At 44.9% G+C, this 57,671-nt stretch carries 51 protein-coding genes and 1 tRNA gene (1 of these 52 running past the window's edge); 12 read left to right on the plus strand and 40 right to left on the minus strand.

What is annotated here, in order from left to right; all coding sequences use genetic code 11:
- Positions 1-413: 413 nt before the first annotated feature.
- Positions 414-1,499 carry an ABC transporter ATP-binding protein gene (locus FFM70_RS04860; RefSeq protein WP_137615727.1) on the minus strand — a complete coding sequence of 362 codons (1,086 nt, stop codon included), beginning with the start codon at positions 1,497-1,499 and terminating at the stop codon, positions 414-416.
- A 261-nt stretch (positions 1,500-1,760) separates the two neighbouring features.
- Here FFM70_RS04860 and FFM70_RS04865 point away from each other — a divergent pair, with 261 nt between their 5' ends.
- Positions 1,761-2,780, plus strand: a complete 1,020-nt coding sequence (locus FFM70_RS04865; RefSeq protein WP_137615728.1) for an aldose epimerase family protein — start codon at positions 1,761-1,763, stop codon at positions 2,778-2,780.
- Positions 2,781-2,891: 111 nt separating this feature from the next.
- Here FFM70_RS04865 and FFM70_RS04870 read toward each other — a convergent pair whose 3' ends face one another.
- On the minus strand, positions 2,892-5,507 hold the full coding sequence (locus FFM70_RS04870) for a YhgE/Pip domain-containing protein (protein WP_137615729.1): 2,616 nt from the start codon (positions 5,505-5,507) through the stop codon (positions 2,892-2,894).
- A 165-nt stretch (positions 5,508-5,672) separates the two neighbouring features.
- Here FFM70_RS04870 and FFM70_RS04875 point away from each other — a divergent pair, with 165 nt between their 5' ends.
- Positions 5,673-6,269: a TetR/AcrR family transcriptional regulator gene (locus tag FFM70_RS04875; RefSeq protein WP_137615730.1), complete on the plus strand. Its 597-nt coding sequence runs from the start codon at positions 5,673-5,675 to the stop codon at positions 6,267-6,269.
- 74 nt (positions 6,270-6,343) lie between these two features.
- Here FFM70_RS04875 and FFM70_RS04880 read toward each other — a convergent pair whose 3' ends face one another.
- The 7 genes from FFM70_RS04880 to cdaA form a co-directional block, all read right to left on the minus strand.
- Entirely contained in the window at positions 6,344-7,153 is an 810-nt protein-coding gene (locus tag FFM70_RS04880) for a Cof-type HAD-IIB family hydrolase (protein WP_137615731.1), read from the minus strand.
- Between the two features lie 108 nt (positions 7,154-7,261).
- The gene (locus FFM70_RS04885) at positions 7,262-8,593 is read right to left on the minus strand and encodes a dihydrolipoyl dehydrogenase family protein (RefSeq protein WP_137615732.1); all 1,332 of its coding nucleotides are present in this window, start codon (positions 8,591-8,593) and stop codon (positions 7,262-7,264) included.
- Between the two features lie 5 nt (positions 8,594-8,598).
- The gene (locus tag FFM70_RS04890) at positions 8,599-9,807 is read right to left on the minus strand and encodes a cupin domain-containing protein (protein ID WP_137615733.1); all 1,209 of its coding nucleotides are present in this window, start codon (positions 9,805-9,807) and stop codon (positions 8,599-8,601) included.
- A gap of 230 nt (positions 9,808-10,037) precedes the next feature.
- The gene (gene glmS, locus FFM70_RS04895) at positions 10,038-11,861 is read right to left on the minus strand and encodes a glutamine--fructose-6-phosphate transaminase (isomerizing) (RefSeq protein WP_137615734.1); all 1,824 of its coding nucleotides are present in this window, start codon (positions 11,859-11,861) and stop codon (positions 10,038-10,040) included.
- Between the two features lie 1,462 nt (positions 11,862-13,323).
- Positions 13,324-14,682 (minus strand): phosphoglucosamine mutase, encoded by a 1,359-nt coding sequence (glmM, locus tag FFM70_RS04900; RefSeq protein WP_137615735.1) that lies wholly within the window; start codon positions 14,680-14,682, stop codon positions 13,324-13,326.
- Between the two features lie 25 nt (positions 14,683-14,707).
- Positions 14,708-15,688, minus strand: coding sequence for a CdaR family protein (locus FFM70_RS04905; protein ID WP_137615736.1), 981 nt, complete (start codon positions 15,686-15,688; stop codon positions 14,708-14,710).
- Complete coding sequence (gene cdaA, locus FFM70_RS04910) at positions 15,685-16,527, minus strand: diadenylate cyclase CdaA (RefSeq protein WP_137615737.1); 843 nt, start codon at positions 16,525-16,527, stop codon at positions 15,685-15,687. The genes FFM70_RS04905 and cdaA overlap by 4 nt, the downstream gene beginning before the upstream one ends.
- 184 nt (positions 16,528-16,711) lie before the next feature.
- On the opposite strand from cdaA, the gene FFM70_RS04915 reads away from it, so the two are divergent.
- Positions 16,712-17,362 carry a DUF1361 domain-containing protein gene (locus tag FFM70_RS04915; protein ID WP_137615738.1) on the plus strand — a complete coding sequence of 217 codons (651 nt, stop codon included), beginning with the start codon at positions 16,712-16,714 and terminating at the stop codon, positions 17,360-17,362.
- A 59-nt stretch (positions 17,363-17,421) separates the two neighbouring features.
- Here the strand turns inward: FFM70_RS04915 and FFM70_RS04920 are convergent, their stop codons facing one another.
- The 4 genes from FFM70_RS04920 to FFM70_RS04935 all read right to left on the minus strand — a co-directional run bounded on the left by FFM70_RS04920 (position 17,422) and on the right by FFM70_RS04935 (position 22,803).
- Positions 17,422-17,931 carry a MarR family winged helix-turn-helix transcriptional regulator gene (locus FFM70_RS04920; RefSeq protein ID WP_137615739.1) on the minus strand — a complete coding sequence of 170 codons (510 nt, stop codon included), beginning with the start codon at positions 17,929-17,931 and terminating at the stop codon, positions 17,422-17,424.
- A gap of 141 nt (positions 17,932-18,072) precedes the next feature.
- On the minus strand, positions 18,073-20,211 hold the full coding sequence (locus FFM70_RS04925) for a cation:proton antiporter (RefSeq protein WP_137615740.1): 2,139 nt from the start codon (positions 20,209-20,211) through the stop codon (positions 18,073-18,075).
- A gap of 40 nt (positions 20,212-20,251) precedes the next feature.
- Positions 20,252-21,154, minus strand: a complete 903-nt coding sequence (gene murB / locus FFM70_RS04930) for a UDP-N-acetylmuramate dehydrogenase (RefSeq protein WP_137615741.1) — start codon at positions 21,152-21,154, stop codon at positions 20,252-20,254.
- Positions 21,155-21,900: 746 nt separating this feature from the next.
- Positions 21,901-22,803: a Gfo/Idh/MocA family protein gene (locus FFM70_RS04935; protein ID WP_137615742.1), complete on the minus strand. Its 903-nt coding sequence runs from the start codon at positions 22,801-22,803 to the stop codon at positions 21,901-21,903.
- A 72-nt stretch (positions 22,804-22,875) separates the two neighbouring features.
- Between FFM70_RS04935 and FFM70_RS04940 the strand changes: the two genes are divergently transcribed.
- Positions 22,876-23,631, plus strand: a complete 756-nt coding sequence (locus tag FFM70_RS04940; RefSeq protein WP_137615743.1) for an exodeoxyribonuclease III — start codon at positions 22,876-22,878, stop codon at positions 23,629-23,631.
- A gap of 66 nt (positions 23,632-23,697) precedes the next feature.
- Complete coding sequence (locus FFM70_RS04945) at positions 23,698-24,234, plus strand: 3'-5' exonuclease (RefSeq protein WP_137615744.1); 537 nt, start codon at positions 23,698-23,700, stop codon at positions 24,232-24,234.
- Positions 24,235-24,282: 48 nt separating this feature from the next.
- On the opposite strand, the gene FFM70_RS04950 is transcribed toward FFM70_RS04945, so the two are convergent.
- From FFM70_RS04950 to FFM70_RS04965, 4 genes are all read right to left on the minus strand, one after another.
- Entirely contained in the window at positions 24,283-24,798 is a 516-nt protein-coding gene (locus tag FFM70_RS04950; protein WP_137615745.1) for a GNAT family N-acetyltransferase, read from the minus strand.
- 5 nt (positions 24,799-24,803) lie between these two features.
- Positions 24,804-25,265: a tRNA (adenosine(37)-N6)-threonylcarbamoyltransferase complex ATPase subunit type 1 TsaE gene (tsaE, locus tag FFM70_RS04955; RefSeq protein WP_137615746.1), complete on the minus strand. Its 462-nt coding sequence runs from the start codon at positions 25,263-25,265 to the stop codon at positions 24,804-24,806.
- Between the two features lie 542 nt (positions 25,266-25,807).
- Positions 25,808-26,788 (minus strand): phosphate acetyltransferase, encoded by a 981-nt coding sequence (gene pta / locus FFM70_RS04960; RefSeq protein ID WP_137615747.1) that lies wholly within the window; start codon positions 26,786-26,788, stop codon positions 25,808-25,810.
- 26 nt (positions 26,789-26,814) lie between these two features.
- Complete coding sequence (locus FFM70_RS04965) at positions 26,815-27,510, minus strand: uracil-DNA glycosylase (protein ID WP_137615748.1); 696 nt, start codon at positions 27,508-27,510, stop codon at positions 26,815-26,817.
- A gap of 115 nt (positions 27,511-27,625) precedes the next feature.
- On the opposite strand from FFM70_RS04965, the gene FFM70_RS04970 reads away from it, so the two are divergent.
- Both FFM70_RS04970 and FFM70_RS04975 read left to right on the plus strand, forming a co-directional pair.
- Complete coding sequence (locus FFM70_RS04970; protein WP_137615749.1) at positions 27,626-28,495, plus strand: Cof-type HAD-IIB family hydrolase; 870 nt, start codon at positions 27,626-27,628, stop codon at positions 28,493-28,495.
- A gap of 24 nt (positions 28,496-28,519) precedes the next feature.
- Positions 28,520-29,083 (plus strand): LURP-one-related/scramblase family protein, encoded by a 564-nt coding sequence (locus tag FFM70_RS04975; protein ID WP_137615750.1) that lies wholly within the window; start codon positions 28,520-28,522, stop codon positions 29,081-29,083.
- Between the two features lie 71 nt (positions 29,084-29,154).
- Here FFM70_RS04975 and FFM70_RS04980 read toward each other — a convergent pair whose 3' ends face one another.
- The 15 genes from FFM70_RS04980 to rpoN all read right to left on the minus strand — a co-directional run bounded on the left by FFM70_RS04980 (position 29,155) and on the right by rpoN (position 46,655).
- A complete protein-coding gene (locus FFM70_RS04980) occupies positions 29,155-29,643 on the minus strand; it encodes a GNAT family N-acetyltransferase (protein ID WP_137615751.1) in 489 nt (162 codons plus the stop codon).
- On the minus strand, positions 29,644-30,378 hold the full coding sequence (locus FFM70_RS04985) for an amino acid ABC transporter ATP-binding protein (RefSeq protein WP_137615752.1): 735 nt from the start codon (positions 30,376-30,378) through the stop codon (positions 29,644-29,646).
- Position 30,379: 1 nt separating this feature from the next.
- Complete coding sequence (locus FFM70_RS04990) at positions 30,380-31,816, minus strand: amino acid ABC transporter substrate-binding protein/permease (RefSeq protein ID WP_137615753.1); 1,437 nt, start codon at positions 31,814-31,816, stop codon at positions 30,380-30,382.
- Between the two features lie 988 nt (positions 31,817-32,804).
- Complete coding sequence (smpB, locus tag FFM70_RS04995; RefSeq protein WP_137615754.1) at positions 32,805-33,275, minus strand: SsrA-binding protein SmpB; 471 nt, start codon at positions 33,273-33,275, stop codon at positions 32,805-32,807.
- A gap of 30 nt (positions 33,276-33,305) precedes the next feature.
- Complete coding sequence (gene rnr, locus FFM70_RS05000; RefSeq protein ID WP_137615755.1) at positions 33,306-35,729, minus strand: ribonuclease R; 2,424 nt, start codon at positions 35,727-35,729, stop codon at positions 33,306-33,308.
- A gap of 15 nt (positions 35,730-35,744) precedes the next feature.
- Positions 35,745-36,500: an alpha/beta hydrolase gene (locus FFM70_RS05005; RefSeq protein ID WP_137615756.1), complete on the minus strand. Its 756-nt coding sequence runs from the start codon at positions 36,498-36,500 to the stop codon at positions 35,745-35,747.
- Positions 36,501-36,548: 48 nt separating this feature from the next.
- Positions 36,549-36,785, minus strand: coding sequence for a preprotein translocase subunit SecG (gene secG / locus FFM70_RS05010; protein WP_137615757.1), 237 nt, complete (start codon positions 36,783-36,785; stop codon positions 36,549-36,551).
- A gap of 99 nt (positions 36,786-36,884) precedes the next feature.
- Positions 36,885-38,429 (minus strand): ClC family H(+)/Cl(-) exchange transporter, encoded by a 1,545-nt coding sequence (locus tag FFM70_RS05015; RefSeq protein ID WP_171002306.1) that lies wholly within the window; start codon positions 38,427-38,429, stop codon positions 36,885-36,887.
- Between the two features lie 9 nt (positions 38,430-38,438).
- Positions 38,439-39,341: a hypothetical protein gene (locus FFM70_RS05020; RefSeq protein ID WP_137615759.1), complete on the minus strand. Its 903-nt coding sequence runs from the start codon at positions 39,339-39,341 to the stop codon at positions 38,439-38,441.
- A gap of 144 nt (positions 39,342-39,485) precedes the next feature.
- Positions 39,486-40,814, minus strand: a complete 1,329-nt coding sequence (gene eno / locus FFM70_RS05025; RefSeq protein ID WP_137615760.1) for a phosphopyruvate hydratase — start codon at positions 40,812-40,814, stop codon at positions 39,486-39,488.
- Positions 40,815-40,892: 78 nt separating this feature from the next.
- A complete protein-coding gene (gene tpiA / locus FFM70_RS05030; protein WP_137615761.1) occupies positions 40,893-41,651 on the minus strand; it encodes a triose-phosphate isomerase in 759 nt (252 codons plus the stop codon).
- Between the two features lie 26 nt (positions 41,652-41,677).
- Entirely contained in the window at positions 41,678-42,880 is a 1,203-nt protein-coding gene (locus FFM70_RS05035) for a phosphoglycerate kinase (protein WP_137615762.1), read from the minus strand.
- Between the two features lie 113 nt (positions 42,881-42,993).
- Positions 42,994-44,016 carry a type I glyceraldehyde-3-phosphate dehydrogenase gene (gap, locus tag FFM70_RS05040; protein WP_137615763.1) on the minus strand — a complete coding sequence of 341 codons (1,023 nt, stop codon included), beginning with the start codon at positions 44,014-44,016 and terminating at the stop codon, positions 42,994-42,996.
- Positions 44,017-44,072: 56 nt separating this feature from the next.
- Positions 44,073-45,101 carry a sugar-binding transcriptional regulator gene (locus FFM70_RS05045; RefSeq protein WP_137615764.1) on the minus strand — a complete coding sequence of 343 codons (1,029 nt, stop codon included), beginning with the start codon at positions 45,099-45,101 and terminating at the stop codon, positions 44,073-44,075.
- A gap of 216 nt (positions 45,102-45,317) precedes the next feature.
- Positions 45,318-46,655, minus strand: coding sequence for an RNA polymerase factor sigma-54 (gene rpoN, locus FFM70_RS05050; RefSeq protein ID WP_137615765.1), 1,338 nt, complete (start codon positions 46,653-46,655; stop codon positions 45,318-45,320).
- 81 nt (positions 46,656-46,736) lie between these two features.
- Between rpoN and FFM70_RS05055 the strand changes: the two genes are divergently transcribed.
- From FFM70_RS05055 to FFM70_RS05070, 4 genes are all read left to right on the plus strand, one after another.
- Positions 46,737-46,808, plus strand: a tRNA-Arg gene (locus FFM70_RS05055).
- A gap of 328 nt (positions 46,809-47,136) precedes the next feature.
- Positions 47,137-47,727, plus strand: coding sequence for an ATP-dependent Clp endopeptidase proteolytic subunit ClpP (gene clpP, locus FFM70_RS05060; RefSeq protein ID WP_137606239.1), 591 nt, complete (start codon positions 47,137-47,139; stop codon positions 47,725-47,727).
- Positions 47,728-47,840: 113 nt separating this feature from the next.
- Positions 47,841-48,320, plus strand: coding sequence for a hypothetical protein (locus tag FFM70_RS05065; protein ID WP_137615766.1), 480 nt, complete (start codon positions 47,841-47,843; stop codon positions 48,318-48,320).
- Positions 48,321-48,360: 40 nt separating this feature from the next.
- Positions 48,361-48,639, plus strand: coding sequence for a hypothetical protein (locus tag FFM70_RS05070; RefSeq protein WP_137615767.1), 279 nt, complete (start codon positions 48,361-48,363; stop codon positions 48,637-48,639).
- A 549-nt stretch (positions 48,640-49,188) separates the two neighbouring features.
- Here the strand turns inward: FFM70_RS05070 and FFM70_RS05075 are convergent.
- Positions 49,189-50,841: a peptide ABC transporter substrate-binding protein gene (locus FFM70_RS05075; RefSeq protein ID WP_137615768.1), complete on the minus strand. Its 1,653-nt coding sequence runs from the start codon at positions 50,839-50,841 to the stop codon at positions 49,189-49,191.
- Between the two features lie 406 nt (positions 50,842-51,247).
- On the opposite strand from FFM70_RS05075, the gene FFM70_RS05080 reads away from it, so the two are divergent.
- A complete protein-coding gene (locus tag FFM70_RS05080) occupies positions 51,248-51,919 on the plus strand; it encodes an MmcQ/YjbR family DNA-binding protein (protein ID WP_137615769.1) in 672 nt (223 codons plus the stop codon).
- A gap of 38 nt (positions 51,920-51,957) precedes the next feature.
- Here FFM70_RS05080 and whiA read toward each other — a convergent pair whose 3' ends face one another.
- The 7 genes from whiA to FFM70_RS05115 all read right to left on the minus strand — a co-directional run.
- On the minus strand, positions 51,958-52,890 hold the full coding sequence (gene whiA, locus FFM70_RS05085; RefSeq protein WP_137615770.1) for a DNA-binding protein WhiA: 933 nt from the start codon (positions 52,888-52,890) through the stop codon (positions 51,958-51,960).
- A 13-nt stretch (positions 52,891-52,903) separates the two neighbouring features.
- The gene (locus FFM70_RS05090; RefSeq protein WP_137615771.1) at positions 52,904-53,905 is read right to left on the minus strand and encodes a gluconeogenesis factor YvcK family protein; all 1,002 of its coding nucleotides are present in this window, start codon (positions 53,903-53,905) and stop codon (positions 52,904-52,906) included.
- A complete protein-coding gene (gene rapZ, locus FFM70_RS05095; protein WP_137615772.1) occupies positions 53,902-54,786 on the minus strand; it encodes an RNase adapter RapZ in 885 nt (294 codons plus the stop codon). The genes FFM70_RS05090 and rapZ overlap by 4 nt, the downstream gene beginning before the upstream one ends.
- Positions 54,787-54,987: 201 nt before the next feature.
- The gene (locus tag FFM70_RS05100; protein WP_137615915.1) at positions 54,988-55,524 is read right to left on the minus strand and encodes an HdeD family acid-resistance protein; all 537 of its coding nucleotides are present in this window, start codon (positions 55,522-55,524) and stop codon (positions 54,988-54,990) included.
- A 123-nt stretch (positions 55,525-55,647) separates the two neighbouring features.
- On the minus strand, positions 55,648-55,974 hold the full coding sequence (locus FFM70_RS05105) for a heavy metal-binding domain-containing protein (protein ID WP_137615773.1): 327 nt from the start codon (positions 55,972-55,974) through the stop codon (positions 55,648-55,650).
- Positions 55,975-56,117: 143 nt separating this feature from the next.
- The gene (argH, locus tag FFM70_RS05110) at positions 56,118-57,524 is read right to left on the minus strand and encodes an argininosuccinate lyase (RefSeq protein ID WP_137615774.1); all 1,407 of its coding nucleotides are present in this window, start codon (positions 57,522-57,524) and stop codon (positions 56,118-56,120) included.
- Positions 57,524-57,671, minus strand: partial view of an argininosuccinate synthase gene (locus FFM70_RS05115; protein WP_137615775.1) — the 3' portion only. Its footprint extends 1,088 nt past the window's final position; the window shows 148 of its 1,236 coding nt (coding positions 1,089-1,236); its start codon lies off the right edge, out of view; its stop codon occupies positions 57,524-57,526. The genes argH and FFM70_RS05115 overlap by 1 nt, the downstream gene beginning before the upstream one ends.

Consider the following 57,671-nt stretch of genomic DNA (forward strand, 5'->3'; position numbering starts at 1 on the left):
CAGTATACTAGTTTTTTTCAACACTTTCGAGTGCTTTGGTTTAGTGCGTTCAAAATTCATTTTGTTTCAAATAAAAACCACTATCCAAAGATAGTGGTCGGCATAAGAGAGAAAGAGAATTGATTAGAAGGTAACTAAATACCTTACGAACTAAGGATAAGCGATATTGTAAGCGTTGTCAACAGTTAGCAAAAATAAATACTTAAATCATCTCGATTTAATGAATAGCTTGATTTTGACTATCTCGTCATCAAGTTTATCGCCTGCGACAGGCCGTTATCAAGCCGAACTTACGCTATTTCCACTGTTTAATCACTTAATTAGTTCAACTAACCTTGCCCAGTAGTTCGCCCTTATTGCCACAAAAAAATCGCAGCCAACAGTTAAGTGATTACGATTTTTATATTAAAACATTATTTTGTTGATTTAGTAACTCCCGGCCCAACTAATGTTGATGTTGGATGGAAGATCTGTGATGGCTGGTGTAAGACACCACTCAGGGAATGTCCTGAAATGTTGACCAACATTAAAAAGACAACTGCAATGGCGACAAGACCAGAGAAAATCCGTGTCCGCCATGGCATCGTTTCTGAAATCACGCCACTATAAAAGTCTTTTTGGACGTCCCGCGCAACATGGTTATTATCTGGTTCCGCTTTTTGACGTTCAGCGGTGACTTTTTCTTGATAAGCTTTAATATCGAAAGCCTTTTGACGTTCCTTGGCATCCGTTTGATACTTATGCTTATCTTTCTTCGACAAAGCCTTGAACCACTTGATGAAGTCACGGTATTCGCTAACGACTTCTTCAGTTGAGCCAACCTTTTTCAAGTCACCATATTGAATCCAGGCAACTCGATCACATATCATTTCAATTTGCTTCAAAGAGTGACTGACGAAGATAATCGTCTTGCCTTGGCTCTTGAATTCTTTGATTTTTTCCACACACTTTTGATAGAACGTATCGTCACCGACGGATAACGCTTCATCAATAATTAAAATATCTGGATTAATATGCACGGCAATCGCGAAACCAAGCCGAGATTTCATCCCAGAGGAATAACTCTTAACTGGTTGATAAACGAAATCACCAATATCAGCAAACGCCACGATACTATCCAACATGTCGTCGATTTGATGATTGGTCATCCCCATCATCAAGGCTTTCAAACGAATATTTTCCAAACCGGTCAATTGGCCACGCAGCCCGGAATTAATGGCAACAATCGAAGTATCCCCGCGGACATCCACGACCCCAGTGGTTTGCGGAATGACCCCGGAAATGATATTCGACAAAGTCGATTTACCAGAACCGTTGACCCCAATCAACCCAAGCGTTTCACCCGGGTTCACTTCAAGTGAGATTCCTTTAAGTGCCCAGAATTCTGGAATTTCACGATGCGTGATCGAGAAAAAAGCTTTTAATTGATCCGAACGCGTTTTGAAAAGATCAAACTCTTTCGTCACATTTTGAACTTTAATTTTGTAATCAGTTGTCATTTTAATACTTCCTAATTTTTGCGATTTATATTCTAATAGCAGCATATTACTAACTGCTATATGGTACTAGAGAAGTTTAACACCGTCAAGCACCGACACGCTAACCTTAATCTAAAATTAAGGACGGCACGCAACTACTTGTGAGAAATTATACAAATTAATCCAATTCAGGCTGGGTAATCGTTCGCATTCCAAGTAAGAATGAAATATACTATATGGTAACAGAATAATTGTCAGGCATGCATTGGAGTGATTGAATTTATGAAGATAATTGAGCATCAAGCCAACGGAATAAATTATTACACATTAGTGAACAATCATCACATGAGCGTCACCATCATGGACTGGGGGGCCACGGTTACGGCCATTAAAACTCATGACAAGGATGGTGAATTTGCTAACGTCATTTTAGGTTTTGATAATGGTGAAGATTACATTACTTATCAATCGTTTTTTGGCGCAACGATTGCCCGGGTCGCTGGCGTGTTGAAGAATGCCCGGTGGCGCGGCTATGATCTAACACAAAATTTTGGCGAACATAATTTAAACGGTGGCAACATGCCGCAAATTGCCTTTGAGCCTTGGTTCCTCGAACGTAAATTACAAACGTCGGAACAAGTTGGCCTTGTCATGCAGTATATCACGCTGGATGGCGAAAATGGCTTTCCAGGAACCATGACGATCACGGCAAACTTTATTTTAGACAATACCGGCAAGTTTACAATCAGTTACACCGGTAAAAGTGACAAAGCCACCCTATTCAATCCAACCAACCACGCCTATTTCAATTTAAGCGGCGACGCTGACCGCCTGATCGACCACCAAGTTTTGAAAATCAACACCGATGAATATTGTGCGCTCAACAAGCATGGGATTCCGACCGGCAAATTGCCTTGGGTCACCGGCACGCCCTTCGACTTCCGCGAACGCACGGAAATCGGCCCGCAGATTGCTCAAATCAAAGATGGCCTCCATCACGGCTTCGTCCTAAATCAGACCCCGCATCCACAAGTTGAACTCCTCGATCGCGTCAGTGGTCGTAAAGTTACCTTACGGACAAATGCTAAGGCCGTCGTTGTTTCCAGCGCCACGAATTATCGTGACGATCGTTATCGCATTAACGGCGGCAAACCGATGCGTTCACAATTAGGCTTGTCACTCCAACCGCAAATGTTGCCAGATGCCATTCATCACAAGGAATTCGGTAATATTATTATTGAACCGAATGTCCCAGTCACTTATCAAACCGCTTATCAATTTTCAAATATATATGATGTTTAATTACCAACGACCTGACCACAATCAGGTCGTTTTTAGTCTCTTATCGGACAAAAAAGGTGGCTTGACGACTACGCTGGCCGCCAAGCCACCTTTAAATTCCACTAACTTCTCCTAATCAGCATCTTCAAAATCAATCGCTTTAACCCGTCCGTGCCGGCGACCATAGAACAGCATACTGAAGATTGAAAACAGCACTCCAATCCCTATCAGAACACCAATTTGCGGCCAAGCTGAATTGCCGACCATCAAGGTGTTGCGTAACCCACTTACTGCGTAACTCATTGGCAACCACGGATGAATCGTCTGGAAGAAGTGGTTAGAAAGCTGAATTGGGTACGTTCCCGCTGAACCGCCTAATTGTAAAACCAGTAAAATCATGCTGAAGAACGCCCCGACCTTACCAAACACTAAATTAAGCCAGTAAACAATACTCATAAAGGCAACTGCAATGCTGACGAGTACGCCAAAGGTGGCCCACGGGTGAATTGGGGCAAGCCCATCAATCAAAATTAACAGCCCTTCGATTAGCACGGCTTCGCTCAGAGCAAAAGCTAAAAGAATCGACCCTTTCCCCGTCCACCAATGAAAGCCACTCTTCGGATATTTGCGTGGCGTATACATATCAAACATCATATTAAACGCGAGTGCCCCAACAAATAAGGATACCGACATCATATACGGCGCCATCCCAGTCCCATTATTTTGTGCGTCATCCGCGTCGCTCGCTTTGGTCGTCGTCGGCTTGGCAAGCTGATCATACGTCAGATTGGTTGGCCGGACTGACGCCTGTTTGCCAGCAGCCGTCAACTTGGTAGCTAACTGTTGATTACCCTGCTGAACCTGATCAAGTCCGGTCGCCAACTGATTGCCGCCTTGTGCTAATCGTTGACCACCAGTGGCCAGTTGTGCCGTCCCGGCAGTTAATTGGCCCGTGCCATTTAATAAGGCAGACTTTTGTTGCGTCAAAGTGGTCAAGCCAGCCGTCAGCGTCTCAGCGCCTTGCGTCAAGCTTGCACCCGAGCGACTTAATTTTTGCGTGCCTAACGCCAGTTGTTGGGCCCCAGTCGCTAATTGCCCACTCCCTTGGCCTAACCCCGTGCTAGCCTGTGCGAGTTGGGTTGTTCCGGTAGCTAAGCCGGTTGCGCCCGCGGATAAGGCTTGTGTGCCGGTCACTAACTTTGGTGTTTGGGTCGCTAAGACTTGCACCCCTTGGTCCAACGTTTGAAACCCAGTCGTTGCCGCTTGTAATTGGCTCGTTAACGTTTGTGCCCCGTTGGTCACGGTTGCGAGTTTCGTCGCTAGTGCCTGTTGATTATTGGCTGTGGTTTGAAGCGCCTGTTTGAGCGCTTGTAGTTCAGTGGTCGCTTGAGTGGTGTGGTCACTTGGCAGTGCCGCGGCCGCCTGCGTCAACTGTTGTAACGCCGCCGTCAGCTCAGTAGACTGCGTTGGTTGAGCGCCATTAATAGTCGCCAAAATCGCTTGCTTCTGCGTGGCAGTCAATTTCTCTGCATCCGCTGTGGCGGCCACTTTAGCAGCGAGTCTGTTGTCCGTGGCTGGCTTAGTCGTTGCTGCTTCAACTTGATTGATGGCGGTTTTAATGGCCGCCAACTGAGCTGCTGACCCGTGCTGACTGAGCGTCGCAGCTAATTGTGAAACTTGTCGTGACAATATTGGGTCCTTAGCTTGCTGGTTAACGGCGAGTTGCAACTGGTCTAATCCCGTGGTGAGTTGCTGCCCACCCATCGTCAGCTGTTGCATGCCGCGTGACAATTGCTGACTCGCCGTTGCTAGCCGCGCAGTTCCGCCACTCAGTTGACCGGTCTTTTGCGTCAACTCAGTTAAATTTTGACTGAGTTGCTGTGCGCCGACAGCCGTCCTGCCCACGCCGGAAACGACTCGTTGTGTCCCAGCTTGAAGTGTCTGTGAGCCAGTGGCCAGTTGTTGCGCCGCTGTGCTAGCAGTGTTGACCCCATTGGTATAAGTCTTGACCCCTTGACTTAAGGTGCGACTCCCACTTGTCGCCTGATCGACCCCGGATAAATAATGATTTAAGCCGGTCACCAACTGATTGGTGCCATCACGGAACGTCAATGTACTAGCCACCAACTGATTTAAGCCGGTCGTCAATTGTTGATCGGCCGTGACAGCTTTTTGACTTCCGGTTGCGAGTTGCTGATTATGCTGACCAGCCGCAGTTATTCCGTTACTGAGCGTTTTAATGCTGTTAAACATCGTTTTGGCATAGGTCCTAGTGACTTGGTCGGCTACTTGGTCCGCCGCCGTCTTGGCCGCGCTAGCCGTCATTTTAGAAGCGGTATAGTTGTGACCTGCACTTGTGGCATACTGTAATACCATTTTCTTCGGTTTGGTCTGTAAAAGTGTCGTCGCATTTTTCGAAAAGTTGCTTGGAATCGTCATGACCATATAGACTTGGCCATTTTTCAAGGCTTGCGTCGCGGAACGGGCAGACATGACTTTAAAAGCCATGGCGGACGAGTGCGTCAAAGCATGCGTCAATTGTTTGCCCGCCGCCAAGTGCGTGCCCTGATACGTCGTCGCCTGATCATGATTCACAACGGCCACTGGTAGATCCTGTAATTTGCCGTATGGATCCCACATCGACTTCAAAAAAGTGACCGCGTAAATCGATGGAATGAATCCAATCACAATCAAAACTAACAAAATAAATTTATGTCCCAAAAGATACCGCCATTCGGCTTTAATCATGTGCGTTTGCCCCCATTGTTGTGCTATGCTTTTGCTGAAATAATCCTCAGCTGTGGTCATAGCATACTGACTATCGGATTTGAAAACCACAACAGCCGCTAGCAAAATGGGGTCTAAGCCACACTTATGCCACATCTGGGGTCTAACTAATCAGGAGGGACGCACATGGTCAAAATAGATCGCCGGGTCGAACGAACCAATCAAGCGTTACGCACTGCTTTTCAACAACTCGCCGTCACCCATCAATATCGCGACATCACCGTCAAACAACTGACCGAAGTCGCCAACGTTAATCGTAAAACATTCTACTTACACTTTGACTCGATTGATGACCTCGCGGCGACTTTCAGTCATGAAAGTGCTGAAGCCATCTTAACTGTCATTAACCAACAAGATATTAAAGCCAGCCTAGCGCAATCGGGCTTGATTTTTGACCGTTTAGCAGACTACTTTAACCAATCACGTGATTTCAATCGTCTAGTGCTCGTAAACGATGATTACAGCTTCATTGCCCGCAAAGTCCAAATCGAAGTCGCGCGGGGACTGACCGCCAATTTGCAACGTGCCTATCACCTGTCCAAAACCGATGCCTTTATCTGCGCCAATTTCTTAATCCATAACATGCTCACTTTTTTCCGACTATTCTTCACGGGTCAACTAGATTTGACGCCGGCACAATTCAAACAACGCCTCGTTGCCTTAAACTCCACCGGTGTTCAGAGCTTTTTTAACCCAAACCAGGCTCTGACCAAAGACAGTTAATCTCGAGACTAAAACTAATGACCTCAGAAAGTGAAAATTTCTGAGGTCATTAGTTTAGTTATATTCAAAATCGATTAAAGAACTAACTTTTCAATCGTTGCTAAAACACCGTCATGCTCATTATCTAAGGTCGTTACGTCGGTTGCCACAGCTTGAACACTCACATCGGCATTTTGCATCGCAAAGCCATGCCCCGCAAATTGCAACAAGGGTTTGTCATTGTCGCCATCACCGAACGCTAATAGATCGTCCGCCGAAAGCTGCCACTTTTTCATGAGCCACTGTACGGCTGGCAACTTGCCAACGCCGGCTGTCACGAGATCAATCACGCCATAGCCACTATCATGCGCCTGTAAGCGACCATCAAAATACTGATTTAGGGCCGCTACTTTTTGGGCAACGTGCGCTGGATTTGCGGAAACACTGATTTTCTTAATCTTATCTTGAACCACGCAAAAGTCCGCGACTTGTTGCAAATTATCATAGAACTTCTCGGCGGCATCTAACAAGGCTTGGGGCGCGCCGGCTTCCGTATACGACCCATGCTCACCCACTAAGATCACATAAGATGATTTCAAAGGCGCCTGTTGTCGGTCGACCGTTACGAACCGCTCAAGTTCGGTTGCTGACAAACTGCCATCATAGACCTGTTCATCATTTAAATAAATTGAGGCCCCATTTTCCGCGACCATCACTAAATTATCCGTCGCAACGGGTGCAAACAGCTGTTTTAAATGCGCGTATTGATTGCCGGACGACAACACGAGGCGAATACCACGTGCTTTCAGCGCCGCCAGCGTTTGTTGCAACCACGCTTGATTATACGTCTGATCACCATGTAAGAGCGTCCCATTCAAGTCGGTCGCAATGAGTTTAATTGACACCAAGTCCACTTCCTCTACCTTTTATCTCTTGGTTCATTATACACGCTCACCCCTAAGAAACACCAATGCGCGCCCAAGCCAATGACTTGAGCGCGCAAAAATTCAAATTTAAATCCAGATACCGTACAGATCAGTCGCCGTGCTTGGATAAGCTAAAAATAGCTCATGGACTTGTGCAACGGACAATTGGCGTTGAATCAAAATAGCCAAATAGTTGATCAACTCATCCGCTGAATAACTATAAACTTCTGCCCCTACGACCAACTGACTCTGACGATTGATAATCAATTTCAGCCGTGCCTGATCATCGTGCTCACGCTGATACGTTAACCATTGCGCCAACGGAATCGCTTTAAGCTGATACTTAGCCGATTGTGCCTGAGCTTGCAACACCGTGACCCCGGCCTGTGCCAGCCGTGGCAAACTAAACACCGCCGAAACAGGCAGAGGATACTTAATTGGAAACGTCGGCGTAGCAGTCAAACTATCGCCTAAATACTTACCTTGATAGATCGCATAATTGGCCAATTTGGGCACGTTAGCCGCTGCACAATCACCCACGGCATAAATATTAGGTTGCGTGGTTTGCAGTCGCGAATTGACTTGAATCCCTTGTCGATTAAAGGCTACCCCGGCATTCGCTAGCCCTAAATCACCGACATTGGCCGCCCGACCCAGCGCGGTATAAACCGCATCCGTAATAAAGGTCGTGCCTTGTCGCGTCGTTCCCTGCAAGCCGTTGGCCGTCATCGTCAACGTTGTCAATTCATCATTGAATTGAAAGTCGACACCACGTTTACCCAAGTCAGCCAACAACAAGCCAACAAATTCTGGATCATAAGCCCGTAATGCCACCGCATCATGTTGTAACAATGTGACTTTGGCCCCAGCCTCACTGGCAATGCTGGCCATCGCAAACGCAATAATCCCAGCGCCGAGGATCGTCAGTCGTTTGGGTAACCGCTCACTACGGAAAAAGCTGCCAGAATGTTGCACAAATTCATTGCCCGGAAACGCCAATTCCACCGGATGGGCCCCCGTTGCCAACACAAAGTTAGTCGCCGTCAAGAATTGCCCATTTACAGAAATCGTCTGTGCATCAACAAACTCAGCATGGCCTTCATAGGTAAAAATTCCCTGCTGTTGGAAACGTTGCTTGAATCTCGTTTGCGTCTGTGCTACCACCGTATCACGATAAGCAGCTAATCTCGGCCAATCGATGGCTGGCGTCGTTGCCGCGAAAGTTTGCGGTTGAAAGTGCCGGTGGGCTTCAGCAGCCGCTAATAAGACTTTTTTCGGCGTACTCCCGCGATTAACGGTCGTCCCACCCCAGTCGCGTTGCTCGATGACCGCGACTTTTTGACCATGCGACCGTGCTTTAATGGCCGCACCAGCGCCGCCAACGCCACCACCAATCACAATTAAATCAAAAGTTGGCATTGGCTTTAACTAAAGTAAGCATTGGCATCATCGACATGCCCATTCGTTGACTGCGTGTCAGTCGGCTGATCTGGATTCTGGTACCAAACTACGGCAGCTTCTTCACTTGGAAACTGTTCAACGGTCGCTGGCGTCACATTTAAATGATCCGCCACGATTTGCGATGGGGTCGTCGCTAACCACTTGTTTAACGAAATATCCGAGTAAACTGGATTCTTAAAGAGTTCAATGAAAATCAACGGTTCGGTGCCAATATTTTGAATGTAATGACCGGCTTCCTTTGGGATCACACCCACATCGCCAGCCTGATAGTCAAACGTCCGGGCTAACGAATTCGAGTTGAAAACGCCAACCTTGGCACGACCTTGCATAAAGTAGTCCCATTCCTCTGACTTAGGATGCCAATGTAGCTCGCGCATCCCACCAGGCTGTACTTCGACGATTGCCGCCGAAATCGTTTTGGCCGCTGGAAAAACTGCTTGGTCGATGATCCAAACTTTACCAGCTTCAAAATGCTTAGCTGGCACATCTTTCATGTGCAACGTTAATGGGGTTGCCATTGGTGTTCCGGGCCGTTTTACTTGTTCGATTGGCCCTGGTACCGCGCCGTCAAAAATGTATTTTTCATGTTTTGGCAAGTTTTCCAACGCATCTTCGTCTAATTTGAAATTAGCCGCAACGACATCTTTAGGCGTATGTGCTAACCAATCTGTTAACAAAAAGGTATTATTTTCAGAGAAATCTGGTTCACTGAAGACCAGTAAAAATTCACAGCCCTGATCGAGTGCCTGAATAGAATGTGGAATCCCCGCTTCAAAGTCCCAGAGATCGCCAGCGACGATGTCATCAATGAAGCTTTCGCCGTTTTCATTCAATGCGGTGACCCGGGCATTACCTTTCAGCATAATGGCCCATTCAGCCTCTTTATGCCAATGCAATTCTCGATAAGCACCAGGTTTCAGGCACATGTTCACGCCAGCCATATCGTGTGACGCTGGCAATTCACGATTAGTCACTTCACGAGCCCAGCCGCCTTCTTCAAGTCGCATATGCGCATCAGAAAAACTAAATCTTAAATTTGTAATCGTGCCATGATCAGTAGTCGGCGGCACTAAAATATCTGGATTTTGTAAATCCCGTTGCACGTTGCGTGGCCCTTGATCCAGCCAACCAGTCTTGTCAGCATCCCGAATCGGTTCATTTTGTTTAGTCATTAGTCAAAATCATCCCTTCTGCTTATTTGCCTTCATCATAAAGTTAATTAACTAACTTGACGACTAAAAACACTTCATTTTATTATTTTTTTAATTTTCTGATGACATGCGGTCGTGGAACCGGGTCAAGCCGGAGTCAACCATGAAACAACAAAAAAAGGCGCCAACACAATCATCTGTGCTGACACCTCGTAACTCCCCATAAGTTACGTTTTGATCTCAATTAATAATTATTCAACCGTGACACTCTTGGCCAAGTTACGTGGCTTGTCAACGTCCAAGCCCTTGTTCAAACTTGTGTAGTAAGCTAATAATTGACCAGGAACGACACTCAATAAAGCCGTCATCCGTTCGTCAACCGTTGGTAACACAATCGTGTCATCTGGTTTAGCTAACGCATCCGTCACAATCGTGATAGTCTTCGCACCACGCGCAGCGACTTCTTGTAAATTAGAGCGGGTCAAACCGGCCGTCTTTTGTTGGGTAATAATCCCAATAACCGGCGTATCCTTTTCGATCAACGCAATCGTCCCATGCTTCAATTCACCAGAAGCAAAACCTTCAGCTTGCACGTAAGAAATTTCCTTCAACTTCAAGGCGGTTTCCAACGAAACGGCGTAGTCTAAGCCCCGGCCGATGTAAAAGGCATTTGGCGTGTGTAATAAGGCACTCTTAGCTAATTTATCAAAAGTAGCTTTTTCATCAACTAACGCTTGCATGCCATTGGCAACTAACGCTAATTGTTGTTTAACGTCAAAGTCTTTGGCAGCGGCTTGATCGTCAGCTTCACCTAAAGCTTTAGCCAAGATCGCTTGTAAAGCAATTTGGGCAGTATAAGCTTTGGTTGAGGCGACGGCAATTTCAGGACCCGCATGTAATAATAACGTGTAGGTGGCTTCCCGTGACAACGTTGAGTTTGGCACGTTGGTAATGGTCAAACTTGGGAATTTCTGTTCATTCACATTTAGCAAAACTTCTCGACTATCAGCCGTTTCGCCAGATTGTGTTAAGAAGATGAAGAATGGTTTCTTCGAAAGTAATGGTTGGTTATAAGCGAATTCTGAAGAAACATGGACTTCAGTTGGCACACCAGCGAGTGATTCAAATAACTTAGCACCCACTAAACCAGCGTGATAACTCGTCCCAGCCGCCACGATGTATAAGCGGTCAGCCGATTTGATGGCGTCCAATAAGTCGGCATTAATGACCGGCGTCCCATCGTCATTCAAATAAACTTGTGATAACTTCCGCATCACATTTGGTTGTTCGTCGATTTCCTTTAACATGTAGAAGGGATAAGTCCCCTTGTCAGCTTGAGCAGCATCAATGTCCACGTGGAACGTGTCACGTTGAACGGCTTCGCCGGCTTGGTTCGTAATCTTGATTTCGTCAGGCTTAACCACAACGATTTCACCATCATGTAATTCCAAGAAATCTTTCGTTTGATCAAGCATCGCTAAACTGTCTGAGCAAACCACATTAAAACCATCGCCGACCCCGATCAATAGTGGACTCTTATTTTTAGCCACGTATAATGTATCAGGATCTTCTTTGTCCATCAATAAGAAACCATATGATGAATGGCCCAACAAACTCAACGTTTTACGGAAAGCCGCTAAGGTGTCTAAACCTTCTTTAGTGACAAACCGGTCAACCAATTGAACGATGACTTCGGTATCCGTTTGTGAGGTAAATTCAACATCGCTTAAATAATCATTTTTTAAATCTTGGAAGTTTTCAATGACACCGTTATGAACTAAATAGAAACGCCCATCCGCTGAAACTTGGGGATGCGCATTCGCAACACTAGGTTCACCATGGGTCGCCCAACGCGTATGCCCAATCCCAGTAGTCCCGTGCACATTGGCGGTCGCACTCACTTCTTTACGTAAGTCGTCGATCCGACCTTTTTCTTTGACCAAATAGTCTTCGCCATTCTGGTCATTGACATAGATACCCGCTGAATCGTACCCGCGGTATTCCAATCTTTGTAAGCCATTTAATAAAATCGATACAGCACTATCATTACCGGTAACTCCAACAATTCCACACATAAATTTATCTTCCTTTACTTGTTTGAATTGTTTCTAGCTGCTTGGTCAAAATATCTGTCACTAGTCTCACAACTAGTTTTTGTAATTGACCTGTAGAGTGCAGTCCCTGACATCACCCGTCGATTGTCGATAAATGTCATCCTCGTCAACTTTAGAATCTAAAGTCCTGGCGCTATTCCATTTTAACCAATTAAGAATTGGTTGTTTTTCACCTCTGATTGGTATATTTCCTAGAAACAGTATTACTTTAACGTTACAATCGTAAAAAGTCAATAATGTTTTGCATTGGTATACGTGTTAATAAGCATGTATACCAATTGAGAACGTAAGCGGGACAACTAACCAGCACATTCTCAAAAAATCTGTAAATATTTATAAACTTAATGTGTTTGAGACAGGTTCTTGGCCGCCTGCCGGGTGGGACGCTAAATTTCATCAGACCAATCCAGTCAATCGATTATTCACATAAAGACTGTTATACCAATTTCAAAGGAAACATAACCAACCTCAACGAGTCGATAACTATAACCTCACAGTTAAAAACGATAGAACTTTTTCCTAACCCAATTGTATTAACTGTTGACCAACGCGTCCTATTAGAACACTCGCGACTTTTGGTTAAGCGATTGACTTTACTAGCAACTAAGTTAGTCGCTGATTGCCGCTTCCGGTTGTTGTTGAGTAATTAGTCAGTTGTTTAGATTAAGCGGAGTCAATCAGAATAGGTGTGTAGGAATATTTGAAGACATAGTTTGCCAATTTGAAGTTGACACGCAAGACCGTCCTCGGGCTGGCACGATACCCCATAGCACACACACTAATTCTGACTAGCAAAATGATAACGCACATGAGTCTATTTTGAGAATAGCTAAGACAATATTACTATGATGTGCTTTCCTTAGTTACATTATGATTAGCCATATCGGTAACTAAACAATCACCTAAAAAGATCACCGTCATTTTTCATTTTCCTCGACAACTACCTAGTCCTTACACCTCATTAGCGCAGGGTAGGCTGGCATGATGCTCAGTGGTGAAATTTTACTTAGCTGAGTGGGTTTACTCGGCTTAGTAAAAGGCCGGCTTATGAGACCGCACTTTGGCTCATAACCGTGCCCACCACGTTCCAGCGTCAGGCCAGCCTACCCGGAGCGGCAAACAAACAACAATCTAAAAAACATCACTAGTACGAGATAGACTGGCCTGATACCTAGTGGCGAAATTTTACTAAGCCGAGAGGGTTGCTCGGCTTAGTAAAAGGCCGGCTTATGAGACCGCACTTTGGCTCATAACCGTGCCCACCACGTTCCAGCGTCAGGCCAGCCTACCCGGAGCGGCAATCGAACAGCAATCTAAAACATAAGGTGAGCAAACAACCGGCAATAAAGCAACGTACAAAAAAATGGTCGAGCTAGGAAAGCACTCCCAGTTCGACCATCATTATTTGACTAAATTTAAACCCTTAGGCTTCGACGCCGACTTCAGCGCGAACCACGTCGACGATCCGATCAACATAAGCGTTGACCAATTCGTCGGTCTTGGCTTCTGCCATGACCCGGAGTAAGTCTTGCGTCCCTGAAGGGCGAACCAAGACCCGACCGTCGCCAGCCATTTCGGTTTCAACTTCACCGATAACAGCTTTGATTTGGTCATTGCTCAAAGCGGCTTGCTTGTCTTGAACCTTCACGTTAACTAACTTTTGTGGATAAGTTGTCACTTCAGCAGCTAATTCAGATAACTTCTTGCCAGTTTCTTTCATGACATGTAGTAATTGAATCCCAGTCAACATCCCGTCACCAGTCGTATTGAAGTCTAAGAAGACCACGTGACCAGATTGTTCACCACCAAGATTGAAGCCGTCTTTGAGCATTTCTTCAACGACGTAACGGTCCCCAACTTTAGTTTGTTCACTGTGTAAGCCGGCTGTTTCCAAAGCCTTGTACAAACCAAGGTTACTCATAACTGTTGTCACAACCGTATCCTTCTTCAGCTTGCCACGTTCAGCCAAGAACTTCCCGCAAATATACATGATCTTATCGCCATCAATGACATTGCCTAATTCATCGACCGCAATACAACGGTCCCCGTCACCATCAAAGGCTAACCCAACTTGGGCACCCTTTTCAACAACGAACTTGGCTAAGGCTTCAGGATGCGTTGACCCCACGCCCTTATTAATGTTCAAGCCATCTGGTGAAGTGGCCATCGTTTCAAAATCAACATTTAAGTCTGCAAAGATCCGTGAAACTAAGTTACTGGTCGAGCCATTGGCGCCATCGACGGCCAAATGAATTCCACTCAAGTCGTCAGGAATTGTTTGTTCCAAGAATTGTGAATACTTCAAGTTGCCTTCTGGGAAGTCCGCAACGGTCCCTAAACCTTCAGCAGCTGGCCGTGGTAAATCATCAGTCGTCTTTTCCAACAAAGCTTCGATTTCTTCTTCCTTGGCATCGGACAACTTGAAGCCATCGCCACCAAAGAACTTGATTCCGTTATCTTCAACGGGGTTATGTGACGCTGAAATCATGACCCCAGCATCGGCATCTTGAATCCGAACTAAGTAAGCAACCCCAGGCGTGGTAATGACGCCTAAACGTAAGACTTCGATTCCAGCTGATAATAACCCAGCGATTAAGGATTCTTCTAACATTTGACCAGAAATCCGCGTATCGCGTGCCACTAAAACACGTGGTTGGGTTTCTTTATCGATCGCATGTTCCGTTAAAACATAGCCACCAGCGCGGCCTAATCGGAAAGCCAATTCGGGAGTTAAACCAGAGTTTGCAATACCACGAACACCATCAGTACCAAAATATTTCATCGTTTCTTTACCTCATTTCAGATTTTCAGTTATTTTTAACTGTAATTTTCACTTTAATCGTGGTGGGACTTACAGATGAAATGCCATCTTCATCCGTATTCGAAATATCAACCGTCTTAGTGGTCGTCGCATCGATATTCGTCACATCCACGTCCACCGGTAATTTATCCAATTTGGCTAATGCCGCCTTGGTCCCGGTGACGGTCACGGATTTCGTATCCGTTGAAAACGAGTAACTCGTCTCCGCGGACGTTTTACCACTCGCCTTGAGATCGACCGGCACATCTTTCTTTGTCGTTGCCGCCGTAATCGGGATGTAAACCGACGTCGTTGACGGTGTTAAAACCACGTTTAAAGTTTGACCATTCGCATCTAGCGCTTCAATCATGGCTTGTTGGTTGACGGACTTTCTCAGGTTCTTTTCCGTATTGACCACGGCCACCACTTTAGCGACTTTGCTGACTTCACTGACCGCACCAGTAACTTTGACTGAAGCTGTGCCAAGCCGAGCGCTACCGACTTCATAGCCAGATGCCACATTGCTCTTGTTGAAATCAGCACTCACTTTATAAGTCGCCGTTCGCCGTGGTTGAATATTAATATGGATATATTTTTGATTTAAACTGTAGCTTAATTCTTTATTTAAGCCGTCCACTTGTACTTTAACACTATGCCGGCCAACGGAAAGATCCGATAAGTTCGCATACACCTTGAAGTTCTGCGTATTGGCCGTCGTCGTGACTAACGCAGCTGGTCCTTCGATCGTGATCTTCACGTTTTCAGGATAACCCGTCACAAAATACTTTGTACTATTGACGTTCAATTCCAGCGGCGCACTAATTGTGACTTTGCGGTTGGACGTTAAAGTCGTTTTGGAGGTGCTATTTGTTAATAGACTCGACGACGTATTGTTCGTTTTAGTCGAGCTCACATAAGCAAATAACGCTAACGCGCAAACTAAGGCCAATAATCGCATTGACCAGGCGCTATCCATAAATTTTTTCACTTATGCAGCCCCCCTCCAAAGATGTGTGCAAACCAGTTTTGAATCGCATTCTGCTTAGTTTCATCTTCGGGCGTGAGTAACACTTGCCGGAAGTAACGCAAATAGTTTTCGCGTGTCATGCCACGCATTAGTTCATTGTCTTTGGTAATGGAAACTTCACCAGTTTCTTCCGAAATAACAATGGTCAGCGCATCCGTCACTTCACTGATTCCGACAGCGGCCCGGTGACGCGTTCCTAATTCTTTCGGAATCAAATTGCTTTCCGATAACGGCAAATAGGCTGCGGCCACTTTAATTTGATTATCTTGAATAATGACCGCACCATCATGCAAGGGTGTATTTGGAATAAATATATTAATTAAAAGCTCACCGGTAATGTCAGCATCCAGTGCAATCCCAGTTTCAATATAGTCTTCCAAGCCTGTGTCCATTTTAATGGACATTAATGCCCCAATGCGCCGTTTTGCCATGTATTGAATGGCTTTATCAAGCTCATTGATCATTCGTTCCTCGTCCTCATTTTGACGCTTACCACGGACAAAGATCGAACCGCGTCCCAAATGTTCGAGCCCTCGTCGAATTTCTGGTTGGAAAATAATCACTAGGGCGATCACACCCCAATTGATAATTTGGTCCATGATCCACGAAACCGTATCTAGACCAATGAAGACACTCAGGATTTTAACGATTGCGATTACCACAATGCCACGGAACAACTGTACGGCTTTGGTCCCCTGCAATAGGATGATCAATTCATAAATGACAAACCAGACCACTAGGATGTCAAGGAGCCGGACAAAGTTAGTCACCGTCAACAAATCGCTCCAGTTGAAGTTCATGATCCCCCTCCTTATGAAAATTATTTACTTTCACATTATAGCACGGGGAACCCTGAGCGTTGACCCCTTTTGCAATGGAAGCCCCCGATTTTCAGTATTTTTTGCGTTAATATTAAACTTGCGGTTAATTAATATAGATTGGTTAATATTTCTGTTAAAATAATGGTGAAAGTGTGGTGATCAAATGACTAGTATTCAGCGTTGGCTCGTCCGGTTGGCTTATTGGGGATTTATCGGTTTTGCCGCGTTAACGATTCACGATTCATTTTCGTTTCTCTTGCTCAACACGTTCTTGGCGTATATTCCAATTGAATTAAGTTTTTGGTTAACCAGTCGCCGCTCGCCACTCATCTTCTGGCTGATTGCGCTCATTTGGTTGCTATTTTACCCGAACACGCCATACTTGTTGACCGATTTATTTCACCTAAGCTTGTTAAAACCCTACGCCGTCAATGGCCTTCTAAAATTTGATCTTAGTATGTGGCGTGATTTTGCTTATCTCGTTGCGCCCACTGTTGTCTCAACTATTATCGGAACTTATAGTGTCGATCAGGTTGCCCAGCAATTTCAACAACGCCTGCATCTAACAAAATTACCAGCTGGGCGCACGTTGATCAGTATCGTCTTATTCTTATTTGCCAGTATCGGGGTTTATGTGGGCCGCTTTTTACGGCTACACACGATTTACCTACTCATTACCCCGCAATATATTTTGGAACAACTCGCAGAAATGTGGTCGACTAAAATGTTGGCCTTCGTCTTACTGATGTGGCTGCTGCAACTGATTATCTACGGTGCTTGGCGCGTCACCAGTGTCAACACCAGACAAAAATAGTAAGTCAATGTGCTCAATTGAGCCAACATTGACTTACTATTTTTATGTGCATTTTTAGTTTAAAGGACTTTGGGATCCGTGTAACTAGCATGGGCGCTACGCTTATCGTGTAGCCCACTAAAACCGCTAAAGCCCATTTCAGTGGCTTTCTTTTCCGCATCCGTAATGTAGCGCAACGTATCATTTGCACGCTGTTCACCGTAGACTTGTAACCATTGATGGAAACGCTCATCCGAAGCAGTACTAATCGCTTGTTCAACTTTTAAGCCAGCCGGTGTCAATGATAAGTACTTGATCCGACGATCATTGGTATTGGTCGTTTGGTCAATATACTTCAAATCCAGCAAAACATTGATTTGACGGGCAATTGCACTCCGAGAAACACGTTGGGCATTGGCGATCTTAACCAGCGTCAACGGTTCTTTCGTGGTGGCAATCATCTGCATCACAATGTAAGCTTCAAAAGTAATCTTATATGGTCGTGTTGGCACCGAAACGAAATCGCCAATGTATTTTAAAATATGCATATAAGTTTCAACGAATTGTTCATGAATCTCTGTTTCTGTCATGTTACGTCCCCCCGCTAGGTTTTAAGCGATAAATCCCGTTTTTAAACTCGCAACTAATTGCCAGTTCTAATCGTTCACTATAAATACTATTCTAACCTCATTATAACCGAGAAGGCTTACAATGCAATATAAAATAATTTATTAATCGTCATCAGCTTCAATGTCATTCAGCATCAGTAGATTTTCAGAATAGTTAATAAATTGACGGAGTTTAGAGGCCGTCCTAAGGCTAATTTGACCACTTTCCAGCAAATGCTGAACACCGGCGCGCTCAGCCCCAAGACTCTTGATCCGTAACAGTTGACCTTGGCGTTCATAGTCAGCGCGTGACAAACTATGATCTGCTTTCGCACTCTCGATACGGTTGCGGTAATGAACAATTAGATGATACAAGGCTTGGCGGTCAAATTGCTGTTCATCGACCCCAGTCTGTTTGAGATACTGGGACAACGCCTTAATCGCAGCTTTGGAAGCGACCCGTTGAATCGCTAACTGTTCGGCACGCAGTTTGTCGCTATCCACTGGCGTTAACCAAACGCGTAAGCTCTGCATGCCGCGTGAGATCATGAGGCGTAAGGAGCGTAACGTTGGTAACCCGGGTTTATGGGCCGCCTGGGACAATCGTTGTTCACGGCGATCAATGCGGCGCAAGTAGGCCTGAGCGCCTAACTTCGACGTTTCACCGTCTGCGAGCATCATTTTCACGGCTTGGCGTTCACCTGCTAACGCGACTAAACGTAATTGCATCTCATCCGTCAGCATCGGTTGGAGTTCATCGGCCGTTTGTGAGGCCACTTCGAGCCGTCTGATCTGAAATTGTTGGTCCAAAATCAAATCATAAGCGGCGCGTTGATTTTCCGGTCGGCGGTGCTCTTCAATATTTTGTACAGCTAACTGTAAAATATAGATTCGCGCCTGCTTATACGTAAATTGTTGTGGCAAGGCTTCGGCAGTGGCCTCGTCGTCATCAGGATCATCGCCATCCACAATGACCGCGCCATCTTCATCCAAACTGGACCCCCGCGTCATAAATGGTAACGACTTCGCTGCCATCAACGGCAAGATACCGGCCGCAGAAACCAGACTCACAACGATAACCCCGGCAGCAATAAAGAGCACTAACGCACGTTCGGGGAACGCATCACCATTAGCAATCACGGTTGGAATCGTAAAGACCCCCGCCATGGTAATCGCGCCACGAACGCCAGACAACCCTGACAACGCCGCAATTCGCAAACTCGGCTTCGTTTTCTCGTGATTGCGTAACCACGTCATTAACATATAAATATATGTCCAAGCCACCCGAATCAGTAACAGGATGCCCCACACAATCAAAACATCAAAGACCGCATGTAACGTATTGGTATGGTTGCCTTCAATCGTCGCTTGCGTCGCAACTGGCAATTCAATCCCTAATATTAAGAAGATAATTCCGTTTAATAAATAGACAATAATATTCCAAACTTTTTCGGTCACTAATCGTAATTCGGGCGCATCTTCAGCTTCATGCGACCCTTGCACGTGCGCTAAGACTCCAGCCGCCACGACCGCGACGACCCCGGAAGCATGAAACCATTCTTCAGCGACAAAATAAATCGCAAAAGGCGTCAAAATTTGTAAGACGACATTAAAAACCGTGTCGTTAATCCCTTCACGACGCAACACATCGCGAATCAATTGGATAATCGTAATCAGTGCTAACCCGACAGCCAGACCAACCAAACTGATGTAAAAGAAGTCCCCGACCGCTTTACCGAGGACAAAGCTCCCGGTGACCGCTGCAGCCAACGCGTACTTAAATCCAATCAGTCCGCTGGCATCGTTGATCAGGCTTTCACCACTGACTAAATGCAAGATTTCTTTTGGTAAGTTGACCCCTTCGGAAATCGATTGCACCGCCACTGGATCGGTCGGTGACAAAATGGCCGCCAGCGCAATACTGACTGCTAAAGGAATCGTTGGAATGAGGACATGAATTAAGAAGCCCCCTAAAATGGTGGTGATAAAGACTAGCACGATTGCGTTGGCAAAAATCGCCCCGCGAAGTTCCCACAATTCTTGTTTGGGGAACTGTCTGCCATCGTTGTACAGCATTGGCGCAATGAAGACGAGCATGAACCAGTCCGTTTGCAGCTTAACTTGTACATTTAATAATAAAGCCACCCCTAGACCCAGCCCGACTTGAATCAAACTGACCGGGATTGCGACTAGATAGTGGCTCAACACATTCGACAGCAGCACTAAACATGCCAATAAAATCACTAATTCGATAATCGGCATTAAAGTGTTTGCCCCCTTTGTTTAATCTGAGTTAATAACACTACTTGACATCCGTCCCGATGATCCGAACTTCGGTCTCGAGATGCACACCAAATTTTTCATAGACCACTTTTTGCACATAATGAATCATATCCATATAGTCCGTGGCCGTGGCATGATCGACATTAATAATAAATCCAGCATGCTTTTTGGAAACTTGAGCGCCACCAATTTGATGTCCTTGTAAGCCGGCATCATGAATCAGTTTACCAGTAAAGTACCCAGTTGGTCGCTTGAAAACACTCCCGCATGATGGCCATTCCAAAGGTTGCTTAGCGGCCCGCAAGGTATTGAGTTTATCCATCCGCGCTTGGATTTTAGTTTGGTTCCCTGGCGTTAATTTAAACGTCGCCGTCACCACGGTATCACCATAATCTTGGACCGTACTATGCCGATAGCCAAAATCAAGTTCTGCGTTAGTCAAGGTCTTCAATTGGCCTTCACGCGTGATCACGGTAACTTCTTTGACGACTTCGCTCATTTCGCCACCGTACGCTCCCGCGTTCATAAAGACGGCACCACCAATACTACCGGGGATGCCGGCCGCAAATTCTAAACCGGTCAAACTAGCTTTGCAGGCCACTTTCGTCGTTGCAATCAAGGCCGCACCGGCTTCCGCAACGACTTCCGTTTCACTGGCATGGATCTGCGCCATTTTAGTTAAAATCAGCGTCAAGCCGCGGATACCGCCGTCTTTGACGATTAAATTACTAGCATTGCCGATGACCGTCAACGGCAATTCATTGGCATTGGCAAAGTCAATCAAACTTTTAGTTTCGCTGATGGACTTTGGAAACGCCACGTAATCGGCGGGACCGCCAGTTTTAGTATTCGTATAATGACTCAGTGATTCATCTTTTTTAATTTCAATGGCTGGAAAACTGGCCAACACATCTTGGGTCATGAGTGAAGTTCCTTTCATGTTTCAATGATTTTATTTATATTGTATTGTGTGAGAAGGCCGATTGCCGCTCCGGTTAGGCTGAATGAGGCTGGAACGTGGTGGCCACGGTTGCGAGCCAAAGTGCGGTCTCACAAGCCGGGCTTTCACTAGGCCAGCCAAAAACGCTGACCAAGTGAAATTTCACCACTGAGCCTCATTCAGCCTAACCTGCGCTAATTAACAGGCAAGCCTTGTGACTAAGCGTTAATCTTTTACTAACTGGCTGTTTACTTTTTTTGACGTCTAGTTGATTAATAGTCATCATGACGGCTGATATTGCTTAATAGTTGTATCCACAAATGGACAAGCTGTTACCTTCGCAATCCAACTCGTCCAGCTCAATGAGAAATAGTAACTATAAACTACACGTCTTCTACAACACATGTGGTAGCCTAATATTACGCTACCAAAAACAGCTAGCCGAACGTAAAAGTATCAGCATCATGTATCAGATTCAAGATTCTCTTGAGACTTTCAATCTAAACCTGATTAATAAAATAGACTGAATATTAGCGGAGGTTGCGCCAGATGAGGCTCAGTGGTGAAATTTCACTTAGTCGGGGACTTTCCCGGCTTAGTGAAAGCCCGTTTTATGAGACCGCACTTTGGCTCATAAACGTGGCCACCACGTTCCAGCCTCATCTGGCGCAACCGGAGTGGCAATACAACGGAATCTAACCTAGTCTATTCAATAATGATAGCACTTTTTAATCGCTTAATAAATGACGGCACACCGCATGGCTAGTGATGGCCGAGGTTGGATCAACTGGATTTGGGCCGTGAGTAGCAACCGCCGTCAAGAACGCCCGAATCAATGGTGCAAAGCCCCGCTTCTCTAAGGTTGGCGTCCAATCTGGGAAAGTCGTCGTTTGCGTTCTCGCAGTCTGATAAGTCGTCAAGCTGCTTAAATCACTGACCATCGCCCGCTGACTCGTTGCTTGAACCGTCGACGTCTCCAAATTGACTCCGCCACGCATATTCGTCACAACTTGTAACTGTTCATGGGCGGTTTGCGCGGTAAAGTACCCTTGTTCTAACTTGCCATCCGCACTAGCAACGATTCGACTCGTCGTATTTTCCAGTGGTTCATCCAACAAATATAATCCCGTGTCGACACTGTGGATCATTAAATCAAAGACCGCCGTCGCAACATCTTGATCACTCGTTTCACGAACCTTTTCAGCCATGATCAAGCGCTTGTCAGGAATCGCTTTTAGTTGTTGATTCAATGGTGCGAACCGGCGATTGAATCCGCAAGTCAGTAACAAGTGACGCGCGGCCGCCAAGTCATATAACCCTTGGACTTCTTGCAAGTCCATTGAGACCGGCTTATCGACGTAAACATTAATGTCCGCGAGCAATAATTTTTTAATGATGGCTGCATGCGTCGCGGTCGGGGTATGCACAAATACCGCGGCGGGCTTGGCCGCCATCAGGTCATCTAAAGTCGCATGCGTGTGCGTAAACCCATATTCTGCCGCTAACTGGGCTCTTTTTTCAGGGTTGCGCGTCGTTAAATGAAACTCATACTGATCCTGCATGGCCGCCATCACTGGCAAATAGGCCTTTTGTGCAATATTACCTAAACCGATCACACCAATTTTTATCATGTGGAATCCTCCAATTTAACTCATCGAATGCGGTACAATTAAACTACTAACAAATAGAAAGGCGTTGACATAATGAAATTTATCTCTTGGAACGTCAATGGGCTACGAGCCGCTGTCAAACACGGCTTCGTCGACCGTTTTAATGAACTGGACGCCGATGCGTTCTGCCTGCAAGAAACCAAACTGCAAGCCGGCCAGATTGACCTTGACTTCCCAGGTTACTATCAATATTGGAACTATGCGGAACGCAAGGGTTACTCTGGGACGGCCATTTTCACTAAGCATGATCCGCTAAACGTGACTTATGGCATCGGCGTTCCCGAACACGATACGGAAGGCCGGGTCATCACACTCGAATACGCCGACTACTATCTGATCACCTGTTACACGCCAAATTCCGGCGGTGAACTCAAACGACTCGCTTACCGTCAGACTTGGGAAGAGGCCTTCTTGGCTTATATCAATGGTCTCAACGCCCAGAAGCCAGTGATTTTCTGTGGTGACTTAAACGTGGCGCATGAAAACATCGACTTAAAGAATTGGCAGAGTAACCATCACAGCGCCGGCTTTACCGATGAAGAACGTGGCAAGTTCAACCAATTACTCGCCAGCGGCTACACAGACACCTTCCGCCATTTCTATCCCGACCAAACGGGGATTTATTCGTGGTGGAGCTATCGTGCCCACGCCCGTGAAAACAATTCAGGTTGGCGAATCGATTACTTTATCACGTCTGAAAAGCTCAATGACCGACTCTTGAATGCCAGAATCTTAACGGACGTAACTGGCTCAGACCATTGCCCCGTCGAACTAGATATTCGAGTCTAACACTTGAATTTCACGGCTAATCCAAGTACGATTAGCCCATAATCTTTAGAAATGTAGGTGAATTGGTTGAATTTTGTCGCCATGGACTTTGAAACTGCCAGTGCTAAGCGGGATAGCGCCTGTTCGCTGGCGCTCACCATTGTTCGTAACAATCAAATTGCAGATGAATTTTATACCCTGATCAAACCTGAGACCGACTTTTTCTGGCGCAACGTTCAAATCCACGGTATTCATGCCGCAGACGTGGCGGATGCCCCTAAATTTCCAGCGGTGTGGGAACACATCCAACCATTTTTCCAACGCGACCGCCTCGTGATTGCCCATAATGCGCCGTTTGATACTGGCGTCTTACGCCAAACCCTAGCGCATTATGGCATCAGCGCACCCGAATATCTCTCAATGGATACGGTTAAGACCAGCAAAAAATTCTATCCAGAACTCCCGAATCATAAACTCGATACGATGTGTCGTGCTTTAAATATTGAACTTCAACACCACCATAACGCCTTAGATGATAGCTTGGCTTGTGCCAATATTCTCATCACCGAAGCGGAACAATTTGGGGCGGCCCAACTCAAACCCTTTGTGCGCGTTCAAGGTTAAGCAAAAAGTGGATCAAACAGCTCATTAGTGGCCGTTTGATCCACTTTTTTAAACGTCTAAAATCATATCAATGGCAGCCACTTTTTTGCCCGTGGGATCGACCACATTGTAACTAGCTGGGGTTACCTGTTTAAAACCCAGATGCTGATAAAGCTTCGTCGCCCGCTCATTGCGCGTTTGCACCGTCAAAATCAGTTGACCTAAAGTGCTGAAATCTTGCGCCCAGTGGATCACTTCTTCGACTAGCGCGGTTCCTAAGCCTTGGCCCCAGTATGCTTTCAACACGGCAACCCCGACTTCCCCCTGTTGCTTGATCAAATCATCTGTCGCCTGTACCGTACCAACACCAATCAAGTCTTCACCCAACACCGCCACAAAAATCGTATTCGTAGTCGTGCGGGTAATTTGTTCAATTTGACTGCGTTCGTCCGCTTCACTCAGCTCACCCAAACCATCATCGATCGTAAACGTATTTGACTCAGCTGCTAATTGCATCAGTAAGGTTAATAATTTCGCCGCATCGGAAGCTTCCGCTGGGCGGACATCGACAACTTCTGCTGTCATGGTTGTCACCCCTCTAATTCATCAACCAACTTTTGATAGTGGGTCCCGTTTGGTTCAAATTTAATTGTGCGTGTGTCAACTAACTCATCGGCGCGACTGAGGGCAATGCGTAAATACTCATGTGGCAAAAGGTCGCTAATAAATTCAGACCATTCCACGACACTGACCCCGTCACCGTCAAAATATTCGTCTAAGCCCAAATCTTCAGCGCCGCCGTCTTCCAACCGGTAAACATCCATATGATACAACGGGATACGACCTTGTTGATATTCACGAACCAACGTAAAAGTCGGACTTTTGACATTGTTTTCAATCCCTAAACTTTTGGCAAGTCCTTTAGTAAAGGTGGTCTTGCCAGCACCTAAATCACCATCTAATAAAATTAAGTCACCCGGCTGCACTAATTGGCCAAGTTTAGCACCAAGCTGCATGGTTTGTTCCGGGGACGTGACTGTTACAGTTTTCATATTTTTTTCAAGCCATCCTCCATTCAATTAACATCCAGATTGTCGGGATTGTGCTTGCTTACCCGCCTGCCGGTTGCGTCGGAAAACGCTGGAACGCCATGGACACGACTTGAAGCCTTGCAAAGAACGCAAGTCTACAAGCTCGGTCTTTTACTAGGTTCGGCACAACCCAGCCGGACCAAGTAAAACGACATGGCTGAGCATTTTCCGACGCAACCTCTCGGCTATATCCCCCTCGTCAACAATAAAGCGTGATTACTTTCACTGCTCAAACTAGCCGATAGGGTGGCTCAGGTGATGCTCAGTGGTGAAATTTTACTTAGCTGACGGTGCTTTACCGGCAGGTTAGTAAAAGGCCGGCTTGGAAGACCGCACTTTGGCTTCCAAACGTGCCCACCACGTTCCAGCATCACCTGAGCCAACCGACAGGCGGCAAACAAACGCACAATCTCACAATCTAAATTTCCTTCTATCATATTATAAAAAAAACGCGAGAAACTTCAAAGACCAAGCACTGAAGTTTCCCCCGCTTAACAAACTAATTAGGCTTCTAACCCTTGCGCTGCGGTGATAATCGCAACTTTATACACGTCTTCTTCACTGGCACCCCGTGACAAATCTGAAACGGGTTTATTCAAGCCTTGTAAGATTGGACCGACCGCTTCAAAGTGACCAAAACGTTGGGCGATCTTGTAGCCAATGTTCCCTGATTGTAATTCTGGGAAGACAAAGACATTCGCATGACCGGCAACTTTAGACCCGGGTGCTTTTTGCAACCCCACCTTTTCAACAAAGGCAGCATCAAATTGCATTTCACCATCAATCGCTAAATCTGGTTCAGCGGCCTGAGCTTTCGCTGTGGCTTCTTGCACCTTGGTCACCATATCACCTTTAGCAGAGCCCTTAGTTGAGAAACTCAACATGGCAACTTTAGGATCGATATCAAAGACTTGGGCCGTGTGCGCACTTTGCGTCGCAATCTCAGCTAAGGTGTCGGCATCGGGATCAATGTTGATGGCACAGTCTGCGAAGACGTAACGTTCGTCGCCTTTTTGCATAATGAACGCACCACTGATCCGATGTGAACCCGGCTTCGTTTTAATGATCTGTAAGGCTGGCCGGACCGTATCACCAGTTGGATGAACGGCACCAGAGACCATCCCATCGGCTTTGCCCAAATAAACTAACATTGTCCCAAAGTAGTTCTCATCGGTGAGCATTTTGGCCGCTTGTTCCGGCGTATTCTTGCCCTTGCGACGTTCCACTAACGCGTCCAACATCGCTTGCTTGTCAGCGGCTGGATACGTTGCGGGATCCAAGACTTGAACGCCAGTTAAATCAGCATGTAAGTCTTTAGCAACGGCTTCAACTTTATCAGTTGGCCCAAGGACGATTGGCTTAACTAAGCCATCAGCTGCTAACCGGGCTGCCGCACCAACAATCCGGGGTTCAGTTCCTTCTGGAAACACAATTGTTTGGGCCTTACCGGTAATCTTTTTTGCTAATGATGCAAATAAATCCATGAAATGACCTCCATTAAATAAATGATTTAATTATTTTTAACACTAACTTGTGCAGGCAATTGCCAATTGATGGGCTGTTCACCAAACGAGGCTAACGCAATGTTCGTTTTAGAAAATGGTTTGGAACCAAAGAACCCACGATAAGCAGATAACGGGCTGGGATGCGGTGCTTGTAACACGACATTCTTGTCCGTATCGATCAGTGAAATCTTAGAACGAGCCGCTTTGCCCCATAAAATGAAGACCACCGGCATATCCCGTTCAGACAACCGTTGAATCGCCACATCCGTGAGTCGCTCCCAGCCTTTACCGGCATGCGAAAAGGCGACCCCATTTTGAACCGTCAAAACGGAATTGAGCAATAACACACCCTGCTTCGCCCACGCCTCTAAATAACCGTGATTGACCGGCGTACAGCCAACATCATCTTGCAATTCTTTATAAATATTGACCAACGATGGTGGGACTTGAACCCCCGGCAAGACCGAAAAACTGAGCCCATGCGCTTGACGCGGGCCATGATACGGATCTTGCCCTAAAATAACGACCTTAGTGTCAGCAAACGGCGTCCATTCAAAGGCCTGAAAAATATTATACATATCGGGATGAATATTTTTTGTCCGATATTCGGTTTTCAAAAACTCGTGTAATTGATGGTAATATGGCTTCTCAAATTCTGGTTCGAGAACGTCCCACCAATCAGTATGAATAAACGCTTTCATCCTTAACACCTCTAGCATTATTGTAGCATACTCAAAACCGGTAATGATAATAATTCTGAATTCACTTTCAAACATGGTAGAATGTAACTATTAAGACAACTAAGGATGTGACAACATGATTTCGATTATCGCTTCTGACATGGACGGGACGCTTTTGAATAACGAAATGACTGTTTCCGATTTCAACGCCCAGGCCATTCTCAAAGCCCAGCAGCAAGGGGTCCATTTTATCGTTTCCACCGGTCGCCGCTACTCTGAAGCTCAGCCGTTGATTGCCGCACAAGGCATTACTGCCCCACTCATCACGTTAAACGGGGCCGAAGTATACGATGCTTCCGGCAAAATGCTCGATATGGTCCCAATCACGAAAACGGTCGCGCGGGCCATCTTCCATACCCTATCCTCGCAAGGCTACTATTATGAGGTCGTTGGTAACGACGGCGTTTATTCTAACAGTAAGGCGAAACGGGTTGAACAAATTGCCCATTTATTAACGAATTTAAATCCAGATACTTCTTTCAAAATTGCCGTCTCACTGGCAACTGCCCGCCTAGAACTCATGGACATCAACTATGTCGATAACTATGATGAGTTGTTGGCTGATCCGAAGAACCACGTGATGAAGATCATTACCTTCAGTCAGGAAGGCCCAGCTAAACTCAAACCGTTATCAGACGAATTATTAGGCAAACATTCTTCAATTAAGATTACATCATCATCACGCTCTAATATTGAAATCAACAATATCAATGCCCAAAAAGGCATCGCCGTTGAACGTTATGCCAATATGCTCAACACGCCAATGAGTAATGTCATGGCAATCGGTGATAATAACAACGATGTCTCCATGCTCAAATTAGCTGGTACCAGCTACGCGATGGGCAACGCCACGACAGAAGTAAAGCAACTTGCCAGCCATTTAACAGATACAAATGTGAATGATGGCGTTGGCAAGGCCATCTTGGAAGTGTTAGCTGAACAATAGTTAACCGGGAAATGAGGGTTTGACATGCGTAAATTATATTTCAGTCGCAATAGTTTTGCTAAAGGGGCCCGCATCGTTCGCGATGACCACGGTCAATCCCATTACTTACTCGTCGGTCGTTGGGGCCGGCGTCAAGATGCGCTAAGCCTCTATGCAATTCAAGGCGAACTACTTGCCGAAATAAAGCAGACCTCACTCGGCCTCTTGCCGAAGTTTGATCTGTACTACAATCGTCAAAACGTTGGTTCAATTAGTAAAACACTGGGCTTCTGGCACGAAATGATCTATGTGCGCAAACTGCGCTGGATCATTATGGGCAGCCTCAGTAATGAAAATTATCGGATTTACCATGGTACCGAATTAGTGATGACGATGCGTCCCGTCGTCACGTCGAACGGCGAAGCCTTTGAGTTGGCAATTACCGACGAAACGACGGAACCACTTTGCATTTGCATTGCCGCCATTTTAGATCATTGGCAAAAACCAACCAATCGGGAACGTTCCCAGACCCCACAAGAGGGCTACAATATGACATTCGGTGAAAGTAACTACACGTTGCATCCGCATAATAAGCTACCACAAACTTAGTAGCGTCTTCGACTAGCAAAGAAAAAATCAGCGTTCAGAAATGAGTTAAAAATTTCTGAACGCTGATTTTTTTATTTTTTAAGCTGATAAGCTTGTTCGGTCAACGTGACACCTTGTGGTAGTGGGACTAAATATGGCTCGCCGACCGCCACAAAACCTTGCACTTCATAGAATCTTCGTGCAGCGTGATTGCTCGCAAGTACCGCTAACATCACGGGCATTGGCTCAGTTAAGCGGGCAATCGCTGCCTGAATCAAGCGCTGACCAATCCTCTGATGCTGATAGGCTAGTAAAACGTACAGGGAATAAATTTCCTGACACCCCTGCCATTTGGTCGGTCTAGCCGGACCAAATGTACAGACCCCGACGACTTTTCGGCCGTCAAACGCTAAAACGGTTCGCTGCCACCGCTTTTTAGGCTGCCAAGTCGCTGGTGTCAGTTGTGCCAAATAAACCGCTGGCACTTGACCCACGTATGTTGCTCGCCAAGTGGCTAGATACAACTCAGCGACGGCCTCAAAGTCATCTTGAGCCGTCGCTGGTCGTAAGCTAATTGTCATCTAAACATTAATCACTTTGTTTAAGAAATCTTGTAGTCGAGGACTCTTTGGATGATCAAAGACGTCATCGGGTTTGCCACTTTCTTGAATCAAGCCATCCGCCATGAAAACGACACGATCAGCCACTTCTTTAGCGAAGCCCATTTCATGGGTCACGACGATCATTGTCATCCCACCGGCAGCCAGTTTCTTCATAACATCCAAAACATCACCGACCATTTCAGGGTCCAAAGCTGAAGTTGGTTCATCAAATAACATGATCTTTGGCTTCATAGCTAAGGCTCGCGCAATGGCGACCCGTTGTTGTTGCCCACCAGATAAGGAATTAGGCATCGCATCCGCTTTATCAGCCAAACCAACTGTCTTCAACAGTTCATGTGCCGTTGCATCCGCGGTCTCTTTGGATTCTTTTTTCAATTGGACGGGTGCCAAGGTGATATTTTGCATCACCGTCAAATGTGGGAACAGATTGAAATGCTGGAATACCATCCCAATGTTCTCACGCACTAAGTTGATATTGGTTCCTTTGTCAGATAAATCATAGCCACTGATCACGATTTGCCCCTTGGTTGGCACTTCCAAGTCATTCAAGCAACGTAGAAAAGTACTCTTACCAGATCCAGAAGGTCCAATCATGCAGACAACTTCATTATCTTCGACTTCTAAGTTGAGTCCTTTTAAGACTTCATTGTCCCCATAACTTTTGTGTAAATCTTTAACGATCACTTTAGCCATGCTAATTCATCCTCCTTTGAACCCAATTTGAGAGCCACGTTAATAACGTAATGATAACCAAGTAGATAATCGCAATCATTAACCAAATCTTGAATCCTTCGAAGTTCCGCGCAATGATCAACGTCCCAGTTTGAGTCAATTCAACGATCCCAATAACGGACAAGATTGACGTATCCTTCAAAGTAATAATAAATTGATTAATAAATGATGGAATCATGATACGGATCCCCTGTGGCATGATAACTTTCCGCATCGCGGTCCAGTATGGTAACCCTAATGAACGAGCAGCTTCCATCTGACCATCATCAACGGCTTGGAACCCACCTTTGACGAATGCCCCGGTATACGCCCCTTCATTGAGCATCAAGGTGATCATCCCGGCAATGAACGCTGGAATTTTGAACCCGTGTCCAATCAAGTCGGGGAACCCGATGTAGATGAAGAATGCCAAAACCATTAATGGCATCCCACGGAAAATATAGATAATCGTGCTGGAAATGGCTGGGCCAAGCTTACCAGGCATGACACCCAAGACCCCTAAGATCATTCCCATAATTGTTGCTAAAATAATTGAAATAACCGTTAATTCCAAAGTCATCCACAGCCCACTACCAATGGTGCTGAGGTTTTGCGTGAATAACCCAACAAAAGTTCGGCTGCTGGCCGTTTCACCAGTTAATGATGATTCACTGGAATGTAAATATTTATCAACAATCTTTTTATATTGACCATCAGCCTTGATTGCTTTTAAGCCAGCGTTGAATTTTTTCAGTAATTCGGCATTCTTGCCTTTTTTAACCGCAAAACCATAATCCCCGGCTTCATATTGCTTAGAAACAATCTTCAAAGCGATCCCATTCTTGATCCCGTAGGACATGACTGGGTAATCTTCGAAACAGGCAGCTGAATTACCAACCTTTACATCGTTATACATATTGTTTGAATCATTGAAATACTTAATTTTAAAACCATATTTGCTTTCGATCGACTTGGCATAAGTCGCCCCAGCAGTCCCAGTCTTCAAAGCCACAGTCTTACCTTTTAAGTCTTTGAAGCTCTTGACTGAACTCCCCTTGGCGACGGCCATGACGACCCCCGAAGTATAGTAAGCATCGGAGAAATCAAAAGTCTGCTTTCGTTCAGGGGTGACGTTCATCCCGGCGATGACCCCATCAACTTGATTAGCACTCAACTGCTGAACGGCGGCACCGAAACTGATTGCTTTGAGTTTATACTTGATATTTTCTTTTTTAGCAATTGCATTTAAAATATCAATATCAATTCCTTTATACTTACCACCTTTTGCCTGAAATTCAAACGGGGCAAACGTGGTATCCGTCGCGATGGTGTAAGTCTTGGCTTGAGCAGTTGACGCAAACGCGAACCAGCTACCGAGTGTGGCTAACACCATGACAACAGCAACTTGCCATTTCTTCATGATGGAGACCTCCTAATTCATTCTACCTGAACGGTATGTCATAAAATATAACATAGATTGGGCAATCTCACCAACTCAAAATGTAATAATATTCTAATTTTAATTTAATGATTGCGCTATCATTCATTTTTAACTTAACTTTCTTAATTTAAAAGCCTGATTCATTAAAGAAATTAAGGAATCAGGCTAATTTTTACTATTATTAAGTTTTTCGATTTGAATTTACAAATTGACAAAGCTAACACCACAATTGTAAGTCTATAAACTTGTTTATATTTTAGAGGGCTGGATGACTAGTTCGCGTTAGGAACGTTGTAAATTGTGAACAGTGTTCTCTTCCCGCCTGCCGGTTGGGGCCTAAAACGCTGGAACGCCATGGGCCATTTTAAAGCCAAAAAGCGGTCTTTAAAACTGGCCTTTTCCTAAGTCCGGGTGAATCCACCCGCACTAAGGAAAATATCATGGCTGAGCGTTTTAGGCCCCAACCTCTCGGCTAAATCAGTTACTTGCTACTTTTCATGGGTAACTTTCAAAAATAGACGTGCTAACTTTATTAGGCGCGATTATCTAGCCCCGTGCCATCCTAAGGTTATCGCTGATGCACCAATGTGTTATTTAGGGTACAGGAACACCTGATGCTAAATTTGAATTTGCTGCTATTCAAAATCCGTTGAGCCTCATTTTGACTATGTGCTAGTAAGAAAAGCGCGTCACTCCTCATCTAGATCCACCGAATAGCCGGAGGTTGCCACTGATGGCATCGGTCGTGAAGGTGGCGTTAGAGCGGCGATTTTTTGCCGATCTTACACCACGGACCGGTCGGGACAATTGCGGTTTTGGCAACTGTTCCGGGCGAGGATCAAGACCGCTCCTCAGGCTTGATCCGGTCCCACGACCGCATGCCATCCAGCGGCAACCGGAGGCACAACACAATACAATAAAAAAACAGCGCCCCCACTGACGTTCAGTGAGTTGCGCTGTTCAAATGTTAATAGTGTTTCATGACACGATCAATTTGACGCTGTTGTTCGCGTTTCTTGATATCTTGTCGCTTATCGTATTCACGCTTCCCATGCGCGACCCCAATTAAGACCTTCGCGAAGCCGTGCTTGAGATACATCTTTAACGGAATAATGGTAACCCCTTTAGTAGTGGTTGCCTCCCCGAGCTTCTGAATTTCTTTTTTATGGAGTAATAACTTACGATTACGCAATGGGTCAACGTTAAACCGATTTCCCTCTGCAAAAGGACTGATATGCACGTTCATCATAACGGCTTCACCATTACGAATTTGCACATAACCATCCTTAATATTCACACGCCGGTCACGCACTGACTTGATTTCCGTCCCCGTTAAAGCAATCCCTGCTTCATACGTTTCTTCGACGGCATAATCGTGCCGCGCTTTCCGGTTCTGTGCGAGGGCGCTATCTTGATGCTTACCGTTTTGTTTGGCCATCAGCCTCACACCCCTAACGTCTAGCTAGCCTTAGTGGCGGTTGTTACTACTGTTCGTCGTCCGCCGACCGCTATTGTTGTTGCTACGATTATTATTACTGCTGTGATTACGATTATTATTGCCACGATAACCGCCGCCATTACTGCTACGATTATCATTGCTACTACTGTTCCGATTGCCATTACGGTTATTACTACTGTTGCTATTCCGCTTATAGTTGCCGTTACCACCGCGACGGTTATTCCCACGATAGTTATCGTGATGTTCCCGTTTTGGTAATAAGTCAGTCTTTGGTGCTTCTTCAGGATTCAACAGCTTGAAGTCCACTTCGCGTTGGTCTTTATCGACCCGCATTAATTGAACCTTAACTGGTTGCCCGATTCTGAACGTCCGATGGGTCTTGCGACCAACTAAAGCGAGTTGTTTTTCAACATATTCGTAATAGTCGTCATCCATCACACTGATGTGCACGAGTCCTTCGACCGTGTTTTCCAATTCAACGAACAAGCCAAACTTCATGACCGAGTCAATCACAGCGTCAAACTTCTCGCCCACATGATCAGCCATGTATTCTGCTTTCTTCATTGAATCAACATCACGTTCCGTGTCGATGCCACGACGTTCATTAAGCGAAGTCGTTTCTGCAATGTTTGGTAAATTATCCCGATACTTCGCCCGGGCATCTTCCCCAGTGCCGTTTTCAGCATAATGGCGAATCAAACGATGCACCATCATATCTGGATAACGCCGGATTGGTGACGTGAAGTGAGTGTAGTATGGTGCCGCCAACCCAAAGTGACCTAAGGATTGGTCCGCATACCGCGCTTGCTTCATGCTCCGTAACATCATGACAGAAACCATTGCTTCTTCAGGCTTGCCCGCAACCTTCTTCAAAACGTCTTGCAACATCTTCGGTTTAACGTCTTTCGAAGAACCGGTAACGTTAACGCCAAAAGTCGCGACAAATTCGAAGAAACTGAGCATCCGATCAGCATCAGGCGTTTCATGCACCCGATAAATGAATGGCACCTTGAGCAGACTGTAATGTTTAGCAACCGTTTCATTGGCAGCTAACATGAAACTTTCAATCATCCGTTCAGCTAAACCGCGCACCCGTAATTGAATATCAATTGGGTGACCCGTTTCATCGACGATGATTTTAGCTTCGTTGTCATCAAAATCAATGGCTCCACGATGCCGACGATTCTTATACAGAATCCGATGTAAATCGCCCATCGTATCAAACATGTCCACTAAGTCGGCATACTTTTCACGTGTTTTAGGGTCATGGGCTTCCAAGATTTGGTTGACGCCATCATAAGTCATCCGCGCGTGCGACTTGATCACACTTTGGAAAATCTTATGGTTGATAATATGGCCTTCTTGGTCAATTTCCATTTCGCAACTCATGGCTAACCGTTCAACATCTGGATTTAATGAACAGATCCCATTTGATAAGCGCCGTGGCAACATTGGAATGACCCGGTCTGTCAAATAAACAGACGTCCCACGTTTGAAGGCTTCACGATCCAATTCAGAGTTTTCAGTCACGTAATGGCTGACATCCGCAATATGAACCCCTAAATGGAAATTACCATTTGGTAACCGCCATGCAACGACCGCGTCATCCAAGTCTTTAGATTCTGCACCATCGATCGTGACCAATGGTTGGTCCGTAATATCAACACGGCCCTTTTTATCTTCTTCCGTGACGTAATCTGGAATCCGATTAGCTTCATCCGTGACTTCTTCAGGAAAGACTGATGGCACCTCATGTTGGTAAACGACCTGCAAGACGTCCATCCCAGGATCATCGACACTCCCGATAACTTGTTTCGCAATTCCGACAATTCGGGTTGGATTCTTAGCATCTGGGTAAGCAGACACTTCGGCAATGATAACTTCCCCTTCAGTTGGGTGAATCCCCTGATCCGTAATTAAGAGTTCATATTTAGAAAGTTTCTTTTCTTTAATTTCAACTTTACCGATAAAACCGGCATTTTCCGTGCTAGGCACAAAGGCCCCCACGATTTGGGAATAGTTGCGTTGCGTAATGCTGACAACTTTCCCTTCTGGACCGCGATCTGAGCCTGGACGGGCTGGTCGAATAATTTCGACTTGCACGTCATCACCGGTAAATGCAAACATCGTGTTGTCCGGATTGATATAAATATCAGGCAGATCTGGATCGTAACGGACGAAACCAAAGCCCTTATCGTTACCATGGAAAGAACCATCGACAACTTTAGTGTCTTGAACCAATTTGAATTGGTCATGATCGTCCGTGGTCACTAATTTTTTGCGTTCCATATTGGCAAGTTCTTTAACGAGAAATGTGAACGCCGTTGCACCTGAAAATTGCAGTTCATCACTTAACCGTTCTACACTGTAGCTCCGGTCGGGATGGGCTTGCAAAAAGGTCAGGATTTGTTCTTGTAAGTTAGATTCTGACATTATTTACCTCATTTTTTAATAGATAGTTTTTAAATACGTTAAGACAGCTTGTTCTAAGTCATGATGCGCTTGGTTAACCGTGATGACATGCCCCGCTGAGGCGAACCAGTGAAAATCAACTGGCAACCCTTGTGCAGTGAGTTGATTGCGTAATTGCGTGGCAACGGTCGCATCGATCAACTCATCTTGACCACCCTGACCAATGAAAAATGGTCGTGTTAAGTCGGTCAGATGAGCCTGTACCTGGGTGGCTGTGAATTGTGTGATGGCTTGTAGCTGAGCTTCTGATGCGGGTTTAAGGGCCGCTAATGTCTGTTGCTGTGCCAGTGGTGATAATCCCTGCCGCTCGAATTGACGCGCACACAGTGCCATAAACATCGCCGGAACCTGACTATGCGCACTAGGTAAAATCGGCGAACTGAACACGCCGCCACCTAACAAAGCTGGGTCATTTTCCAAGGCCATCGTCGCAAAAATGCCACCAAGTGACAAGCCAAAGAGACTAATTTTAGTATAGCCTTTTTGGCGTACAAATGAAATTGCCTGTTGGGTATCTTGCCACCATTGCTCCGGTGAACCCTGACGAATGACATCACGCAGATCTCCCGTCGCATGGCCGCTAAATTGTGGCGCATAAATCGTATAGTTCTCACGTTCCAACGCACGCGCCAACAGCCGGACATCATTCGCACTGCCTGAATAAGCGTGTAACAAAATAACGGCTTGCTCGCTGTGTTCAAAGAAAAACGGTTCGGGGCGTTTTAACACAATTACACCTTCTTAAAAAAAATCCTCCTGAAATCACAGGAGGACAGTCGCTTACTTCGATGAGTACCATGCTAACGCGAGGGCTGCAACAAAGAAAATAATTCCTAGTACAACAGTCACTTTTTGCATGAAGGCTTCAAAACCACGTGGCTTTTGCTTGGCGAACAAATCGTCAGCACCACCGGTTAATGAAGACATGGCATCATTTGTCTTAGATGGTTGCATCATCACCGCGATAATAATCAACACGGAAACGACCAATATTAACGTCATCAGTATATTATACAATAAAAGTGCCTCCTAAAGAGTCCGCTATGTCTATAACAATTTAACATATTTAGCGTCATTTTTCCAGTATCGGACGCAATTAGTTGCATTCTAAAGTGGTCAGGTCGGACTCACATTCAATTTGTCAATTTGATGGCGAACCCAGGCACGATTGCTGCGATCTGTTAAGATAATCAGCGTATCGCCAGCCCGCATCAATGTATCACCGTGTGGAATCACTTGCCGCTCGCCACGACGAATCGCAATCAATAAGGACTCCTTGGGCCATTTGAAATCACGAACTTGGTGGCCTTCGAAGGCGGCCCCTTCAAAAATTGGAATCTCCAACCGATCTTGAACCCCGCTATGCTCTGGTAATTTGGGCTGCGTTAATTTCTCGAGTAAGGCTTCGTAAATCGGCGCGCCACCCAGTAGATCAACCACCAAATAAGCGGTCATCGACACAACGGCCAGCGGCATCAAATGGTGCAACGTCCCGACCATCTCTGTAATCAATAAGATGGCCGTAAACGGCGCTTTCCCGATGCCAGCGAAGTACCCCGCCATCGCAAAAATAATGAAGTTCGGTACAAAGCTGGCAGGCATCCAGCCCAGTGCAACCATCGATTGGGCATAGATGGCACCCAAAATTGCACCCAGTGAAAGGATCGGTAAAAAGATCCCCCCAGGTAATCCTGAACCATACGATAAAGTCGAGAAAACAAACCGTAAGATAAAAATTCCAATCAGTGGCAATAAAGCCGGCGTAATCGCCGCAATATTTAGAATGACGGCATTGCCGCCCCCCAATAGTTTAGGCCATAACAGTCCAATCGGAATCACCAACAAGAATGGCACGACGCCATCTAACCAACTCGGCAAGCGTAATTTCGTATACCAACTTGGCATTGCCAGCGTCACGTTTTGATAGAGATAACCGAACACGCCCAAAAAAACACCGAGACCAATTAAGTTGCCATATTGACTCAACGGTAAATTCGTCCCATATGGAATATGTAGCACCGGTACCAAGCCGAAAAAGTTAAGTGACACAAAGTTACTGGCAATGGCACTGGCTAAGGCCGTGGTCCAAATTATCGGTGAAAAGTTGTGATACACTTCTTCCAGCACAAATAAAGTACTCGCAATTGGCGCGTTAAAGGCCGCCGATAATCCAGCGGCCGCGCCACCAGCAATCAAAGAACGCCGGTCAGCGCCGGTTTGATGCGTTTTTTCTGCAAAGCCTTGACCGATCGTGGCCCCCAACTGAATGGAGGGCCCTTCGCGACCTAAAAACAGGCCCGAACCAATGCCTAAAATCCCCCCAACAAACTTGCGCCACAGTACTGGCCACCAGGCATAATTCAGTTCACCTGCAAGTTGACCTTCAACTTGTGGAATCCCAGATCCTTTAATGTCTGGGATTTTTTTGACTAATAAACCGACAAAAACTGCGACGGCTAAGCTGACAATCAGCCATGGCACAATATACCACGGCGTTTGTAAGATTTGACCATAGACCCATTGGACCAATTTCAAGCCTTTTTCAATACAGAAGCGAAAAATGCTGACGACCACGCCCGCTAATAGCCCAACTAACAATCCCCGCCCAATCGCGCCGAAACGTGTGAAATCAAAATGACGCTGTTTTGGTTGATGTTGGATTTTCACTGCTTAACCCTCACTTTCGGTCTTGACCAATTGTTGTACTCGTTGTGTTAACGCGGTAAATGTGACTTGTTTTGCCCCCATCAATGCTTGAATACGCGCAGGCCCATCCGGACGCCACAACAACCCAATTAAGACGTCAACCGCTAAATCTGGTGACTTGAAGGTCGTTTGGAAGCCGGACAATAAGTCAGCATCACCTGCAAACGCTTCGCTGACAAGCGTGGCTAAATCAACTTGCCGCGGCCCCTGAACGGCTGCTTGAAAATGCTGAAAACCAACCTGTCCAGCCGTAACGACAATATTTTCACCAGTCAATCGCCCATGCACATAATCGGTCATTGACACAGGATGCGCAGCTAAGTAACTTTCACGCTCAGCAACAAAACTCGATCCCAACTGTGTCCAATTGGCTTGATTAGCTAAGGTTGCCGCATCAACTTGGTTAAACCCGGCAACTTCACTATTGAGCTGCCGCACAGCTGTGCCAAGTTGCCGACCTAATGTTGATTTAGCTAAGGGTTCTGCAGTCTTCACAAACTCAGTTAACGACGTCCCAACTAATGGCCGGTAAATCACATAATAAAATTGCTCACTGTCAAAAATAAACCCAGCATGTAGGAGCGTTGCGGCTGCAACTTTCAGGCGCGCCAATCGTCTCAAACTAAAGCGTTCCGTTTGATAACGATCCCGCGTGTCGCTAGCAACTGTGACCGGTGGGAAAATGGCAATCTGCGTTGGACCAACGGTAAAGACTGCCGCAAAAGGATCAGCAACCGCTTCAGGTGTTTTAAATGGTTCATTCTCGCTGCGATAAATTTGTTGAATTAATGGTTCAAAGACGACTGGGCTCAGCATCACAGCTTGCCAGTCTGCCCATTTTCTAAGTTCAGTTTTAAAATAATCCATACGTTTCCATGACCCCTTTAAAAGACTCGTGTTCTTATTTTACCACGAGAAGCCCATCACAAACGCAATAAACCCATGGTAACGTGTGATTGCATACAAAAAGAGCCGCTCAAATGAGCGACCCTTTTTAGAAAAGCTTACCAATTACTTGTTAGCAATGGCGTTACGAGCGTCTTCGCTTAAGTTGTAGAAACCAGCAAGACCCTTGTATTCTGAAGTGCTTTCAAGTTGGTCTTCGATCCGCATTAATTGATTGTATTTAGCAATCCGTTCAGTACGGCTCATTGAACCAGTCTTGATTTGGCCAGCGTTCATTGCGACAACTAAGTCAGCAATGGTCGTGTCTTCAGTTTCACCAGAACGGTGAGAAACGATGGCAGTGTAGCCAGCTTGCTTAGCCATTTCGATAGCTTCAACAGTTTCAGTCAAAGTACCAATTTGGTTAACCTTGATTAAGATAGCGTTGGCAACGCCCATCTTGATCCCCTTAGCAAGGTAGTCAGTGTTAGTAACGAACAAGTCATCACCAACGATTTGAACCTTCTTGCCAAGCTTTTCAGTAGCCATTTGCCAGTCTTCCCAGTTGTTTTCATCCAAAGGATCTTCGATGGAAATGATTGGGTACTTGTCAACGATGCTGTCAAGTAAGTCAACGAATTCTTCGGCAGTAAATGATTTCCCATTTTCGCCTTCACCCTTTAAGTCGTACTTGCCAGTTTCTTCGTTGTAGAATTCAGAAGCAGCACAGTCGAAGGCAATTGAGATATCCTTGCCTGGCTTGTAGCCGGCACGTTCGATAGCTTCAATTAAGATTTCGAATGGTTCTTCGTTGTTCTTCAAGTCAGGTGCGAAACCACCTTCATCACCAACGGCAGTTGAGTAACCGCGTTCGTTCAAGATAGCTTTCAAGTTATGGAAAGTTTCTGAACCCATGCGGACAGCTTCTTTAACTGAAGAAGCACCAACAGGCATGATCATGAATTCTTGGAAGTCAACGTCGTTGTTAGCATGTGCCCCACCGTTGATAACGTTCATCATAGGTGCAGGTAAGACATGCGCGTTGAATCCGCCAAGGTAGTTGTATAAAGGCATTTCAAGTTCGTCAGCAGCAGCACGTGCAGCGGCAATAGAAACACCCAAGATAGCGTTAGCACCTAACTTAGCTTTGTTAGGAGTACCGTCTAATTTGATCATAGCTTGGTCAATGGCACGTTGGTCAGTAACATCGTAGCCAACGATTTCTTTGGCGATTAACTTGTTAACATTGTCAACGGCCTTAGTAACACCTTTGCCCATGAAACGGCTCTTGTCGCCATCACGTAATTCAACGGCTTCATGTTCACCAGTTGAAGCACCTGAAGGAACGATACCGCGACCAAATGCGCCGCTTTCAGTATATAATTCAACTTCGACAGTTGGGTTGCCACGTGAGTCTAAGACTTCGCGAGCATAAATATCTGTAATAATAGACATTAAATTCTCTCCTTAATTTTGCTTGTAATTGGTTCACAACCTATTGTAAGAGGTTGTGTGACAACTTGCAATAATGAATTAGTTATTTTGGTAGTTCACTAATTCCAAGAATGAGTCTGGTTGCATTGAAGCACCACCGACTAAACCACCGTCGATGTCAGCTTTGCTCATCAAGTCAACAACGTTGGCAGGTTTAACACTACCACCGTATTGGATGCGAACTTTGTCAGCAACTGTTTGTGAATAAAGATCAGCAACCGTCTTACGAATAACGGCACAGATTTCTTCAGCTTGGTCACTTGAAGCAGTCTTACCAGTACCAATAGCCCAGATTGGTTCATAAGCAAGAACTAATGAACTAACTTGGTCAGCAGATAAGCCCTTCAAAGCAGCCTTGATTTGACCTGAAACCCATGATTCAGCTTCGCCGGCTTCACGTTGTTCCAAACTTTCGCCACAGCAAATGATTGGTAACATGTTGTTCTTGAAGATAGCATGAGCTTTCTTGTTGATATCTTCATCAGTTTCGTGGAAATAGCCACGACGTTCTGAATGACCGATGATGACATAGTCAACGCCCAAGTCTGCTAAAGCAGCTGGTGAAGTTTCACCAGTAAATGCCCCAGCATCTTCAAAGTAAGCATTTTCAGCAGCAATCTTTAAATCAGAACCCTTAGCAGCTTCGACCATTTCTTGTAAGAAAAGGGCAGGAGCAGCAACGACTGATTCAACTTTGTTAGGATCTGGTAATTGATCCTTAACAGCGTTAACGAAAGCTAAAGCTTCGCTAGCGGTTTTGTTCATTTTCCAGTTACCGGCAATAATAGGTGTACGCACGATAGACCTTCCTTTCGGAGAACAGATTATTTATCAGAAATAGCAGCAATACCAGGTAAAGTCTTACCTTCAAGGTATTCGAGTGAAGCGCCACCACCAGTTGAGATATGGGTTAACTTATCGCCAACGCCAAGTTGCTTAACTGCGGCAGTTGAGTCACCACCACCAACGATAGTCGTTGCATCTGATAAGGTCCCTAAGAACTTACCAACTTCAAGCGTACCCTTGGCGTAGTTGCTCATTTCGAAGACACCCATTGGTCCGTTCCAAACAACGGTTTTAGCGTCGCGTAAAACGTCTTCGAATTCTTCGATTGACTTAGGACCGATATCCAAGGCCATGTAGCCATCAGGAATTGACCCGTCAACAACCTTGCTAGGAACATCGTTGTCAAACTTTTCAGCAACAACAGAGTCACTAGGTAAGACCAACTTGTCGCCAGCCTTTTCGATGATTGACTTAGCTAAGTCGATCTTGTCTTTTTCAACAAGTGAGTTACCAATACCCATGCCTTTAGCAGCATAGAAAGTATAAGTCATCCCACCACCGATAATGATCTTATCAGCTTTGTCGATTAAGTGATCGATAACACCGATCTTGTCAGAAACCTTAGCACCACCCAAGATAGCAACGAATGGGTGCTTTGGATTATCAACAGCGTTACCTAAGAACTTGATTTCCTTTTCCATTAAGAAACCAGCGGCAACCTTGTCCATGTTTGAAGCAATCCCAACGTTTGAAGCATGTTGACGGTGAGCAGTCCCAAAGGCATCGTTAACATAAACGTCGCCAAGTGAAGCCCAGTACTTGCCTAATTCAGGATCGTTACCTGATTCGCGCTTAACTTGTTCGCCGTTAACAACATCTTCGAAACGAGTGTTTTCAACAACTAAGACGTCACCGTCATTCATATTGTTGATAGCAGTTTCAAGTTGTTCGCCTTCAGTAACAGGAACGAAGGTAACAGGTTGGTTCAACAAGTTTGAAAGACGTTCAGCAACTGGACGTAAGCTCAAGCCCTTCTTGTCATCTTCGCTCTTGATCCGACCTAAATGTGAGAACAAGATGGCTTTACCATTATGTTCACTAACATATTTGATCGTTGGTAAGGCAGCGACGATACGGTTATCGTCACCGATCTTGCCGTCTTTAATAGGAACATTAAAGTCGACACGAATTAAAACTTTTTTATCTTTAACATCTAAATCTGAAACAATTAATTTAGCCAATGTTAAAATCCTCCTAGAATTCGTGACTCGTATAAAAAAACGGCAGAGAGAGTTTGCCTCCCCCCGCCGTCGAAACCGTATGCGGTTTTAAAGTTCTAACAAACTAATTTATATTAGAGAGTAGCGAACTTCAATAAAGTACGTACCATTTGGCAAGTGAAGCCGTATTCGTTATCGTACCAAGCAACAGTCTTAACCAATTGGTTTTCGCCATCTGAAGTAACTTCAGTTTGGGTAGGATCGAAGATTGAGCCGAAAGTCGTACCGATAACGTCAGATGAAACGATTTCGTCTGCGTTGTAACCGAATGATTCGTTACCTTCAGTATGCTTCTTGATAGCAGCGTTAACTTCGTCAGCAGTAACTTTCTTGTCTAAGATAGCAACTAATTCAGTTAATGAACCGTCAACAACACCAACACGTTGTGCATGGCCTTGTAATTTACCCTTCAATTCTGGGATAACTAAGCCAAGAGCTTTAGCAGCACCAGTTGAATGAGGAATAGTGTTTACACCGGCAGCACGTGCAGCACGGAAGTTACCGCCACGTACAGGGCCGTCTAACAACATTTGAGTTGAAGTGTAAGCATGGATAGTAGTCATAGTACCAACCTTGATACCGAATTCTTTGTTTTCAAAGAATGCAAGTGGTGCAAGGCAGTTAGTAGTACATGAACCAGCAGAAACGATACGGTCATCTGAAGTTAAGATGTCATCGTTAACGTTGTAAACGATAGTCTTCAAATCTGAACCAGCTGGTGCAGAAATTAAGACACGCTTTGCGCCGGCATCCAAATGAGCTTGTGACTTTTCTTTGGATGTGTAGAAACCAGTACATTCGAGAACGAAGTCAACACCGTCGTTCTTTACCCAAGGAATATTTTGTGCTTTAGGTTCAGCATAAACACGGTAGTTCTTACCGTTTACGACGATTGAATCGTCAGTTGCTGAAACTTCAGCATCCAAAGTACCATGAGTTGAGTCATACTTCAAAAGATGAGCCAACAATGCAGGTGAAGTTAAATCGTTAATAGCAACAACTTCGATATCACTTGATTTTGCACCAAGTTCTAAGATACGACGGAATGCTAAACGACCGATACGTCCGAAACCATTAATACCAATTTTTACAGACATACTAGAATTTCCTCCTTGTGGAAATAAAAATATTTTTTATTTTAAAAAGTAGAAAACTACTTTTTTAAAATCAAGTTAGCGGCACCTTCGTCCGTGATCAAACACGTCCGTTTCGGTGCAATTTTCATATACGCCTCAATCGCGGTGGCTTTGGAAGCCCCACCCGCAACTGCGAGTATAATCTCCATATTGGCCAGTTCTCCGATTTGCAAGCCAATCCGTGGAATTCGATAAACAACGTTGCCGTCTTTATCAAAGAAATAACCAAAAGCTTCACCAACAGCTTCACGCTGTCGTAAAACCTTGATTTGATCCTCAGACATGTTCCGACGATGGGCCATTGAGACCGCATCTCCCACACTGTGAATCACCACGTTAGCTTGTCGAATAATTCCCAACACCTCTTGGATACTTGGTTCCTTAAGGAGTGGTTCATAAGTTCGTTCACTGACCTGTTCTGGCACGAACAGTGATCGGAATTTGCCTCCGGTATGTTCGGCCATTTGTGACGCAATCGTATTGGCCTGAATCGCAACCGACTCACCAACACCACCACGTGCCGGAACAAATAGCAACTCACGCTTACTAGCCAGTTTGTTAGTAAGGTTATTTGCCACATGTTCCATGGTATGACCACCCATCACAGCAATAATATTATCACCTTCTGGCAATAACCGCTGTAAGAGTTGATTGACTTCTTCGCCCATGGACCCGAAAACTTTTAACTGTCGGTCAGAATCACCAGAAACAATGATACAACGCTTAATGTTAAAACGTTGTGCCAACTGCCGTTCCTTCTGGCGAATTCCCATTAGCTCATCCATGAAGTGACTCAACCCAAGTAAGACATCCTTACCTTGCTGGGTCACTTGCATACCAGATTTGTTAGTGACGATTAAATCTAACTTACGTAACGTATCGGTTTCGGTACGCAACGTGCGTTCACTAACATCCAAAGTCTGAGCTAAGAGCCGACGTCCAACTGGGGCCATCCAATTAATGGTTCTTAATACTAAGTAACGACGACTCAGCATTTCAACCATGTCTGGGGCAATTGCCTCAATCCATTGAATATCTGAATGCATGGCATCCAACCTGCTCTCTAGTGGGACGGATTAAGTCCAGCTATGTCGAATAACGACCCAAAGACTTCAAAAAACAAAGCACACAACGATAATTTACTACGAAATTGATGTTGCATACCTCTCTTACCACAACATGAATTATAACAGGTTCATGATGTCGTTGCAAATCTGAGCAACGTAACGCTTATAACCGACTACTTAAAGTCAGAGTATTTGTTACTGTTCGGATTTTAAGTACTGTTTGCGTTTGGAAGAAGCCGGAATGTTAAGATTTTCCCGATATTTGGCCACTGTCCGACGAGAAAGTTCGACATTTTCTGACTTAAGAATCTGAACTATTTTCTGGTCTGAAAGCGGTTTTTCTTTATTTTCGGCATCAATTAAGGCAACAATTCGGTGTTGAACGTTATCTGCCGAGACGACTTTGCCATCGGTGGGACGTTTGTTGACCGCCTTAGTAAAGAATCGTTTAAGTTCATACATGCCGAAGTCAGTTTGGATATATTTACCATTGATACTCCGACTGATCGTTGATTCATGGACTTTTAATTGTTGGGCGACATCTCTGAGCAGTAACGGCTTCAAGTCGGTCGTCTTTTCTAAGAAGAAATCAGCTTGCCGATCAATAATTGTCGTCCCAACGCGAAAGATCGTGGCTTCACGTTGTTGTAAGCTACTAGCAATCCAATCGTATTCCGACTTTTTCTCTTTCAAATACTCAGTCACTTCTTGATCATTATGCCGACTCATCTGTTGATAGTAGTTTTCTTGAAATTTAACAACGGGCTGAGCCATTGAAGCTGTCTTTAACGCCAGTTGACCGTCGTGGTTCGTCACGACTAAATCTGGAAAAATGTACCCGGTCGTTTCTTGTCCAATAGCGGCCCCAGGTGTTGGGCTCAACGTCCGAACATAATCGTAAACGCTTGAGATATCTGCTAAGGTGACTTGATACTTTTTTGCCAAAACTTGCCATTGCCGATTGACCAACGCATCAAAATTTTCTTCTAATATAATGTAGGCTAAATTTGGTGCGCCTTCATCATTCTCCGTTTGAAGCATTAAAGCTTGCTGTAAGCTACGCGCCCCAACACCTGGTGGATCGAGTTGCTGTAACAAGGTGATTGCATCCAATAGTTCGACTGGCGTGGCTTGTGTTTCGGCCATGATTTGTTGATCGTCGACTTTTAAATAACCATTAACATCAACATACTCAATTAGCGCCAAGACAATTTTGCGTAGTTTAGTATCTCGCATCGTTAAATGAATCTGATCTAATAAGTATTCAAATAATGAATGTTGATTAGTGGTTGAGACCCGTTCAATAAAGTCCGCTTGACTGGTGACATTTTTAACCCGGTTCAAGCTGGCATGATTGGCGTTCCAATTCGTATCTACATCGATCAAAGGATTCTCTAAGGCTTTTTGGGTCAAAAAGTCCCGTAGCTCTTCAACATTAAATTGCAACATTTGAATTGACTGCTGCAACCGCTGTGTCATGGCTAATTTTTGACTTTGGTGTTGTTGTTGACGAAAGCCTGGTCCTAATGCCATAGCTAATTCCTCCCAAAACATTTTTATTAATAACCCTTGTGTTTTTATCCATAATCCGCTAAACTATAATATGTTGTTTAGGCGCCCGTAGTGTAATGGATCGCACGTAAGATTCCGGTTCTTGAAATGGGGGTTCGATTCCCTCCGGGCGCATCAGTTGCTGAGATTGTTTCTCAGCTTTTTTTATACCGATTTTTCCTGAACCACTCCACAATGTACCGCTTTCATCATAACATATTCGTCCAACACACCAATACCCTAAACCCTAAGTTCGTCGATATGTTTAGACCGAAAAAAAGAGATTGGGATCTCCCAATCTCAAGCCGTATATGATAGAAGCCTAAGTATACCACGAATTAGCTAAAAACGGAATTTTGTTTTTGAGGTTTTTCTTTTGACCTTTACTGACCTTAGCGGTAAACTACATTTATATTAGCAAGCAGCTAATTAATCTATTGAAACCTTAGGAGGCTAACAAGTTATGTATCCAGTGCCGACAGTTATCGAACAGTCATCACGTGGCGAACGTGCTTATGACATTTATTCACGACTTTTAAAGGACCGTATCATCATGTTATCTGGTCCCATTGAAGACAACATGGCCAATGCTATCATTGCCCAATTGCTCTTCTTGGATGCCCAAGATTCTGATAAAGACATCTACCTTTATATCAACTCACCCGGTGGGGTCGTTACCGCTGGTTTAGCTATCTATGACACGATGAACTTCATCAAATCTGATGTTCAAACGATCGTCATGGGGATGGCGGCTTCAATGGCCAGTGTCTTGGCATCATCCGGGACTAAGGGCAAGCGGTTTGCTTTACCTAACTCAGAAATCTTGATTCACCAACCATCTGGTGGTGCTCAAGGTCAACAAACTGAAATCGAAATTGTTGCTGAAGAAATTTTGAAGACCCGTAAGAAGATCAACCAAATTTTAGCAGACAATGCCGGTCAATCAGTTGAAAAACTGAACCACGATACTGAACGTGATAACTACTTAACTGCGCAAGAAGCTAAGGATTATGGTTTGATCGATGATATCATGGAAAACAACAGTTTAAAATAAGCTAAATGAATTGAGCTGACTTCGTGTCGGCTCTTTTTTTGTGGCCGGTTTGCTAGTCGGCTTAACGGCTGTGTATAATGAAGTGATGAAAAACATTCGAAGGAGGCGTCGCAATGGCAGCCGAGATTTGGTCTTCCCCTATTATTCTTTTGATTGCCTTAGCTTATGCAATTTTTGAAGCTTGGCGTTTAGCTTGGGCCGTGCCCTATCAGCCAAAACAACCACAATTAACCTGGCAACAACGTTTTCGCTTAAGGCACTTATACCTCCAACAACCTAGCGAGAGCCACTGGTCACGCCAGCTAATCATCGCCGGCCTAATTAGCTTAATCCCACTACTGCTCGTTATTTTGAGTCTTTGGATTTTGCCGCCACTAATTGGGTGTGGTGTCCTAATCATTTGGGCGATTGGCACTTGGTTTTACGCCCGCAAACAGTTATTTTCCCGCCGATCTTATTGGCTCCAACAAAAAGAACGGTCACCGTTCACTTTAATTGATGATGACCAAATTCAAGGTCGCCTCATTCAACTCAATCGTTTAATGATTGCCATAATCATTGCCGTGCTTGATTACGGCTGGTTGAATCACTAATTCTTAAACGGTATGATCAGCATAGGAAGAAGTGCCTTGTATGAAATCCGTTTTTATCTCCCAGAATAAGCCCTTGCGTTGGCTTGGATGTTTGGGGATCATCCTCGTTATTTTAGAACCATGGATTGCGGCGTTACAACCCACGATTGGTTGGTATTTGGCCGGGACTGGCATTATTGGTCTTGCAACCTACCTTGAATTTTTACCGTATTTTCGCAAAAATTTTGCCCGGCGATGTTTACTGGTCGGCATATTGTTATTCCTGCTGCTAATGCTCGCAGGGTACACGTTTGGCGTCTTTGCCTTATTAAAACGATAGCATAAAAAAATGAGCCTCGGAAAACTAAATCAGTTTTCCTGTGGCTCATTTTTAGTTATCGTAACTAAAGGTTGAAAGTTTCAAGACTATCGTGAACCCACTGATACTGGCGTTGGTTATGCTTAAAATGCTCTCATATGATCATCACGCTGTCAGGTAGAATCCGATTTTGTGCCGTAATGCCACGCCAGCTAGCCTTGCTAACGAAGCATACCGATTCTCACTGATTCCGCTAAATCTAAATCACTGACTAATCACTCAAAAAAGTTAACCAGCTGGAGGTTGTTGTTGATGGCATCGGCCGTGCGGGTGGCGTTTGACCGGCGCTTTTCCGGTCTTACACCACGGACCGGCCGGGAGATTTGCGGTTTAGGCAAAGCTTTCGGGCAAGGGACAAGACGTTTCTCAGGCTTGACCCGGTCCCTCGGCCGCATGTTATCAACAACAACCGGAAGCGGTAATTATCAACTATCTTTCATCCCCTGATTAGGAATCATAATGGAATAGATTAACGGTTTTCAGCTTTCAACCTTTTGTTATCATAAACGATTATTTTGCAATATAAGTGTATTTGTAATTCCATTGAGTCCCGGCGGTATTATGAATAATCCCCTTGACCTTAGGATTAACCAAGAAAGAATAAACTGTTTGATAAACCGGTGCAATGGCTTGGTCTTTCATCAAAACCTGTTCCGCTTCGATCATATCTTGCCAACGTGCATCCGCATTATTCGCATCCTGTTTCGATGCCTTATCAACCAAGGCGTCGTATTTGGCACTGCTATATTTGCCAAAGTTATACCCGCTGTTCTTTTGGAAAATTTGTAAATAAGAGATTGGGTCGTTGAAATCGGCGCCCCACATCCCCAAATACAAATCGAAGTCGCCCGATTCGCGACGTTGACTCATAACTGAGGCTGGAATGTTGGACAAGTCGACCGTTAGACCGCTAAGTTCTTTTTCTAACTGGCCCTTGTAATATTGTGAAACTGGCTTGTTAGGCTCTTCATTTGAAGAGACTAGCCGCAATGTTAACTTTTTGAGCCCAGTTTCTTTCAGTCCTTTAGCCCACAGCTTTTTCGCCAACGTTGGATTGTAATCGACAGTATTTTTCAGATAAGCTTGATCCGCAAAATCCTGACCAGTCTTCGGATTATCCGCTAAGTCTTTCGCAACTAAGCCTTTAGCGGTACTAGAATCATCACCAATCACCTTAGTGACTAACTGTTTCCGATTAATGGCCAGTGAAATTGCACGGCGAATATTTTGGTTATTCAAAGCTTTCTTCACATCACTATTTGAAGCATTAAAGTTATAAGATAAGAATTGTGTGATGGAATAAGGATAAGTCTTATAGTCCGCATTATGTTTTAAGTTTTTAACTTGTTCACTCGATAACTGAGTCAAATCTAACTTCTTATCTTGGAACAAGTTGAGTGTTGTGGTTGTACTTTCATTAACGGTGTAATTAATCTTCGTCAATTTAACCGCTTTTTTATCCCAATAGTGATTGTTCTTGACGAACTGCCAACTATTGTTGGTCCCAGTCCAACCGACTAATTTAAATGGCCCACTATAAAGCATATATTGCGCCTTAGTCGCATACTTGCTGCCCCACTTTTTAACGGCAGTTTCGCTGACCGGTCCGAATAACGGGTACGTCATCAATTTCTTGAAATATTTAATTGGCGTCGACAGTGTCACAATAAACGTGTGCTTGCCTTCAGCCCTGACACCCAATGTTTTCGGATCTTTTTTGCCAGCGACAATGTCATCCGCATTCTTAACCCCTGAGAACAAATAGGCATACTGTGACTTAGTCTTCGGGGTAACCGCCCGTTGCCAAGAATAAACAAAGTCCTGTGCCGTAATGGCAGAACCATCACTCCATTTGGCATCGCGAATCGTAAATTTATAAGTCAGACCATCTTTAGAAACGCTCGTTTTGCTTGCGAGTCCCGGGGTGACGGTCCCATTTTTACCAAGTCGATACAGACTTTCAAAGATGTTGCCCGTGGTCCCAAAACCAGATGACTTGGAAACATCGATTGAATCTAACGTACTAGAATAAGATAAATTCAAAACTTGGTCAGCCGCATACTTGCCTGAACCGCTTGTTTGGGAACCTTGCTTACCACAAGCAGCTAACACCGTAACTAATAATAAACTAAAAATAACTGCAACTACTGATCGCTTTTTCAACCCTTTTTCGCCCCTTTAATTTCGTTTAATGAACTACCGCTTATCCAACCGGAAACAAAAAACGCCTGCCTAGAATCTCGTCAGATTCCAAGCAGGCGTTTCAAAAATAACGACTTTGAGCTCGTTCTCGTTAATTTTGTTGCACTAGGGATGCTTGTAATTCAACGCAAATAGCCATGTTGTCTGATTCACAACATGGACAGCACATCATCATTTGCGTCGCATTCTTTTTCATCACAAGTATCCCTCCGATTTCATAAGATGGTCTCAGTATAGAGAAACTCACTTACTTTTGTCAAGTGATTTATTTGGACACAATTAATTTTATATTCCAAAATCCGATTGAAATCCAGCGGCAATAACGACTAAACTAAGAATATAACCACCCTTTAGGAGGAATAAAATAATGGACAATATTGCTGCACTAATTTTTAAAAATCAACGTGCTCAAATAGACAAACTACTTCGATTTGGTTTTCAGAAACGGGGTAACCAATTCGTCAGCCAAGCACCTATAGACAATCAAGCCTTCACACTGACGGTAACTGTCACTTTACCCAACACCGTCCTAACTGAATTAACTGATAACGAGACACAACAGCCTTATACGCTTCATCTCAATCCAAATAACACCGGCGAGTTTGTCGCCCAAGTTCGTACGGCTTATACCACCGCCTTGCAAACCATCGCCGACCAGTGTTTTGAGACCGATGTCTTTCAGACAGCTCAAGCCCACTTGCTCATCGAGACCTGTCGTCAAAACTATGGTGACGAGCTGGAATTTCTCTGGCAAAAGTTTCCTGACAATGCTATCTGGCGCCGCTCTGACACTAAAAAGTGGTACGCCCTACTGATGAAAATTTCCAAACGTAAGTTAGGTTTAGACTCGGATGAACTCGTCACCATCACCGATTTTCGTTTAACTGATAAACAGCGTGAACAACTGATCGATAACCAGACTTACTTCCCCGGCTATCATATGAATAAACAGCACTGGTTTACTGTCATTTTGGATGGCAGTGTTCCTGATGCCGACTTACTCAAGTTTCTACAAACGAGTTACGAATTAGCCCACTAAATGGGTCCAAAAAAGCCTCGCACTTGCGAGGCTTTTGTTTAGGCATCTTTTTGTAGTTGTGCCGCAAATTGATTAATTTTGCGGAGTCGATGATTAATACCTGATTTGGAAATTGGGCCACCCGGAACCAAGGTCCCTAGCTCCTTCAGGCTAACTTCTCGATGTTCCAGCCGTGCAATCGCCACTTCTTGTAACTTGATTGGCAATTGTTTTAATCCTACACGTGAATCAATCAACAAGATATTTTCAATCTGTTGACTCGACGCATTCGCGACTTTATCCATATTGGCGTTTTCACAATTAACTAACCGGTTAACCGAATTGCGCATGTCCCGCATAATGCGGACATCTTCAAACTTCAGCATCCCAGTCGTAGCCCCAATCAACGACAAAAAGTCCGCGATTTTTTCAGCTTCCTTGATATAGGTGATAAAGCCACCCCTGCGATCAGTCGTACGTGAATTTAAGCCATATTGATTCATCATTTCAGAAATCATTCGATTATGTTCTTCATACAGTGAATAAATTTCTAAATGATAACGCGAGGTTTCAGGATTATTTACAGAACCACCTGCTAAAAAGGCGCCCCGCAAATAAGACCGTACTGCACCGTCATCCGTTAGAACTTCGGTCGGTGCAACTTCCACGATTTGTAAATCTTTCAAAATTCCCAAATCTTCTAAAACCATATCCGTCCCGGTTTTTAGGCGCACGATATACAAGTTATTCTTATTCAGCTTCATTTTGCGACGAACGATCAACTCACTCGCCACATCATAAAACTGCTTCAATAACCGATAGATACGCCGCGCGATGGCCGGATTTTCGGTCTGAATATTCAAAATAAAATGGTGATTGGCTAAGCTAATCGTCCCGTTCATTCGAATCAAGGCCATTAGTTCGGCCTTCGCATTCTCGCGATGGACAGCGAGGTTGGTTAGTTCCTTCTTAACTTCACTGGCGTATGACATCTAACGTGCCCTCCTATCTTAAAACGTCAGAGTGCCCGACTAAGTTCATTAACTCGGTCACAACTTGGTCGCCATCATGGAAGGCCCCGTTGTCCCGTAATTTTAAGAAATTAGCCGAAATCACTTTGCATCCTTGATCCCGTAAGCCGCGAAAATCATGACTGACTTGCCGCGACACTTCGTTAAACTTATGGAAATCCATGTAATCATCTGGAACTTTTTCAGTATTGACTAATACCGTATTGATAAAGTTTTCACCTAAATGCCGATTCAACACGCGGACATGATCCGCATCAGAAAAGTTATCCGTTTCACCTTTTTGCGTCATGATGTTACAAATATAAACCACTTCCGCATCGGTTTCACAAACAGCTCGGCCAATATTACTGATCGTCAAATTCGGTAAAATACTCGTAAACAGGCTCCCAGGTCCTAACACGATCTGATCCGCATTCATGATGGCATCAATGACTGGCTTGACCGCTTCTGGCTTATTGCCATCCTTATCGGTGACCCAAACGCGGTCCAACGACTTGTGAGCAGCCGTAATTTCAGCTTCACCCACAAGTTCGGAGCCATCTTTAAAGCGGCCATGTAGCGTCAAGGCTTCATTAGCAGCTGGGTAGACATGCCCATCAACTTGCATCATATGTGACAATTCCTGGACCGCGTCAAAGACCCCAGACTTCATTTCGGTCAGAGCAGCAATAATCAAGTTACCAATCGCATGACCAGCAAAGAACTGGTCATCACCTTGGAAACGATACTGGAAAATGTCTTTGTAAATATGCGGTAAATTAGATAACGCCACCATCACATTTCGAATATCACCAGGTGGCACCACGTTAACATAATTTCGAATAATGCCTGAAGAACCCCCATCATCGGCCACCGTAACGACCGCAGTGATGTCAACGGCTTGCTTCCGCAACCCGTTCAGGACAACTGGTAACCCAGTCCCCCCACCAATCACCACGATTTTTGGCCGTTGGGTCTTAAACGTATACTTTCTCATGAGCGATTAACTGTTTCTTTCCGCTTTTCGATATCACGATGACTGATGTGCACCTTATAATTTTGACCCAAGGCTTCACCAATGCGCTTCGTTAACGCAACGGAACGGTGTTGCCCACCAGTACAACCAATCGCAATCGTCAAACTAGTTTTACCCTCGGCTTCGTAGCCTGGCATGATGCTTTCCAACATGCCTAAAAATTGCTTGTAAAACTTTTCCGTCGCGGGTTGTTGCATCACATAATCATAGACCGGCTTATCAAGCCCAGTCTGATGTTTCAATTCTGGAATATAATACGGATTCGGTAGGAAACGAACATCCATCACGATATCAGCATCGATTGGCAAACCGTACTTAAAACCAAACGATAACACTTCGACATGGAAAGTCTCATCCGCACTCGTTTCAAATTTATCAAAAATTGACTCACGGAGTTCACGGGGTGTCAAAGTCGTCGTATCGATCACATATGACGCACGATCTTTCAGCGGTCCAAGCAAGGTCCGTTCTTTGCGAACACCGTCCATGATTCGACCTTCCATCGCTAATGGATGGGAACGCCGCGTTTCTTTGTACCGTGAGACCAACTCTTCATTTGAAGCGTCCAAAAATATGATCTTAGTTGAAACGAAATCGGTATTATCCAAGTTCGCCAACATATCAATAATTTCGTCGTAAAACGCGCGGGATCGTAAATCGATGACCAGCGCAACCTTTTCGATCTTACCAGATTCTTCGACTAATTCAGAGAATTTCGGTAACAAGGCTGGCGGCATATTATCAATACAAAAATAACCTAAATCTTCAAAGCTCTGGACAGCGACCGTTTTACCCGCGCCACTCATACCAGAGACAATGACTAATTGTAATGAGTTTGCCATAGTTCTACTCCTTCGGTCCATATTGTTGGTAGTATATCATACCGGGCGTGTCATTTCTACTCTCGTCCCTGGCACACCTTAAAAAAGCACCCTCTGCATGCTTGCTCAAAAATGGGTTTCAGAAAACGACCGTTTCCGAAACCCATTCTTTTGTCGTTGCTTTAAGCGTCCAGACCTGTGTCAAACGGCAAGTTGTGCCAATTAATTTCGACGTGCAAAAGCGATTAAAATCGCGTTGACCCCGAAAATAGCGAAGTAAACACTCACTAAAAGGTTAAAGGAGACCGCTGCGACGATTGGATTGAAAATCAACATAATCCCAATTGCTAAACTCAAAACATCTAAAATCAGCGATAACACGTAATAGCCCATCCCAAAGACTCGTAGATGAGAAGCCACGACTAATCGTTCAATAGAATCAATTAAGAACCAGAACGCAAAGACGTAGCCTAAAACGACAATCCCAGTTGGCGCGTGGAAGAGGAACAATAGGCCAACCAAAATATCGATCACGGCAAAAACTAGCGCAAAATTAGCACGCAAACCAGTCTCACGCCGTAATTTGGTATAACCACCAATCGTGGTGATCCCACTGATAATCGCCGCAATGGCAAATAAGAAAACTAAACTAAGTAACGCGGCTTTAGGTTGTTTCATAACGAAATAGGCGGCAATTAAGAAGACAATCCCCGTCATAAATTCGGTCCAATCAAAGCCCCAACGATGATCATTAAACATACGATTCAACATCTCCAATATTCTTTAGTTCCATCATACCAGTTCATGAAAGAGTTTCCAATTCTTTGACAATGGCCGTTTACAACCACTAGCTGATTCAACCACCGCCATTGAAACCACTGGTTAGGCTTCTTTAAATTTTACTGCCGTGCCATAAGCCGCAACGGATTGAATATCAGTCCCAATCGAGCCAGAATCAAAACGCATCATGACAACGGCATCCGCACCGAGCTCCGTAGCGTTTGTCCGTAGGCGGTCGACCGCCGCTTCACGGGCTTCATCCAACATCTTAGTGTAATCCTTAACTTCACCACCAACAATATTTTTCATCGACGCACCAATGTTCCGGAACACGTTCTTGGATTGTGTGGTCACCCCAAAAACTTCACCAATAATTTCATAAGTTTGACCTGGAATCTGTTCCGTCGTCGTTACTAACATTTTCGTCATTAAAATCACTCCCTCAGTGCTTTAAATATACCGGTAATCCCCTTCACTTGCAATCGTTTCCAACCGTTTTTGCCAAAATGAAAAGGCCTGAGAATCCACTCTCAGACCTTTTCGCTATCAATGGTCAAATTGATAAACAAATTTTAAGATTCGCTGTTAAGTGACTGATACTGTGCAAGCTGCGCGTTGGCTCGTTTGAGTTCCAATTTGATTTGATCAAAACCGGTACCACCTAAGGAATGCCGCCGTTCAACCGCGACTTTGGCGTCCAAATCATGATAGACGTCTTCATCGATCAACGGTGAAATTTCTTTGTATTCCGCTAACGGAATAGCTTGTAGTGGGCGATTCTTCTTCAAACCATCCAAGACCAGCTTACCCACGATCGCATGAGCTTGTCGGAACGGAATCCCCTTATTAGCCAAATAATCAGCTAACTCGGTCGCATTTGAGAAATCATTCGTAGTGGCATGTGCCATCCGATCTTCATTAACAGTTAGGGTCGCAAGCATGCCCGTAAAGACATGCAAACTCATTAAGACGGTATTAACCGTATCAAAGGCCCCTTCTTTATCTTCTTGTAAATCCTTATTGTACGCCAGCGGAATCCCTTTCATGACCGTTAACAGGCCCATCAAGTTTCCGTAGACTCGACCGGATTTTCCACGAATCAATTCAGCCATATCTGGGTTCTTTTTCTGAGGCATGATTGAACTTCCGGTAGAAAATTGATCACTTAAACTCAAATATTTGAATTCATAGCTACTCCACGACACGATTTCTTCGCAGAATCGTGATAAATGCATCATCAAGATCGACGCATTGCTCAAAAATTCTAAGACAAAATCACGATCAGAGACGGCATCTAAACTATTATGATAAACGTCACTGAATCCAAGCAATTTTGCACTGTATTCCCGATCGATTGGGAAAGTCGTACCAGCTAATGCAGCCGCGCCCAATGGAGAAATATCAGTATGTTGAATGTTAAATTCAAACCGCTCCATGTCTCGCTTGAACATTTGATAATAAGCTAACAAGTAGTGACCATACGAGATCGGTTGTGCATGTTGTAAATGCGTATACCCTGGCATGATCGTTTCAACGTTTTCACTCGCCTTTTCAACGAGCACAGTTTCCAAATCATGCAACCGGTCTAATACTTTTGGCAATTGATGTTTCATGTATAAATGAAAGTCAGTCGCGACTTGGTCGTTTCGAGAACGCGCAGTGTGTAATTTCCCTGCAACTGGCCCGATTTCGTCCGTCAACAATGCTTCGATATTCATATGGATATCTTCATTGACAGTTGAAAATTCAAGCTCACCTTTTTGTAATTGCTGTTCAAGTTTTTCCAGCCCAGCCACGATTTGGTCGACATCGGCCGCATCTAGAATGCCGGTCTTTTTAAGCATCTTAACGTGTGCCAACGACCCCGTGATGTCTTCGGCGGCCAATAACTGGTCAAAACCGATCGACGCTCCAAAGTCATCGACATACTTGGCGCCCGTTTCAGTAAACCGGCCACCCCAAAGCTTCTTGGTACTCATTAGGCGTGTTCCTTGGTAGCTTTCGCTTCAGCTTTTGCCTTAGCTTGAACCTGTGCGTTAACTTGGGTTGGGAGTCCCCAAAGTTTGATAAAACCGACCGCTGCTTGTTGATCGAATTCATCAGCGGCAGTATAAGTGGCCAAGTTC

Source organism: Lactiplantibacillus nangangensis (assembly GCF_005405065.1).
GTDB lineage: Bacteria > Bacillota > Bacilli > Lactobacillales > Lactobacillaceae > Lactiplantibacillus > Lactiplantibacillus nangangensis.

Bases quoted from the DNA above. Each gene is read 5' to 3' on its own strand.
- FFM70_RS04940 (WP_137615743.1), top strand. From the start codon at position 22,876: ATGAAATTTATCTCTTGGAACGTCAATGGGCTACGAGCCGCTGTCAAA.
- glmM (WP_137615735.1), bottom strand. From the start codon at position 14,682: ATGAAATATTTTGGTACTGATGGTGTTCGTGGTATTGCAAACTCTGGT.
- FFM70_RS05080 (WP_137615769.1), top strand. From the start codon at position 51,248: ATGGACAATATTGCTGCACTAATTTTTAAAAATCAACGTGCTCAAATA.
- FFM70_RS04975 (WP_137615750.1), top strand. From the start codon at position 28,520: ATGCGTAAATTATATTTCAGTCGCAATAGTTTTGCTAAAGGGGCCCGC.
- FFM70_RS05070 (WP_137615767.1), top strand. From the start codon at position 48,361: ATGAAATCCGTTTTTATCTCCCAGAATAAGCCCTTGCGTTGGCTTGGA.
- FFM70_RS04935 (WP_137615742.1), bottom strand. From the start codon at position 22,803: ATGATAAAAATTGGTGTGATCGGTTTAGGTAATATTGCACAAAAGGCC.
- rapZ (WP_137615772.1), bottom strand. From the start codon at position 54,786: ATGGCAAACTCATTACAATTAGTCATTGTCTCTGGTATGAGTGGCGCG.
- FFM70_RS05020 (WP_137615759.1), bottom strand. From the start codon at position 39,341: ATGGATTATTTTAAAACTGAACTTAGAAAATGGGCAGACTGGCAAGCT.
- FFM70_RS04920 (WP_137615739.1), bottom strand. From the start codon at position 17,931: ATGACAGAAACAGAGATTCATGAACAATTCGTTGAAACTTATATGCAT.
- FFM70_RS05090 (WP_137615771.1), bottom strand. From the start codon at position 53,905: ATGAGAAAGTATACGTTTAAGACCCAACGGCCAAAAATCGTGGTGATT.
- smpB (WP_137615754.1), bottom strand. From the start codon at position 33,275: ATGGCCAAACAAAACGGTAAGCATCAAGATAGCGCCCTCGCACAGAAC.
- FFM70_RS04985 (WP_137615752.1), bottom strand. From the start codon at position 30,378: ATGGCTAAAGTGATCGTTAAAGATTTACACAAAAGTTATGGGGACAAT.
- cdaA (WP_137615737.1), bottom strand. From the start codon at position 16,527: ATGAACTTCAACTGGAGCGATTTGTTGACGGTGACTAACTTTGTCCGG.
- whiA (WP_137615770.1), bottom strand. From the start codon at position 52,890: ATGTCATACGCCAGTGAAGTTAAGAAGGAACTAACCAACCTCGCTGTC.
- FFM70_RS04980 (WP_137615751.1), bottom strand. From the start codon at position 29,643: ATGACAATTAGCTTACGACCAGCGACGGCTCAAGATGACTTTGAGGCC.
- FFM70_RS04860 (WP_137615727.1), bottom strand. From the start codon at position 1,499: ATGACAACTGATTACAAAATTAAAGTTCAAAATGTGACGAAAGAGTTT.
- clpP (WP_137606239.1), top strand. From the start codon at position 47,137: ATGTATCCAGTGCCGACAGTTATCGAACAGTCATCACGTGGCGAACGT.
- rnr (WP_137615755.1), bottom strand. From the start codon at position 35,729: ATGTCAGAATCTAACTTACAAGAACAAATCCTGACCTTTTTGCAAGCC.
- FFM70_RS04970 (WP_137615749.1), top strand. From the start codon at position 27,626: ATGATTTCGATTATCGCTTCTGACATGGACGGGACGCTTTTGAATAAC.
- FFM70_RS04925 (WP_137615740.1), bottom strand. From the start codon at position 20,211: ATGCCGATTATCGAATTAGTGATTTTATTGGCATGTTTAGTGCTGCTG.
- FFM70_RS05045 (WP_137615764.1), bottom strand. From the start codon at position 45,101: ATGCATTCAGATATTCAATGGATTGAGGCAATTGCCCCAGACATGGTT.
- FFM70_RS04950 (WP_137615745.1), bottom strand. From the start codon at position 24,798: ATGACAGCAGAAGTTGTCGATGTCCGCCCAGCGGAAGCTTCCGATGCG.
- murB (WP_137615741.1), bottom strand. From the start codon at position 21,154: ATGACCCAAGATGTGTTGGCCAGTTTTCCAGCCATTGAAATTAAAAAA.
- rpoN (WP_137615765.1), bottom strand. From the start codon at position 46,655: ATGGCATTAGGACCAGGCTTTCGTCAACAACAACACCAAAGTCAAAAA.
- FFM70_RS04915 (WP_137615738.1), top strand. From the start codon at position 16,712: ATGACTAGTATTCAGCGTTGGCTCGTCCGGTTGGCTTATTGGGGATTT.
- FFM70_RS05100 (WP_137615915.1), bottom strand. From the start codon at position 55,524: ATGTTTAATGATCATCGTTGGGGCTTTGATTGGACCGAATTTATGACG.
- gap (WP_137615763.1), bottom strand. From the start codon at position 44,016: ATGTCTGTAAAAATTGGTATTAATGGTTTCGGACGTATCGGTCGTTTA.
- FFM70_RS04965 (WP_137615748.1), bottom strand. From the start codon at position 27,510: ATGAAAGCGTTTATTCATACTGATTGGTGGGACGTTCTCGAACCAGAA.
- FFM70_RS04890 (WP_137615733.1), bottom strand. From the start codon at position 9,807: ATGACTAAACAAAATGAACCGATTCGGGATGCTGACAAGACTGGTTGG.
- FFM70_RS04865 (WP_137615728.1), top strand. From the start codon at position 1,761: ATGAAGATAATTGAGCATCAAGCCAACGGAATAAATTATTACACATTA.
- FFM70_RS05105 (WP_137615773.1), bottom strand. From the start codon at position 55,974: ATGACGAAAATGTTAGTAACGACGACGGAACAGATTCCAGGTCAAACT.
- tsaE (WP_137615746.1), bottom strand. From the start codon at position 25,265: ATGAAAACTGTAACAGTCACGTCCCCGGAACAAACCATGCAGCTTGGT.
- FFM70_RS04990 (WP_137615753.1), bottom strand. From the start codon at position 31,816: ATGAAGAAATGGCAAGTTGCTGTTGTCATGGTGTTAGCCACACTCGGT.
- FFM70_RS04875 (WP_137615730.1), top strand. From the start codon at position 5,673: ATGGTCAAAATAGATCGCCGGGTCGAACGAACCAATCAAGCGTTACGC.
- argH (WP_137615774.1), bottom strand. From the start codon at position 57,524: ATGAGTACCAAGAAGCTTTGGGGTGGCCGGTTTACTGAAACGGGCGCC.
- pta (WP_137615747.1), bottom strand. From the start codon at position 26,788: ATGGATTTATTTGCATCATTAGCAAAAAAGATTACCGGTAAGGCCCAA.
- eno (WP_137615760.1), bottom strand. From the start codon at position 40,814: ATGTCTATTATTACAGATATTTATGCTCGCGAAGTCTTAGACTCACGT.
- FFM70_RS04870 (WP_137615729.1), bottom strand. From the start codon at position 5,507: ATGATTAAAGCCGAATGGCGGTATCTTTTGGGACATAAATTTATTTTG.
- FFM70_RS04885 (WP_137615732.1), bottom strand. From the start codon at position 8,593: ATGCCAACTTTTGATTTAATTGTGATTGGTGGTGGCGTTGGCGGCGCT.
- glmS (WP_137615734.1), bottom strand. From the start codon at position 11,861: ATGTGTGGAATTGTTGGAGTTACCGGTAATGATAGTGCTGTATCGATT.
- FFM70_RS05065 (WP_137615766.1), top strand. From the start codon at position 47,841: ATGGCAGCCGAGATTTGGTCTTCCCCTATTATTCTTTTGATTGCCTTA.